Raw genomic sequence first — 55,351 nt, 5'->3', positions numbered from 1 at the left:
CGAAACCCCGGCAGGCTCGGTGACGCCGCCCGCAGCGAACACTCCCCCGCCTGCCCCGGTCACCTCGGCCCCCGGGGTCCAGGTCGCAGGCAGCCCCAGCCCTCGGGTACCTGATGCAGGATTGGCCCATACGGGTATGAACGGAACCTGGCTTGCCGCCGCCGGCGCAGCCATCCTGGCTGTGGGAGCGGCACTGGTGGTGATTGCCCGCCGCAGGAAGGCCTAAGCCCTCACCTGCAGGTGTACCCCGGACACCATCAGTGCCCGGGGTACACCACCGGCATCGGCTGCAGCGTCACGGATTCCAGCGGCAGCGACGGCAGGGCGCCCGCAAAACCCCGCGCCAGGGAGATGTGCGGTCGCAGGGTCGAGGCAAACATGAGGTTCGGGTCCGCCGCCATGAAGGCCTCGGTCCCGGAAACCCCGCACGCGGCCAGGAAATCCACCAACGCCGCGTGCAGCTCTCCATGCAGTGCAGTGAGTTCAGCCGAGGGCAGGTATTCCACCACGAGGGTCGATCCCCTGGCGCCGAACCCGGCGAATCCCACCGGCTCCAGCCGGAACGTGGCCGCGGGCAGCAGCGCTTCGGTCCGGGCGATGTATCCGGCGAGCAGCCGCTCGTAGGCCGGCAGGGAAATGCCGGTTTCCGTGCTGATCACCCGGTACACGTCCAGCACCTTGCCGAAATGGATCAGGGTTCCGTGCAGCTGCCGCCGCGGCACCAGCCGGGTGCCGGGGGGAAGCGCCTGCTGCAGGGACAGCAGGTGGGCCAGTGACGGAGCGTCGGGCTGCATCTGCGCATACAGGCGGAGGTTGGCATCGAAGCCGGGCCGGGATTCGGGCATGTTGAAAGTCTAGGCCGGAGCAACCGCAGCTAGGCTGTCGGGATGGCTTTCGAGATTCCGCTGCTCTCCGATGACACGCTCCTGCTCCGCCAGCACACCGCGGCCGACCTCGACGCCGTGTACACCCGCTGCGTTGACCCCGTATCGGTCCAATGGACCACCATTCCGCTGGATTACACGCCGGACATGGCGCAGGAGTACCTGGAAACCGTCTCGGCGCCGCAGGACAACGCGGTGTCCTGGGCGCTCGACGTCGCAGGCAGCTATGCCGGGACCATCGACCTGCGCTTCGAGGGCGCTGCCTCCGGGTCACTGGGGTTCGTCACGTCACCGGAATACCGGGGACGCGGCCTGATGTCCCGCGCGGTCCGGCTGGCAGTGGTCCATGCCTTCGAGGACCTGGACTGGGACGTGGTCACCTGGAAGGCAAATGCGGGAAACACCGGCAGCTATAAGACGGTCTGGCGCTGCGGTTTCCCGCAGCCGACCGCGGTTCCCTACCTGCTGAACCACCGGGGAACAATGGTGGAAGGCTGGATTTCCAGCCTCGGCCGGAACGAGGCCCGGGAACCGTCAGGCAGTTGGGCGGATGCCGTACAGGCACTCCCCTCAGTGCCCGCGAACGCGGGGTAACCGCTAGAGTTCGTCCGCCTTGGGCAGCGTCAGGTCGTCGTTGCGGGTCAGTTCCTCCACGTTGACGTCCTTGAACGTAATCACGCGTACGCTTTTCACGAACCGGGCGGACCGGTAGACGTCCCAGACCCACGCATCCTGCAGCGTGAGGTCAAAATAGATCTCGCCGTCGGCGGACCGCGCCTGCAGGTCAACATGGTTGGCCAGGTAAAAGCGCCGTTCGGTTTCCACCACGTAGCTGAAGAGGCCTACGACGTCGCGGTACTCCCGGTACAGCTGGAGCTCCATGTCCGTTTCATAGTTCTCAAGGTCTTCGGCGCTCATGTTCCTATCATCCCCCAACTGTGCTTAAGTCGTCTTCCGGTTCCAGCGCCGGGTTGCCCGGGCGGGGCTTTGATCCCAGCCGCCAGGACATACGGTGCAGCGGCGTGGGTCCGTGGACGTCGATGGCCGCGCGGTGCGACTCGGTGGCGTAACCCTTGTTGATCTCCCACGAGTAGTGCGGGTTCGAAGCGGCAAACTCTACCATCATGGCGTCGCGTTCCACCTTCGCCAGCACGCTGGCGGCAGCCACGCTGAGGCACTGCATGTCCGCCTTGATCCGGGTGTGCACCGGTGCGGTGCATCCTCCGGCCGGTTCGTCGGGATCGTCGAATAGGCTGCCCTGCCGCTCGGGCGAGAGCCAGTTGTAGTTGCCGTCCAGGAGCACGACGTCGGGGCGCAGCGTCAGGCAGACCTGGTCCCACGCGCGCGTCCCGGCAAGCCGAAGGGCGACGGTCAGCCCGTGCAGGTCGATCTCGGCGGCACTGGCATGGCCGACACCCCAGGCCGGGGCCCATTTCTTGATCTGCGGAACGAGCGCGTTCCGGTCCGCCACGGAGAGCAGCTTGCTGTCCCGCACCCCCTTGAGCGAACGTACGGTGGCCAGGTCCACGGCCACCATCCCCACGGATACCGGCCCGGCCAGGGCGCCGCGGCCGACTTCGTCGCACCCGGCCAGGATCCGGTGGCCCGCGGCCGAGAAGGTTCGTTCGTACCGCAGGGTGGGGGGCTTAGCCGTGGAACTCACTTGCTGTCGCTCGGTTCCGGGACGTTTTCGAAGACCTCGGGATAGCTGCTGACCCCGCCCACGCGGTTCAGCGGCCACGCGGTAACTACGGCCTTGCCCTCTATGTCCGCCACGTCCACGAAGCCGCCGCCGTCGCCGTACTGGTGTTCGCGGGAATCCGCCGACGCATTGCGGTGGTCGCCCATCACCCAGACCTTGCCCTCCGGGACAACCACATCAAAGGGGACGTCGGAGGGGGCAGCCCCGGGGTAAAGATAGGGCTCGTCCAGGGGTTCGCCGTTGACGGTGATCCTGCCGTCGGCATCGCAGCAGACCACGTGGTCACCTTCGGTGCCGATGACCCGCTTGACCAGGTGCTGCTGGGACTCGTCCGGGAGCAGGCCCACGAAGGTCAGGCCCTCCCGGATCGGATTCGTTTCCTTCTCCGCTGTCTGCGGCAGCCAGCCCTTGGTGTCCTTGAAGACCACGACGTCGCCGCGGTTCAGGTCCATCGGCTCGGGGACCAGGAGGTTGACGAAAATGCGGTCGTTGATTTCCAACGTTTCCTCCATGGACCCGGAGGGGATGTAAAACGCCCGGAAAAGGAAGGTTTTGATCAGGAAGGACAGCACCAGGGCTATCACTACGATCGTGAGGACTTCGCGCAGCCACGAGCCGAAACCCCGCTTTTTCTCCTTCGGGTCCTTCGAGTGCGCTGCGTGGTCCCGCTGTTCCCCGGAGCCGGGCGTCCCGTCGCGGGGCTGGTCCGGTTGGTGCGACATTGCGTTTCCTCTTATTTCTCCGTGTTCCACTCGGCTCCTAAGGATAGCCGGTCAATATTGGTACCGCGTTCGAGCGGCCAAAGAATCCGCTGGGCCTGTCCGATGACCCGTTCCGTGGAGATCAGGCCGCCGCCGGGAGCCCCCAGCAGGGAGCGGGAATCCGCTGAAACGGACCGGTGGTCCCCCATCAGCCACAGCCGGCCTTCGGGAACGATGACGTCGAAGGCGTGGTCGCTGGGAGCGTCTCCAGGGTAAACGTACGGCTCGTCCACGGGAGCTCCATTGACGGTAATCCGGGGATCCCCGTCGGTGCAGCAGCTGACCCGGTCCCCCGCCACGCCGATGACCCGCTTGACGTAGACCGTCTCGCTGCCGGCCAGGCCGAGCCAGCGTCCCACGGTGACGGCGGCGTCGGCCACTGCCGGACGCCCGCTGTGCAGGGGCGCCAGCGAACCCCGTCCGTCGAACACCACCACGTCCCCGCGCCCGATCTCCTCGGACGCGTACGCGGTCCGGGAGACGAGGATCCGGTCGCCGGGTTCCAGCAGCGGCTGCATGGAATCGGAGGGGATGTAGAAGACATCGAACAGGAAGGCCCGGACGAGCGCGGCCAGGATCACGGCGGCGGCAAGAGCACATAGCACAAAACGCCAGCCCACAAACCGGGGCCGGCGTTTCGTGTGCTTCGCGGAGGGACCCCCGGAGGCGGATGCTGCAGTCAAGTAAGTTACTTGGCGGGACGGAAGTCGCGCTTTTCCTTGATCTTGGCTGCCTTGCCGCGCAGATCGCGCATGTAGTACAGCTTCGCGCGGCGGACATCGCCCTTGGAGACAACCTCGAGCTTGTCGATAACCGGGGAGTGTACCGGGAAGGTACGCTCCACGCCGACACCGAAGCTGACCTTGCGGACCGTGAAGGTCGCGCGGAGGCCGTCGCCCTGGCGCTTGAGCACGAAGCCCTGGAAGACCTGAACACGGGTGTTCTTGCCTTCGATGATGTTTACGTGAACCTTGACCGTGTCACCGGCGCGGAACTCGGGGATGTCCGTACGCAGGGAAGCTGCGTCAACAGAATCTAGGATGTGCATTGTTTATCACTCCTGGTGAACGCCACAGGTCATTCACTTTGGTAACGGCAGCAAGAATGCGCCCAAACTGCGGGCTGCACGGATGCTGTCGAAGTTAGTAGACCGGCAGGTCCGAGGATGGATTGCCGGTGTGTCCTTATCTGTTGGCCGCGTTCCCCCTGTGGCAGGTACGGACCCAGATGACACAACTCCCCATTTTGCCATACGCATCGGAACGGCACCAATCCGCCGCTGCGCTCAGGCGGGCGGACAGACCCTGCCGTCACGGATTTCATAACCCAGTGCCGCCAGGGTGGCCCGATCGGCCTTGTCCAGCGTCGCGGCGTCGAGCTTTTCGATCAGGTCGGGCCGGCGGTCGGCCGTGCGCCGCAGCTGTTCGTCCCGCCGGAACCGGGCGATCTTCCCGTGGTTGCCGCTGAGCAGGACCTCCGGAACGGGACGCTCGCGCCAGGCGGACGGCTTGGTGTAGACCGGGTATTCCAGCAGCCCGTCCGAGTGGGATTCCTCGACAAGGGACTCGGGGTTGCCGACGACGCCGGGCACCAGCCGCCCCACGGCCTCGACCATGGCCAGCACGGCCACTTCGCCGCCGTTGAGCACGTAGTCGCCGAGGCTGACAGGGCGGACATCGAAGCGTTCCCCGGCCCATTCCAGGACCCGTTCGTCGATTCCCTCGTAGCGGCCGCAGGCGAAGACCAGGTGCTTCTCCTCCGCCAGCTCGTAGGCCATTGCCTGGGTGAAGACGGCGCCGGCGGGTGAAGGGACAATCAGGACCGGCCGCTCGTCGCCGTCACCGGCAACCGCATCAAGCGCGGCAGCCCAGGGCTCCGGCTTCATCACCATGCCCGCTCCCCCGCCGTACGGGGTGTCATCCACGGTGCGGTGCCGGTCCGTGGTGAAGTCCCGCAGGTCATGGACGGCCAGTTCCAGCAGGCCTTCCTGCCGGGCCTTGCCGATCAGGGACAGCTCCAGGGCGGCCAGGTACTCAGGGAAAATGCTAACGACGTCGATACGCACTTACTGTCCGGCTTCCTTTGTTTCAGCCGGCGCGGCGTCCTTTTTGTCCTCGGGCTTATTCAGCTCGAAGAGCCCGTCCGGCGGAGTCAGCAGCACATAGCCGTCTTCGATGTTCACCTCGGGGACGATCGCCTCCACGAAAGGCACGAGGATTTCCTCGCCGCGGCTGTCCTCGACCACCAGCAGGTCCTGGACGGTGAGGGTGCGCAGGCCGCTGACAGTGCCGACGACGTCGTCGCCCACCCGTGCCTTCAGGCCCACCAGTTCGTGCTCATACCAGCCTTCGTCGTCGTCGTCCTCATCAACCGTTTCGGTGTCGATGAACAGCTTTACGCCGCGCAGTTCCTCAGCTCCGTTGCGGTCGGTGATTTCCTCGAAGCCAAGCAGCAGGATGTCCTTGTTCCAACGGGCGCTGATCACCGTCAGCGGGCCCTTGCCGGCCGGCTCAACGGTGAGTTCGGTGCCGGGGACAAAGCGGTCTTCCGGTGCGTCGGTCAGCACCTGGACGGTCACTTCACCGCGGATGCCGTGCGGCTTGCCGATGCGTGCCACCTGTAACTGCATGGAATCTCCTCTGTGGGGTTTCGTCGTCCGGATTGGCCGGTGCCTGAAAAAAATCCGGCCCCTTCACCATTATCTGGTGTCGGGGCCGGATCCTGTGTACTGCTTTTACTGCTCTACTTCCGGTACTGCAGTGAAGAACTGTTTGCTTCCGCTGCGCCGTCGGTGATCATTTCCAGATCAGCGGCGCCGGTCCGTGTCCACTACGTCCACTCGGACCTGCTCACCGTTGGCGAGGGCGGCGATGACCGTGCGCAGTGCGCGTGCCGTCCGTCCCTGCCTGCCGATGACCCGGCCGAGGTCGTCCTGGTGAACCCGAACCTCGAGGGTTTCCCCACGGCGGTTGCTCTTGGCGGAAACCTTGACGTCCTCGGGACTGTCAACGATTCCGCGCACGAGGTGCTCCAGCGCTTCAGCGAGCAAGTTACTCTGCCTCAGCCTCGGTGGAGGCCTCGGGGGCCTCTTCCTTCTTGGCCTTGGGGGTGATGGCCTCGGGGACAATCACGGACTTCTTTTCGGGAACCACGAAGGGTTCCTTCGGGGCCTTGGTACGCAGGGTACCTTCCTGGCCTTCGATGTTCTTGAACTTCTGCCAGTCACCGGTGATCTTCAGCAGTGCTGCGACCTGCTCGGTGGGCTGGGCGCCGACGCCGAGCCAGTACTGCGCACGGTCCGACTTGATGTCGATGTACGACGGCTCTTCGGTCGGACGGTACAGTCCGATTTCTTCGATGGCACGGCCATCGCGCTTGGCACGGGAATCCATGACAACGACGCGGTAGTGTGCTGAGAACTTCTTGCCAAGGCGCTTAAGGCGAATCTTTACGGCCACTTTTGTGGTCACTCCTGATCTGAAATGGGGCGAACCCGTACTTCTGCTCCCGTGGGGCGGGCCATAACGTTGGGGTTCAAAAGGACAAGATGCATGCACGGAGAGAGGGTCCGCGCAGATCGAGTACCTGATCATTGTGCCAGATGAGTCCATCTTTTGCGACTTCCACAGCCCGCGTGCGGATCCGCGGATTTTCAGGCGACGGCGATGCGCGGCGGTCAGCGAAAGCCGGTAAGCGCCGGCGGTTCGCATGAGCCCGAGGCATCCTGCGCCAGAAGTCCGGCGACCACCGGCGTCTTGAATTGGGTGTAGTCGTCCCACCCCTGGGCTTCTCGTGCGGCTTCGAGCTTGGCCTCCAGATACCTGGCACGCGCAGATTCATCGCGCCGAAGCAGATCGCGAAAGCCGATGCGCCTGCGCCAGGGCACCCCGTCGAATTCGACTACGTGCAGGATGTACCGGCGCGAAGCACGTGCCGGGTAGCTCAGCCAGCAGTGCCCGGGAAGCTCCCCTTCAAGGTCGAATCCGTCCGCCGCCAGTTCCGCCGCAACCTCAGCTACCCGGTTTTCTTCAACCCCTATGAGAAGGTCCACGACGTCCTTCGCTGCCAGGCCCGGCACAGAGGTGGACCCGATGTGTTCAAGGCGTGCGCCCGGCACCTGCGTGCGGAGCCTGGCTGCCATGTCGGCCGCCATGGCAGTCCATTCGCCGCACCTGCTGGGAACCAGAACCACGGAAGGTGCACAGGGTCATGGAGGCGTAGCCCTGTTCGCGGGCCCAGTCGAGCGCCGCCTGCACCAATGCCCTACCCAGCCCGGCGCCTGCCACATCCGGATGGACGGAAAGCTGCTCCAGGTGGGCCTGTCCGTCGACTTCCTCCAAGCGGGCGAATCCGACGGGCGGATCGCCGGCGACCAGGATGTGGAGGGAAGCAGCGAGCTCCGCCGCGGTGGCCGGCGGTGGCAGCACGGGCAATCCCGCGACACTTGTCATCCCGTCCAGAAGCGTGTCGGATGCCTCCTCCACTGCGGGAAGGAAGGCCAGATCGGCGGGGGCCGCGTCCCGGATGGATGGTCTCACTTGCCCGCGTCCATCCGGCTCCGGCGGGCCAGGAAGTCCCGGATCGCCTGCCGCCCGGCATCCGTGTCCTGGGGACGGTGGTTCCCGCCGACCTGCCGGTGCTCGGCACCCGTCGAGACCAGGAAATCCGCCACTTCTTCGTACAGCGGCTCCCATCCCCCGGTAAGGACCAGCGTGGGTACCCCCGGAACAATATCCAGCGGAGCGTCGTGAAAAAGCGGCTGCTGCAGGGTGCGGTGTGCCGTTGTAGCCGGCAGGTCGCGGGTCAGGGAGAAGACGGCAGGCTCGCACAGGACCAGTGAATGGACCCTTGCCGGATCACGGAGTGCAGCCAGCATGGCCGGAACCGCGCCGGCCGAGTGCGCCACCAGGTGTCCGCCGTCACCCAGTTCCTGGCGGATCAGGGCGATGTCCGCCTCCAGGTCCGGAGGCAGCGGCTCGGCGACGGCGTCATAGCCGTGGCGGCGAAGGAACAGGCAGTCATAGTCCAGGGCAAGCCCGTGCTGCCGGGGCCAGGCGGCCGCGCCAAAGCTCCCGGTGCCGTGCACAAACACCACTCGTTCCCGAGGCAAACCCATTCCTAACGTCCAAGAATTCCGGAGAAGCCCTCCAGAGGCGGCATCATCCTGCGCAGCGAGGGCGCGGCGACCGGCCCCGGAGAGACAGGCCCACCGTCCACGAGCTCCACCATGGTCCCCAGTTCCAGTGCCTCCAGCGCAGCTTCCCGCAGCCCCTCGCCCCATGCCTCACCGCAGTCCGCCAGGGGAACGAACCGTGCCTCCCGTTCCCCGCCGGCACCGGTGAAGGCCGTCACCGAGGTGGACACCATACCGCCGTCAAACAGGAAGGCAACCGAGTCCCCCTGCCCTTGGATGCCCTGTACGTAGTCCAGCACCAGGACGCGCCCGACGTCGGACTCCGGATCCAGGATCGAGCGGACAACGCGGCGGGCGGCGGAGCGTGGATCTTCCCCGCCCTTCACCACTCCTCCCGGCAGCTCCCAGGCCTGGCCGCTGCGCAGCAGCAGCACGCGGTCGTCGCCGGTACGGATCAGGACCCGTACGGTGATGCTGCGCCGGAAGACCGACCCGTAAAAGCCGCTCAGCCCCTGCGCCATGCTGGTCCTCTCCTTTGGTGCCGAACTTTCCTGGTGCCGAACTTCGGCGTTGCCGCGAAAGGCACGCCTCCGCCATTAAACACACAACGCCGGACCAGGAGTCCGGCGTTGTGCTGGGTACGGTGCGGGCCTACTTGCCGAGGAACTTATCGAAGCCCTTGGGCAGGTTCAGCGACGACGGGTCGAAGTCGGCTTCCTGGCCGCCGAAGGCGCTTCCGGTGGGCAGTGCCTGCCGGGCACCGGCGCGCCGCGCCTCGGCTTCCGCACGCTCCTGGGCTGCCTTGGCGGGGTTGCCGGACTTGGCCTTCTTCTTGCCCTTGGCTGCCTGCTGCTTCTTGCGTGCACCGCCGAACCCGCCGGGTCCTGCCATGCCGGGCATGCCCGGGATGCCGCCGCCGGCAGCCATCTTCTTCATCATCTTCTGGGCCTGCACAAAGCGCTCCAGCAGGCCGTTGACCTCGGAGACGTGCACGCCGGAACCGCGGGCGATGCGGGCGCGGCGGGAGCCGTTGATGATCTTGGGGGCAACCCGCTCGTGCGGGGTCATGGAGCGGACAATCGCTTCCACCCGGTCGATTTCACGCTCGTCGAAGTTTTCCAGCTGCTCACGCATCCCGGCGGCGCCGGGCATCATCATGAGCATCTTCTTCATGGAGCCCATCTTGCGGATCTGCTGCATCTGGGCCAGGAAGTCGTCGAGGGTGAAGTCTTCCTGGTCGGCGAACTTCTTCGCCATCCGGGACGCTTCGTCCTTGTCCCAGCTCTGCTCGGCCTGCTCGATCAGGGTCAGGACGTCGCCGAGGTCCAGGATGCGGCTGGCCATGCGGTCCGGGTGGAAGACCTCGAAGTCGGTCAGGCCCTCGCCGGTGGAGGCGAACATGATCGGCTTGCCGGTCACCGAGGCCACGGACAGTGCGGCACCGCCGCGGGCGTCGCCGTCGAGCTTGGTCAGGACCACGCCGGTGAAGTTGACGCCCTCGTTGAAGGCCTGCGCCGTGTTCACGGCGTCCTGGCCGATCATGGCGTCAATGACGAACAGGACTTCGTCCGGGTTGATCGCGGCGCGGATGTCCGCGGCCTGCTGCATCAGTTCGGCGTCCACGCCCAGGCGGCCGGCGGTGTCGACAATGACGACGTCGTAGAGCTTGGTGCGTGCTTCCTCGATGCCCTGGCGGGCGACGGCAACCGGATCGCCGGTGGCTGCCTCGAACTCGGAGGAGACACCCGGGTGCGGAGCGTAGACGGGGACGCCGGCGCGTTCGCCGTTGACCTGCAGCTGGCGGACGGCGTTGGGGCGCTGCAGGTCCGCTGCAACCAGCAGCGGGCTGTGGCCCTGGGATTTCAGGTGCTTGGAGAGCTTGCCGGCGAGGGTGGTCTTACCGGCACCCTGCAGGCCCGCGAGCATGATGACCGTGGGCGGGTTCTTGGCCAGGCGCAGCCGCCGGGTCTCGCCGCCGAGAATGCCCTTGAGCTCCTCGTTGACGATCTTGACGACCTGCTGGCCCGGGTTCAGCGCCTGCGAGACCTCCAGGCCGAGGGCGCGTTCCTTGACGGAGGCAGTGAACGCACGCACCACGGGAACGGCGACGTCGGCGTCCAGCAGGGCGCGGCGGATCTCGCGTACGGTGGCGTCGACGTCGGCCTCGGTGAGCCGGCCCTTGCCGCGGAGATTCTTGAAGGTTGAAGTCAACCGGTCAGACAGTGAATTGAACACGTGCCGCGCACTTCTTTCGTCAGTTCTTCGCCATGTTTGGCAGGCCCAGCTGTTAAGGGTACCAAGCCGGTCCCGCTATTCGCCCCTCCTGCCCTGCCGGATCGCAGGACCGCCCGGCTGGAGCACCAGCCGGGCGGTCGGTTCCTTTCGCTTGAGTGCTGCTTCCGTGCTGCTAGAGGGCGGAGTCGCCGCGCTCCCCCGTCCGGACCCGGAGGGCTTCCTCCACGTTCACCACCCAGACCTTGCCGTCGCCGGCCCGGCCGGTGTTGGCCGTGGAGACCAGCACGTCCACGATGTCGTTGACCCAGTCATTGGCCACCAGGATCTCCACCCGGACCTTGGGCAGCAGGTCCACCGTGTATTCCGCGCCGCGGTAGACCTCGGTGTGTCCGCGCTGGCGGCCGTACCCGTTGGCGGAGCTCACGGTCAGCCCCTGGACTCCGTAGCTCTCCAGGCTGCCCCGGACAGCGTCCAGCTTCTCCGGCCGGACAATAGCGGTTACGAGTTTCATGAGTTGACCGTCTCCTTGGTTGTGGTGGCGCGTGCCGTGTCCTGGAAGGGGCTGAAGGAGCCGCCGGAGCCGAGTCCGCCGAATTCGTAGGCGGTTTCCGCATGTTCGCTCAGGTCCACGCCGTTGACCTCGTCCTCCTCGGAGATCCGGAAGCCCATGGTCTTGTGGATCGCCAGCCCGATAATCAGCGTCAGGACCCCGGAGAAGACGATGGCCACTGCCGCGGCTGCTGCCTGGGCGCCGAGCTGGCCGGGACCGCCGCCGTAGAACAGGCCGCCTCCCGCGCCGTCGGCGGGCAGGGCGATGAAGCCGAGGGCAAGGGTGCCCACGAGGCCGGCGACGAGGTGCACGCCGACGACGTCGAGCGAGTCGTCATAGCCGAACCGGAATTTGAGTCCGACGGCGAGGGCGGACAGGGCACCGGAGACCAGGCCGAGCCCCACCGCGGCGAGCGGACTGACGTTGGCGCAGGCCGGGGTGATGGCAACGAGTCCCGCCACGACGCCGGAGGCGGCTCCGAGCGATGTGGCCCGGCCGTCACGGAGCCGTTCGGTCAGGAGCCAGCCGAGCATCGCTGCGGCCGGTGCGGCGAGGGTGTTGATCCAGATCAGCCCCGCTTCTTCGGCAGTGCCCGCGGCACCGCCGTTGAAGCCGAACCACCCGAACCAGAGCAGCGTGGCGCCGAGCATTACGAAGGGGATGTTGTGCGGACGCTGGTTGGGGTCCTTCCCGAAGCCCTTCCGCTTGCCGAGGATCAGGGCCAGGACCAGTCCCGCCACGCCTGCGTTGATATGGACCACGGTGCCGCCGGCGAAGTCGATGGCTTCACCGACCACCGAACCCACGGCGCCCTCGGCACCGAGGAGGCCGCCGCCCCAGACCATGAAGGCCAGCGGGCAGTAGACCAGGGTCACCCAGATCGGCACGAAGACCGCCCAGGCGCCGAACTTGGTGCGGTCGGCGACCGCACCGCTGATCAGGGCAACGGTGATGATGGCGAACGTGGCCCCGTAGCCGGCGGTGATGAGGTCCTCGGAGCCGAGGATGTCTTTCAGCCCGAAGGAGGTGAAGGGGTTGCCGAACAGTCCGGCGATGCCGTCCCCGCCGGTCATGGAGAAGCCCCAGAGGATCCAGACGACGCCGATGAGTCCGATCGAGACGAAGCTCATCATCATCATGTTCAGCGCTGCCTTGGCGCGGGTCATGCCGCCGTAAAAGAATGCCACGCCCGGTGTCATAAGCAGCACCAGCGCCGCCGAAATCATTACCCAGACGTGACCTGCTGACAGATCCATCTTCACGTCCCTTCACAAATGGCGGGCATCTCCCGCGTAAGGAACTCTGCCCGGGCCAGATTTCCGTCCCGGCCCGGAGGTGTTGCCGGGAGGTTACAAACCGGCCGTTCCGGTAAAAGACTCGTGACGGACACATTTCGGCCAGGTTTCTTCGAAGGGCCGGGATAGCCGAAAAGGACCCCGTACCTTGCAGTACGGGGTCCTTTCTGAAGTGGTGCGGGCAGCTCTTGCTGGTTAGCTCAGCAGTGCGTCCACGAAGCTCTCGGCCTCGAACGGCGCCAGGTCGTCAGCCCCCTCGCCCAGTCCCACCAGCTTCACCGGTACTCCCAGGGTCCGCTGGATGGCGACGACGATGCCGCCCTTGGCGGTGCCGTCCAGCTTGGTCAGGACAATGCCCGAGATGTTGACGACCTCGGCGAAGACCTTCGCCTGGGTCAGGCCGTTCTGGCCGGTGGTGGCGTCCAGGACCAGCAGGACCTCGTCCACGGCGGCCTGCTTCTCGATAACGCGCTTGACCTTGCCGAGTTCGTCCATCAGGCCGACCTTGTTCTGCAGGCGTCCGGCGGTGTCGATCAGGACCACGTCCACTTCACCCTCAATGCCGGCCTTGACCGCTTCGAACGCCACGGAGGCGGGGTCGGCGCCGTCGATCTCGGAGCGCACGGTGGGCACGCCCACGCGCTGGCCCCAGGTGGCCAGCTGTTCCGCGGCTGCCGCGCGGAAGGTGTCCGCAGCGCCCAGCAGCACGTCCTTGTCTTCGGCCACGAGGACCCGGGCCAGCTTGCCCACCGTGGTGGTCTTGCCGACGCCGTTCACGCCCACCACCATCACGATGGCGGGGGTCTCGGCGTGACGGGTCACGGCGAGCGAGCGGTCCATGGTCGGATCCACCAGCTTGATCAGTTCTTCGCGCAGCATCGCGTGGACTTCCTGCGGGTCCTGGCTGCCGGAGACCTTGACCCGCTGACGCAGCGCGTCCACGAGTTCCATGGTGGGTTCGGTGCCCAGATCGGCAAGGAGGAGGGTTTCTTCGATCTCGTCCCAGACGTCTTCATCGATGGTGTCGCGGGAGAGCAGCGCCAGCAGCGCCTTGCCCAATGCGTTGTTGGATTTTGCCAGCCGGGCGCGCAGCCGGGCCAGCCGGCCCTGCACCGGTTCGGGCGTCTCGATGCTCGGCGCCTGCGGGGCGGGGGCTTCCTCCAGATCGCGCAGGTCATCCGGAACAACGACGTCGGTCTCCCCCGGCGGTGCCTCCAGGGTGTCGGTGCCGCCGCCGGTTCCGGTGACCGGATCGTTGGCGTCCCGGCGGGTGGGGTACATGCTCCTGGGAGTACGCCGGGTCCGTACCAGCAGCGTCGCGGAGAAGCCGACAACGGCGATCGCAACAAGGACATAGATCACTATCGAAAGGGTCTCATTCACGCTCCCAAGCTTCTCACACGCCGCTCATTCGATCTCCGGGAATCTGAGAGAATCGCCTTATCATGGTGCGCTCTCCCAGAATCCGAATCCCCCAGGAAATCCAGGTCCTCATCGCGGCCGCCTTCGTCATAGCCCTCGGCTTTGGCCTGGTGGCACCGGTACTGCCGCAGTTTGCACAGAGTTTCGACGTCGGCGTCACGGCTTCCGCCGTCATCGTCAGCGCGTTCGCGTTCACCCGGCTGGTGTTCGCGCCGGCCGGCGGCATGCTGCTGGAAAAGCTCGGCGAGCGCCCGGTCTACATTGCCGGGCTGCTGATTGTGGCCGTGTCCACCGCCGCGTGCGCGTTTGCGCAGAGTTACTGGCAGCTGCTGGTCTTCCGCGGCCTGGGCGGCATCGGGTCGACCATGTTCACCATCTCGGCCATGGCGTTGATCATCCGGCTCGCACCTGCGGAGATCCGCGGCCGGGTCTCCAGTGCCTACGCCTCCTCGTTCCTGCTCGGCAACATCGGCGGTCCGTTGCTCGGAGGCCTTCTCGCGGGCCTGGGACTGCGCGTTCCGTTCCTGGTCTACGCCGCCGCGCTGGTGCTGGCCGCCGGCGTCGTTTTCCTCCGGTTGAAGGATGCACGGCCCGCCCGCGGCGGAGATGACAAGCCCGCTGCCGCGCTGCCGGTACTCACTGTCCGGGAGGCGCTGCGCGACTCGACCTACCGTGCCGCACTGGCTTCCTCCTTCGCCAACGGCTGGTCCTCGTTCGGTGTGCGTAATGCCCTGGTGCCGCTCTTCGCTGCCGCGGCACTGTCCGCCGGTCCCGAGGTGGCGGGCATTTCCCTGACCGCCTTCGCTGCGGGCACCGCCGTCGTCCTGACGTTCTCCGGCCGGCTCGCCGACAGCTGGGGACGCAAGCCCCTGGTCCTCATCGGACTGGCCGTGAATGCCGCGGCCACCGGGCTGATGGGCTTCAGTTCCAGCGTTCCGGAGTTCCTGATCATCTCCGTCATTGCCGGTATGGGCACCGGCCTGCTGAATCCCGCCCAGCAGGCAGCGGTCGGTGACATCATCGGCAACGGCCGCAGCGGCGGCAAGGTCCTGGCCACGTTCCAGATGGCCAGCGACACCGGTGCGATTGCCGGCCCCATCCTGGCCGGCATGCTCGCGGATTCGCTGGGCTACTCGTGGGCCTTCGGCGTTACCGGAGCCATTGGCGTCATGGGCCTCCTCGCCTGGCTGGCGGCGCGGGAAACCCTGCCTGCCCGGAAAGCTGCCCCCGCCCCCACTACCATCGAGGAATGAAGCCTTTCCTGCTCCTGGCCACCCGAGCCGAAGACGATGCCGCCGACGAGGAGTACGCCTCATTCCGGCGCTTCGGCGGGCTCGCCGAGGAGCAGCTGCACCGGGTGCGCCTCGAAGCAGGCCCGCTGCCGCCGGTGGACCTGGATAACTACAGCGGCGTGATTGTGGGCGGCGGCCCGTTCAACTCCAGCGATCCGGAGGAATCCAAGTCCCCGGTCCAGCAGCGGGTGGAAGCGGAGATGGCCGAACTGCTCGACGACGTCGTGGCCCGCGACTTTCCGTTCTTCGGTGCCTGCTACGGGGTCGGCACGCTGGGCCGGCACCAGGGCGCAACGGTGGACCGCCGGTACGGCGAGCCCGTTGGTCCGGTCGAGGTGCGGCTGACTCCCGAAGGCCGCCGGGACCCGCTCCTGGAGGGTGTCCCGGACACCTTTGCCGCCTATGTGGGGCATAAGGAAGCCGTCGCCGAGCTGCCGCCGCAGGCGGTGAACCTTGCCGGTTCGGCCACCTGCCCGGTGCAGATGTTCCGGGTCAAGTCCAACCTTTACGCCACGCAGTTCCACCCCGAGCTGGACGTGGCCGGGCTGCTGACCCGGATCTCCGTGTACCGGCATGCCGGTTACTTCCTGCCCGAGGAGGCAGAGACGGTGATGGACGCCGCCCGCCGAACGGCAGTGCACGTGCCGCCGCGGGTGCTGCAGAACTTCGTTCGCCGTTACGCGTCCTAGCCCTCCTGTGCGCCGGCGTCCGTTCCGCGCTCGATCCGCTGGCTGATGACGGTGGACACGCCGTCGCCGCGCATGGTCACCCCGTAGAGCGCGTCCGCCACCTCCATGGTGCGTTTCTGGTGGGTGATGACGATCAGCTGGCTGGATTCGCGCAGTTCCTCGAAGATGGTGATCAGCCGGCCGAGGTTCGTGTCATCCAGGGCCGCCTCAACCTCATCCATCACGTAGAACGGCGAGGGCCTGGCCTTGAAGATGGCCACCAGCAGGGCCACCGCCGTCAATGACCGCTCGCCGCCGGAGAGCAGCGAAAGCCGTTTGATCTTCTTGCCGGCCGGCCGGGCATGGACCTCGATGCCGGTGGTCAGCATATTGTCCGGATCGGTCAGCACCAGGCGCCCTTCGCCGCCCGGGAACAGCGTGCCGAAGACGTGCTCGAACTGTTCGGCGGTGTCCCGGTAGGCGGCGGTGAAGACTTCCTCCACCCTGCGGTCGACGTCGGCAATGATGTCCAGCAGGTCCTTCCGGGTGGCCTTGAGGTCTTCCAGCTGTGTGGACAGGAACTGGTGGCGTTCCTCCAGGGCGGCAAATTCCTCCAGCGCCAGGGGATTGACCTTGCCGAGCGCGGCGAGGTCCCGTTCGGCTCGCTTCAGCCGCTTTTCCTGCTCCGCCCGGACGTACGGGATGCCGTCCAGGAGCGGATTGCCCTCCTCATCCACCGGCGCGCGGAGGGCGGCCCACTTATCGCCGCTGACCGGCTCCGCCGGCACCGGGACGGGCTGGTCCGGGCCGAAGTTCGCCACCAGATGCTCCGCCGTCATGCCCAGCTCCTCGAGGGCACGGGCTTCGAGCGCCTCGATGCGCAGCCGCTGCTGTGCACGGGCCAACTCGTCGCGGTGGACGGAGTCCGTGAGCCGGGCCAGTTCCGCTGCGGCGTCGTTGTTGGCGGTGCGGACGGCGGCGAGCTCGGCTTCCCGCGCGGTCCGGGTTTCCTCGGCGCGGTCCCGTTCCCCGGCGGCCAGCGCCAGGGAAACCTGCAGGTGCGCCAGGACAGCCTCTGCCGCGGCACCGACGGCAACGGCCCGGGCACGCTGCCCGGCCCGGCGGTGTGCCCGTTCCGCTGCGGCAGCCCGGGCCCTGCGTTCGGCCAGGGCGGCGCGTTCCAGGGACTCGGCACGGCCGGCAACGGCCTTGAGCTGTTCTTCGGCCGAACGCTGGCCCAGCCGGGCGTCCATTTCGGCCTGCCGTGCGGAAGCTGCCGCGAGCGCCAGGGCGTCCCGCCGGTCCGCAGACGGTTCCTCCTCGGGGCGGTGCTCCTGGCCGGCAGCGGCCAGGCGCGCGGAGACATCTGCCAGTTTCGCTTCTTCTGCTCCGACGTTGGCTTCCGCGGCCGTCACGAGGGACGAGAGCCGGTCCGCTTCCCCGGAGGCGGCGCGCAGGGCAGACCCCAGGGTCCCGAGCCGTTCGGCGACGGCGGCAAGCCGGGCATCGGACTCGTGCAGGGCCGCGAGGGCCGCGTCCACCCGCTGCCGGCAGGCTGTCGCCCGCGCGGCCGCCGCTCCCATGCCGGCGCCGGCTTCCTCTGCGCGGGTCCGTGCGGCCGCCAGGCGGGCATCCGTGTCCTCCACCGCCGCGGTGATTTCGAGCAGGCCCGGGGCCGTGACCGACCCGCCGCGGGCGCTGAAGGCGCTCAGGACATCCCCGTCGGCGGTCACCGCGACGGCTCCGGGAGAGACGGCAACCAGGTTCACTGCGGATTCCAGGTCGGGGACAGCTACGGCGTTGCCCAGCAGTGCGCTCAGCGCGTCCTGCACCTTGGCATCGGCACTCACCAGGGACAGCACCGGCACCGCGCCGGGCGGGAGATCGGCGGGCAGTTCCGTCGCCGGGGCGGCTGTCCCGCCCAGCAGCAGTTCCACCTGCCCCTCCCCTGCCTCCTTCAGGTGCTGCAGGGCGCGCGCGGCGGCGTCGAGGCCGTCGGCAGCCAGGGCATCGGCTGCGGTTCCCAATGCCGCAGCGACCGTCCGTTCATAGCCCGGCTTCACGCTGATGAGGTCGGCCAGCGGCTCCAGCACTCCGTCCAGCCCGGCATTCCGCACCGAAGCGCTGCCGTCGCGCCGGTCCAGGCCGACGGCGAGCGCCTCCCGGCGGGCGGCGAGGTTCTCGGCCTCGCGGACCGCTTCCCGCTCGGCCTGCTGCAGCCGCCGGTGCTCCTGCTCGGCCTCCTCCAGGGCTGCCTGCGCTTCTTCATACTCGGCATCGAGGTCGGCTTCGCCGGCTTCGGCGCCGGCCGCCGACCCTTCCAGCTGCTCAAACTCTTCCTGCGCGCGGGTGCGGCGTTCCTCGGCAGCGGTTATCGAGGCCCGCAGCCGTCCCACTTCGGACTGTGCCGAGGCCACCCTTGAGCGGGCGGCTTCCACCGAGCCGGTCAGCCGGGCCAGGCCCTCGCGCCGGTCCGCGGCGGCCCGGAGCAGCCCGGCGTAGCGCTTCTCCTCCGCTGCTGCTTCCTCTTCGGCTGCCTCGCGGATCTCCACGGCGTCGTCCAGCCGTGCCCGCCGGTCCCCGATGTGGATTTGCAGGGCGGCGGCTTCCGCGCGTACCCGGTCCGCGGAGGACTGCAGCTGTTCCGGGTCCCGGCCGCTGCCGGCGGCGGGTTCGGCTGCCCCCAGCAGGCGGGCGCGTTCGGCGGCAAGTGCGGCAAGGGAGCGGAACCGCTCCTGCAGCGAGGACAGTTCGTACCAGGTGTCCCGTGCCGCGTTCAGCTGCGGTGCTGCTTCGGCAGCCAGGGCTTCCAGTGCCGCCTGCCGCTGCCTGCCGTTGTTCACGGCGGCTTCAACCTCGTGCCGGCGGGCCTTCAGGGCGCTTTCGTCCTCCACTTCTTTTTCGAAGGATGCTTTCAGGGTGGCCAGGTCATCGGCCAGCAGGCGCGAACGGGCGTCCCGGACGTCCTGCTGCACCGTCTTGGCACGGCGGGCGACGGCGGCCTGTTTGCCCAGCGGTCCGAGCTGGCGGCGCAGTTCGGCCGTGAGATCGGTGACGCGGGCCAGGTTCGCCGCCATGGCGTCCAGCTTGCGCAGGGTTTTTTCCTTGCGCCGCCGGTGCTTGAGGATGCCGGCGGCTTCCTCGATGAAGCCGCGGCGCTCTTCCGGTGTAGCGTGCAGCACCTTGTCCAGCTGCCCCTGCCCGACTATGACATGCATCTCACGGCCCAGGCCGGAGTCCGAGAGCAGTTCCTGGATGTCGAGCAGGCGGCAGGAGCTGCCGTTGATGGCGTACTCGGATCCGCCGGTGCGGAAAAGCGTACGCGAGATAGTGACCTCGGAGTATTCGATCGGCAGGGCGCCGTCGGCGTTGTCGATGGTCAGCGATACCTGCGCCCGGCCAAGCGCCGCACGCCCGGAGGTGCCGGACGTACCCGCGAAGATTACGTCTTCCATCTTCCCGCCGCGCAGGGTTTTGGCGCCCTGTTCGCCCATTACCCAGGCCAGGGCATCCACCACGTTGGATTTCCCGGACCCGTTGGGGCCAACCACCGCCGTGACACCGGGTTCGAACTCAAAGGTGGTGGCCGATGCAAAGGACTTGAATCCTCGCATAGTCAGGGTCTTCAGATGCACGGGGGTTTTTCTCTCCTACCGGGGTTGATTCCTTAAATCTACGCGGTTAGCGTCAAAATTCCGCTCTACTCGGAGAGCGTAATCGGGCTTTTGCCTGCGGAATCGCGGGGCCGGTAAGTAGGCTTCTAGATGAGTCATATGATTTTAGGGCGTGGATGCAGGCTTCACGGCGGCCGCCAGCGCGATAGGTTCAGCAGCAGACAAGGCAGGCATTTTGACCGGGAACTTCAACTTCCAGCACTCCAACTCGGCCATCCTCAGCGTGAACAGCGTTGAAGCTCCGGTGGTTATGAGTTCCACTGAATTCGACGAGCGGCTTGAGCCTTCACTCAAGCGGCTGCGGCTCTCCAAGCGCATGCTGGAGCGCGTGGCCGGCGTGAGCGAACGGCGCTGGTGGGCTCCCGGCACCGCGTTCGACGACGGCGCCACCGAGGCGGGCGCCAAGGCCCTGGCCGAGGCGGGCGTCGAGGCTTCCGAAATCGGGCTGCTCATCAACACCTCGGTCACGCGCCGGAACCTTGAACCCTCCGTAGCGGTGAAGATCCACAACGGCCTGGGGCTTCCCTCCTCCGCCATGAACTTCGACCTGGCCAATGCCTGCCTTGGCTTCGTCAACGGCATGACTCTGGCGTCCAACATGATCGACTCCGGACAGATCAACTATGCCCTGATCGTGGCCGGCGAAGACTCGCAGGGTGTGCAGGAAGCCACGTTCGAGCGGCTCAACCGCCCCGATTCCACCCGCGACGACTACCTGCGCGAATTCGCGACCCTCACCCTCGGCTCCGGCGCCGCTGCCGCCGTCATCGGCCGGGCGGACCGGCACCCCGGCTCGCACCGCATCCTTGGCGGCGTTTCGCGTGCCGGAACCCAGCACCACGAGCTGTGCGTGGGCGGCATTGACGGGATGTACACCGACACCAAGGGCCTGCTGGACGGCGGATTGGAACTCGTGGTGGATGCCTGGCACGAAGCCCACGGCAACGGCTGGGACTGGTCCGGCATGGACCGCTACGTCACCCACCAGGTGTCCAACTCGTACACCAACGCCATCATCAAGGCCGTGGACCTGGACCGGAAAAAGGTGCCGATCACGTTCCCGAACTGGGGCAACGTGGGGCCGGCGTCGCTGCCGATGACTCTGGCCCAGGAATCCCGGTCCCTGAACCCGGGCGACCGGGTGCTGTGCATGGGCGTGGGCTCGGGACTGAACACGACCATGATGGAGATTGCGTGGTAGAGGAGCTTTGGCCCGGCGTTTCCCCCGCCTGGTCCTCGTTTGTCCGCGTTCCCTCCACTTCCGCCGTCGACGTTCCCGGCACGGTCCGCAAGTGGCATGTCCTCGATAACGGGCCCGATCTGGCTGCGGCCGGCGTCGAACCGGCCGGGACCCTGCTGTGTGTGCACGGCAACCCCACCTGGTCCTACCTCTGGCGTACCCTGCTGGCCGCCGGAGCTTCCGCCGACAAGCCCTGGCGCGTGGTGGCCGTTGACCAGCTGGACATGGGCTTCTCCGAACGCACCGGCGCCTTCCGGCGGCTGGCGGACCGGATCACCGACCTCGGCGACCTGACGGACACGCTGGGGATCACCGGCCCCGTGGTCACCGTCGGCCATGACTGGGGCGGCGTGATCTCCCTGGGGTGGGCGCTGCGGCACCGCCGCCAGCTCGCCGGCGTGGTCCTGACCAACACGGCGGTGCACCCCGCCGGATATTCGCTGCCGCCGGCCCTGAAACTGGCCCTGCATCCGGCCGTCCATCCGTGGGGCACGCGCAGCACCGATGCCTTTATCCGGGTCACGCATTCCCTGGCCTCCCCCGCCCTGCCTGCCCCCGTCCGGGAGGCGTTGGCGCTGCCGTACCGCACGGCGGCCCGCCGGGCCGGCGTCGCGAACTTCGTTGCCGACATTCCCGCCGTCGAGACCCACCCGAGCTGGCGCGCGCTGAACACCGTTGCCGAGGGCATCCGCCGGCTCAACGTTCCCTCACTGGTTCTCTGGGGACCTCGGGATCCGGTCTTCTCCGACCGCTACCTCCGCGACCTGCTGGAGCGGCTGCCGGCTTCCTCCGTGCACCGTTTCGAAGGTGCCGGGCACCTGCTTGCGGAAGACGTGGACATTGCCTCCCCCATCTTCACCTGGCTGCAGACAGCCGTCGAAGCCCCGGCGGATTCCGCACTCCGGCGCGCTGAGCCGCTCCGCCCCATGCTTGCCGAGCTGGATGAGCGCGCGGGCGACACCAGCCCCGCCGTCGTCGACATGGCACCGCTGGGCGGCAGCGAAGGCGCGGCTGCGCAGCCGCGCACCCTGTCCTGGGCCGGGCTCGCGGAACGGGTGAACGCCCTCGCCGCCGGCCTCGCCGCGGCGGGCGTGCGCCCGGGCACCCGGGTAAACCTGCTGGTTCCGCCGGGCATTGAACTGACCTCGCTGATCTATGCGTGCCTGCGCCTGAACGCCGTCATTGTGGTGGCCGACGCCGGCCTGGGCACCAAGGGACTCGGCCGCGCGATCAAGGGCGCCGGTCCGGCGTTCCTGATCGGCATCGACCGGGCGCTGATCGGTGCCCGGGCGCTGGGCTGGCCGGGAACCCGGATCAGTGTGTCCGAGCTGTCTCCGGCCCGTAAACGGCTGCTGGGTGTCCGGCATTCCGTTGAGGGTCTCATTGCCGACGGCGCCGGAAACGACGTGCCGTGGCACCCGGCGGATCCCGACGCCGACGCCGCCGTCCTGTTCACCTCCGGGTCCACCGGGCCTGCCAAGGGCGTGGTGTACACGCACCGGCAGCTGGCCGCCATGCGCGACGCCATCAAGGACACCTATAACCTGCGGGCGGGAACCTCCCTGGTGGCCGGTTTCGCACCGTTCGCCCTGCTGGGTCCGGCGCTGGGGGCGACATCGGTGACACCGGACATGGACGTCACCTCCCCGCGCACCCTGACCGCGGCAGCCCTGGCCGATGCCGCCGTCGCCGTGGATGCCACCACCATCTTTGCTTCCCCTGCGGCGCTGACCAACGTGCTGGCCACGTCCGGCCAGCTGGACGCTACGCAGCGGGCAGCACTGGCACAGGTGGAACTGCTGCTTTCCGCCGGAGCTCCGATAGCCGAGCCGCTTCTGGCCCAGGTGCAGGACCTGGTGCCGAAGGCGTCCCTGCACACCCCGTACGGCATGACCGAAGCACTGCCGGTCACCGATATCAGCCTCGAGGGCATCCGTGCCGCGGGTGCCGGCAACGGCGTCTGCGTCGGCACTCCGGTGTCCCGGGCCGAGGTGGCCATTGCCGAGGTCTTCCCGGATGGTTCGGTCGGAGATAAGCCGCTGACTGTTCCGAACCGCACCGGTGAAATCCTGGTCAGCGCTCCGCACGTCAAGGACCGCTACGACCGGCTCTGGATCACCGAGAGCCATAGTTCGTCCATTGACGGCTGGCACCGCACCGGCGACGTCGGCCACTTCGATGACGAGGGCCGGTTGTGGGTCGAGGGCCGCCTCGGGCACATCCTCACCACCGCGGACGGCGTCCGGACTCCGGTGGCCGCGGAGCAGGCGGCCGAGACGGTCGACGGCGTAGGCAGGGTGGCGCTGGTCGGCGTCGGACCCGCGGGTACGCAGGTTCCCGTGGCCGTGGTGGAGACCGTTCCTCCGGCCCGCCGGGCCGGGACCGCGTCCTCCGAACTGACCACGGCTGTGCGGTCCCGCGTGGCCGAGCTGGTCGGTCTCGATCTGGCGGCCGTCCTGGTGCTGCCGCAGATGCCTACCGATATCCGGCACAATTCCAAGATTGACCGTACGGCGCTGGCTGACTGGGCCTCCCGGCTGCTGGCCGGCGGTCCGGTGCCGCGCCTGGGCAAGGGCCGGCGATGAGCTCCGCCGTCCTGCCTCCCCGGAACGTCCTGGTCACCGGAGCGAGCGGCCTGCTGGGCGGTGCCGTTGCGGATCTGCTGGAAGCCAAAGGCCACAAGGTCCGTACCTTCCAGCGCCGTCCCGGCCGGCCCGGCAGGGATTCCGTGTCCGGTTCCGTTGCCGATCGCGCTGCTGCTGTCCGCGCCGTCGACGGGATGGACGCAGTCATCCATCTCGCTGCGAAGGTCTCCTTTACCGGCGAGTGGTATGAGTTCGAGGAAACGAACATCGTCGGCACGCAGGTCCTGCTGGATGCCGCGCAGGCCGCAGGTGTCCGCGACGTCGTTTTCGTTTCCTCTCCGTCCGTGGCGCATTTCGGCGAGCCGATTGCCGGCGCCGGTGCCGGCACCGCGGACCCGGGGCGTGCCAGGGGTTTTTATGCCGCATCCAAGGCACAGGCCGAACTGATTGCGCTGGCGCGGAACTCCTCCGAGTTCAGGGTCACAGCCATCCGCCCGCATATCGTCTGGGGTCCCGGCGATACGCAGCTGGTCGAACGCGTGATTGACCGGGCCCGGTCCGGCCGCCTGCCCCTGCTGGATGCGGGTGCTGCACTGATCGACACCACGTACATCGATAACGCAGCGTCGGCTATTGTCCGCGGACTGGAGCGGATGGACGCCGCCGCCGGCCGTGCCCTCGTGGTGACGAACGGCCAGCCGCGGCCGGTGGGCGAAATGATTGCCGGTATCTGTGCAGCCGCAGGAGTGGCTGCACCGGGCTGGAGCGTTCCCGGTAAGGTCGCCCGCGGCGCCGGAAGCCTGATCGAGAAGGCCTGGCTTGCGGCCGGTAAACACGGCCTGGTCCATGACGAACCGCCCATGACACGTTTCCTCGCCGAGCAGCTCTCCACCTCGCACTGGTTTGACCAGCGGGAAACCCGGGAGGTCCTGGACTGGACTCCGGAAGTTTCAATCGAAGACGGTATGGCCCGGCTGGCCCGGCACTACTCTTAGGATGATTCCAGTGAAAAGCCTGCAGAAGATCGAGTCATGGCCGGTAGACAATGCCGCTGCCGCCGTCGTGTCCGTCGACGGCGAGGTGCTGGGAACTGCGGACGACCAGGACCGGCGTTTTCCGCTGGCTTCCGTTACCAAGCTGCTGAGCGCCTACGCCGTACTGGTGTCCCTCGATGAGGGAGCCTTGGAACTCGATCAGCCTGCGGGCCCCGAGGGTTCCACCGTCCGGCACCTGCTGGCCCATTCCGGCGGCTACGACTTCGGCGAGCGCACGGTCCGCTATACCCCCGGCACGCGGCGGCTGTATTCCAACGCGGGTTTCGAGGTACTGGGCGAGACGTTGGAGCAGGCGACAGGCATGACCTTCGGCGAATATCTGCAGGAAGGCGTGTTGGTGCCGTTGGGCATGTCTGCCACGGCGTTGGAGGGCTCCCCCGCTGCCGGTGGTGTCTCCACCGCTGCGGACCTGTGCCGGTTTGCTGCCGAGCTGCAAGCTCCCACACTCACCGATCCGGGCCGGCTGGCCGAAGCGACGCAGGTAGTCTTTCCCGGTCTGGCCGGGGTCCTTCCCGGTTTCGGCCGGCAGAAGGAGAACGACTGGGGACTCGGGTTCGAAATCCGTGCCCGGAAGTCTCCGCATTGGACCGGTGCCAACAGCTCGCCTGCGACCTTCGGGCACTTTGGCCAGTCCGGCACCTTCCTTTGGGTGGATCCGGAAGCTCGTGCTGCTACTGTCTGCCTCACCGACCGCGATTTCGGTCCCTGGGCAGCGGAAGTCTGGCCTCCCTTCACGGATGCGGTCCTTGCGGAGCTGGCGGGCCGCTAGCGGCCCCTGTGCCTAGGCAGCCCAGATCAGGTCCACGATGCAGGATTCAAGAAACCTTTCGAGGGCGGAGATCCTGACCTTCCGATCCGGGCCGCAACTCCGGCTCCCGCTACAGCACTAACCCCGGGCAGCGGCGGCGCGGTGGACCGGTAGGTGTGTCCGGTGGGGGTGGTGGTCTCGACGGTGTGCGGTGGATTTGGCCCCGGCGGGTCGACCGTTCGCGCCTTCCAACCGGATGCCTCCTTCGCCTGGTTGCAGGCCTCGCAGAGTCCCTGTCCGTTCTCGGTACTCGTGGCCCCGCCGTCCTGGTGCGGACGAATGTGGTCGACATTCCGAATCGGCGCCCCGCACCACGGCATCCGGCAGGTCTGGTCCCGTGCGGCGATAAACCGTCCCAGCGAAGCCGGGAACAAGCGTGCCCGCGAATCCATAGCGACTAATTGACCGGTAGCCGGTTTGGCGTAGAGCCTCCGGATCCATCGCTCTGCCGGTTTGTCCCGGACCAGGTCCCTCGCCCACTGCGCCGGCACGGGACCGTACCCGGGGACGAAGGCAGGCTCGGAATCTCCGCCCACCAGGGTCCGGTCCGACATCACCAGCTGCACTTCCACCTTCACTTGGCCTGCACCTGCCTGTCCGGTCACGCGTTCCACAAGGGTGTCCGCCATGATCTGGCCCCGGCCCCGGGAATCTCCGGACGCACGCAGCCGGTCCGCTTCGCGGGACAATGCCGCAAAAACACCCACACCCTGAGCGACGGGGAGCAGCCCGGTCAGGTAGGTCATGGTGTCCGGTGCGGGTCGGCAGGACACAAAACGTTCGGATTCGGCCTTGGCTGCACGCTTGACCGCAGCCGAAGGATCCAGCCGGTAGCCGGCGCCTCTGGCACGGGAAATGATCTGCCGGTCCCCCAGGGTTTCAAGCATGTCCGGATCTCCGGCAACTTCTTCATCCACCCGCCGCCGGTCCTCCAGACTCAGGCACGCAGTCTCGCGGACCAGCAGCGTTGCCCGCCATTCGCTGATCTTCCCGCGGGTCAGTGCCTGCAGCGTGCACGGCATTTCCTCGGTCAGCACCTTGGCGAATCCGAGTAGCCGTCCCCCGCGGCTCGGAGACTCCCTGCGCGCCAAGGCAATCTGGGAAGCGATGCCGCGGCCCAGTTCCTCGCGCCGTACTCCGGCTTCAGCTTGTTTCCGGCGCTGCGAAGCATCAAACACCGCAGCGGCCCGGGCCTGTGCCGCCGAGGCTGCTGCCTTGAGTTCCTCGAGCGCCCGGATTCGGTCAATGAGTTCGCAGTCCTGCTCCCCGCCGGAAAGGCCTTCGGCTTCCTCTGCCAGGGTCCAGACCCACGCGTTCACGACTGCGGTACCGGCAGTCAGCCCGCCGGTCTGTTGATGGTTCTCAGGTCGAAAGCATTCGAACATGTGTTCGAGTCTAGCGAGGTTCGGACGTCGGATCTATCGTTCGACTACCTGTCCCGCCACCTGTTTTTTTAGGTCTCACCCCAGGTCTTCCAGACGATGTCCCTGCGGCCGGAAACTTCCCTAACCAGCTAGAAAGGAAACCACGACGACGGCCAGCAGCAGGGCCGCATTAACAACCAGCGCGAGATTTCCGGGATCTTTCTTCGGCTTCTTCGCCGCCTTCGTCTTCCTGCGGGGCTTGCCGGTAGCGGACCCATATGGTGCTTCCTGCGCCGGGAGGAAGGGCCGTCGGGATTGCTCCGGCACTTCCAACACTGTGACGTCGGGCTTCGGAACCTGCCCCACCGGCACAGCCTCCCCCTCCGCCTCCGCCGGCAAGGCCTCCTGCCGTGCCTCCCCCTCGGACGCCGCTTGCACCGCCCCAGATCCCCGCACCCGGTCCGGCAACTCGGGCCAGCGAACAATGGCACCGGCAACTGCCGCCGCCAATACGACCACGGCCACCACCCAGAGGACCACCGATCCGGGACTCCACGACACCACAAGCCGCATAAGGCCGGCGAACCAGGCCGCTTCCAACAGCCCGGCAACCACGGACCTCCGGCTGGGACCGGACGGCAGACCCGCCCGTTTCCACACGGAAACCGCCACGGTCAGACAGGTCACCACCACCCAGACGGCGAGCACCCAGGACACCAGAGCAGGAACCATCAGAGACCTTCCTTCAACAGGGCCAACGCTGCTTCTTCCTGCCCGGCAGCCACATTCGAGAGGATCAGCACGGCCGTGCCCGCGTCGCGGTCCATCGCCGCCATGGCGGAGAAACCTCCGGTCTGGCCGTTGTGCCAGGTCGCAGCCCGCCCGCTCGATGGGGACACCTGCGTGAACCACGCCAGTCCCACCTGCTCGCCGTCGCCGCCGGTGTCCCAGCGCGGCTCCAAGGAACCTGCACCAGGCGCAGTGCCCGCCAGCAGCGCCTGGAGGTAAAGCGACATATCCGCTGCGGTAGAGCGGATCCCGCCCATCGGCGCCCCGCCGTTGGCGGTCCATGCAGCGTGCGGCAATCCGCTCGCAGCCCGCCCGGTCGGAGCATCGGGTCGCAGGTTGTCGGCGGTGACCGGAACGTACGTGTCCTTCATTCCCAGGGGGTCCAGAATCCGCTCCTGCAGCAGATCGGCGTAGTCCATCCCGGCTGCCCTGGCGAGCAGCTGCCCCAGGAGGGCATAACCGAGGTTGGAATAGGCCACGGTGCCCCGCCCTCCCAATGACGCGGACTGTGCCTGGTCGTTCACCTCGGCGGGCGGGGCAGTGTAGGGGTCGCGGCGGAGAGCGGAATTTAGAAACGACGAAACCAGCGCATCAGGATCGGTGGCAAGCCGGGGAAGCCCCGACCGGTGGCTGGCGAGCTCGGCCAAGGTGACGGTACCGATTTCGGCGTCCGGGTCCTGCAGGTCCGGTCCGAGGATTTCGGCAACGGTGGTCTCGAACGTCACCTCGCCGCGCTCGACGGCGTCCGCCAGCAGTGCTGCCGTGAATGTCTTGGACACCGACCCGATCTCGAACTCGGTCCGTTCATCGGCACCGAATCCGGCGATCCGCACGGTGCCGTCTTCCAGGTAGGCCACGCTGAGCTTATCGGCAGGTTTCTGCAGCAGGGGCCGGACGGCTTCCGCCAGTACCGCATCGCCGGAAACCTGTGTCGACAGGCGCGGCGCCCACGGCGCGGCCAGCAGTCCGCAGGCCAGCACGGCGGAAGCGGAAAGGGCGGCGACGGTAATACGTCTGCGTTTGTTCATGTCAGTTACCTCCGGAGGCAGCGGTCAGAATGGCGAGCAGCGGAATGACGCGGGCGGGTGGAATCCGATAGCGGGACCGGGCATGCGGCGCGAGCCAGCCGGCTGCCGTCAGCTGGTGAACGTGGTGGTAGATCTGCCCGGACGTTCCGGACCCCAGTTCCTCCACCAGGCCGGCCACGGTTTCGGTTCCGCCGAGCACGGCACGCAGCACAGCCAGGCGAAGAGGATGTCCGAGGGACGCAAGGGTTTCGGCGAACCGGGTCCAGTCGACGTCAAGCAGATGCTCCGTCTCCAGCCCGTACTGGTACTCGTAATGGGCACCGGCCGCAGCCGTCACGGTGCCCGCGAACAGTACGGCTCCCGGTTCGGGGTGGCGTTCGCGCAGCCCGTTGAGGGCCCAGAAAGCGTCCGCATCATCGGCGGACGACGCCGGACCGGCAGCTTCCGCGCGCTGTTCCAGGGCTGCGACGCGCGCCTCCAGGGCCTGCAGCCGGGTGTCGTCGTTAATGGGCATGGCTAGAGAATTACGTAATACCGGAACAATTTCAAGACTTTCGTAATTATTTCTACCGGGTGCTCCGGATCACTCCACAACTTTCCGCAACGGAAACTCTTCCCTTTCCGTTGCGGAAAGTCTAGGCTCCCAGCATGACCAACCCTCAAGGCGCCCGCCCCTCCGCAGAAGAAGCACGCCAGGCACTGGAATCCGTCACCCTGTCGAAGCAGGCACTGGCCCCGTACGTCAGGTCACCTTCCTGGCTCTACCCCGCCCAGGGAGTGGGAATGGGATTGTTCGTGATCGGCCTCGTCTTCTCCAAGGACACGGGCTGGGCGATGGCCCTCATCGCGGTGTCCGGAGTGCTCTTCAGTGTCCTGCCGATGCTCCAGACCCGCGGCCGCCTGGTGGTTGACGTCTACACCCATCCGGGAAGCCGCGGGCTGTCCTGGCTGTACGTTGCCGCGTTTCTTCTTATCTGCGTTGTGGCCGTTGTGCTCTACTCGACCTACTCCCGGGCATGGATTGCCTACGTCGCGGCAGTCCTCGTAGTGGTCCTGACTCTGGTGACGGGACCGGCCATGGATGCCCGCCTGGCACGCGCGCTGCGGAACGCCGGCTGATGAGCGACGGGTTCAACGACATCATCCACGTCCCTACCCGGCTGCGCATCTGTTCGATCCTTGCGGAAGTGGGTGAGGCCGAATTCGGCGTACTCCGGGACGCCCTGGACCTCAGCGATTCCGTACTAAGCAAACACGTCAAGGTGCTTGAACAGGCCGGGTTCGTTACCGTGCGCAAAGGTTCCGTGAACGGCCGCACCCGCACCTGGGTGGCCTTGAATAAGGCCGGGCAGAAGGCATTCAAGGCCCACATCGAGGAACTCCGCAAACTGGCTGCCACCGGGGACCTGCTCAAGCCATGAAACTCTTCAATCCGCAGATCATCCTGTTCGTCGCCGACGTCGCGCGGGCGGCACGTTTCTACGCGGCCCTCGGCTTCATTGAAGAATCCCGTGCAACAGGGGCAGGGACAGCGCCCGTCAAGATCGAAATGTCATTGGAAGGCTTTGAGCTCGGGCTCGCACTGCCGGGACCGGCGGCCGAAGCGCACGGACTCACCCCGGTCACGGCCGGACACCGCGCGTGCCTCACGCTCTGGACGGACGACGTCGCAGCCGCCTACGCCGCTGCGCTCCACGCGGGAGCAAAAGACCTTCAAGGACCGCACCCGTTCCTGGACGGAAAGCTGCGGGTTGCATTCGTCGAAGACTTCGACGGACATCCGATCCAGTTCGTGGAACGGAAACCTACCAGCGCCCGTTCCGGGGACGCGGCTGGCACACCGGACAGCTGTAGGACGACCGGTTCATAAAGGAATCCCGCCGGATCAGGGTATGCAGCCCCAGCTGCTCACACCGTGGACAGGGCAGCCCTTCGCGGCCATAGGCGTTGAGGGACCGTGAGAAGTACCCCGAGGCACCGTTCACGTTGACATACAGCGAATCGAAGCTGGTGCCGCCTGCCGCCAGCGCCCGGGTCATCACGTCACGGGCGGCCTCGACCAGCCGCAGCGCATCGGCCCGGCGCATGGTGTCCGTGGCCCGGGCAAAGTGCATCCGCGCCGCCCAAAGGGACTCGTCGGCGTAAATGTTTCCGACCCCGGAAATCAGTCCCTGGTCCAGCAGGGCACGCTTGATCCCGGTCTTCCGCAGCCGCAGCCGGCGGTAGAACTCGTCAAAGGAAAACGCCGGATCCAGCGGGTCACGGGCAATATGGGCCGCCTCGGCAGCCACGAGCGGCAGGGCGGTTTCGGACAGGCCGCCGGGGGCGCCGTCGGGCGTCGGCACCAGGTCGGTGAGGAACACCCCGCCGAAAATCCGCTGGTCCACAAAACGCAGCTCGTCCGGCATCGCAGCACCGGAGGCATCCAGAGCGGGACTCAGCGTAAACCGGACCTTCAGGTGCTTCTCATCCGGAAGCGCCGAGTCCTCCATCAGCAGCTGCCCGCTCATGCCCAGGTGGGCCATCAGCGCAAAGGGGGGCACGACGTCGTCGGCCGCGCCGGAAGCCGTGCCGGCCGGCGAAGGAGCAGATTCGAGCAGCGGCAGCCAGAGGAACTTGCCGCGGCGGACGACGTCGGCCACCACCGCGCCTTCGAGGTTGGCGACAAGATCGGCCGGGCCGGGCGCATGGCGCCGCACGGAACGGGGATCCAGGACTTCGACGCCGGTAATGGTGCGGCCGCGGACCCATGACGCCAGTCCGCGGCGGACCACCTCGACTTCGGGAAGCTCAGGCATCGCCGTGCGCTCCTAGGAGCCGGCAGCCGCGGAGTCGGCTTCCTTGGCGTTGATCATCTTCCAGGACGCGGCGGCGGCTTCCTGCTCGGCTTCCTTCTTGGAATGGCCCACCCCTGTGCCGAAGGCCTTGTCGCCGATGTGCAGGACCGCTACGAAACTGCGGGAGTGGTCGGGACCGGACCCGGAGACCCGGTATTCGATATCGCCCATTTTCCGGCCGGCGGCAATTTCCTGGATGCTGGTCTTCCAGTCGGTACCGGCACCCAGCGCCTCGGCGTTGGACAGCAGCGGCCCCACGAGGCGCATCACCATCTGCCGGGCGGTTTCAATTCCGTGGTCCAGGTACACGGCACCGATGATTGCCTCGGTGGTGTCCGCAAGGATAGAGGACTTGTCGCGTCCGTTGGTCAGCTTTTCGCCCTGGCCCAGCAGGATGTACTCCCCCAGCCCCAGGCCGCGGGCAATGCCGGCGAGGGCACGGGTACTTACGACGGCGGAGCGGCGCTTGGCCAGCTCGCCTTCGGAAAGATCAGGATTATCCCGGTAGAGCGCATCGGTTACCGAGAACCCCAGAATGGAGTCGCCAAGGAATTCGAGGCGCTCGTTCGTGGGGATGCCGCCCTGCTCGTAAGCGTAGGAACGGTGCGTGAGTGCAAGACGAAGCGTCCCGGCGTCGAGTTCGACACCGAGACGCTTCATAAGCTCTTCAGTATTCTTCACTTTTTGGATACAACCCGAAAAGCAGTATTCATGTGCCCGTCCGCAACAACATTAATGATGCGCAAAACCGGGCCGAACACTGGTCTTAGACGTCCGCGACCTTGCGGCCCTTGTATTCAAGGAACAGCGCGGTGCCGGCGGAGTCGGTTACGACCTTGGCCTGGTGCGGCAGGCTATAGGTGACGCGGCCGTTCTCCACGGTCTTCACCAGGTTGGGCGCGGTCGCCTTCCACTGGGACCGGCGTGCACGTGTATTCGCGCGGGACATTTTCCGCTTCGGAACAGCCACGGCTAACTCTCTTCTCTCTCGTCTGACTCTGTACTTGGTGCCGCAGTATCTTCTGCGGCCGTGCCGGTCAGCCCGGCGAGGGCTGCCCAGCGAGGATCCACTACTTCATGGTGGTGACCCGGATCCTCCTCAAGGCGCGCTCCGCATTCGGAGCAAAGGCCTTCGCAGTCTTCCCGGCACACCGGCTGGAACGGCATGGTAAGAACCACTGCGTCCCGCAATACCGGCTCAAGATCGATGACATCTCGCTCGATCCGGTGTTGCTCTTCTTCATCTTCTTCTTCGAAGGACTCAGCGTCCTCGTAGTAGAAGAGTTCCTGCACATCGACTTCTTGGTCGTACGCGAGTGGCTTCAGGCAGCGGCCGCATTCACCCTTTACGGGGGCGATTACTACGCCGGATACCAGAATCCCTTCGTGCACGGCCTCCAACCTCAGATCGAGCTCGAGGCCGGATCCTTCCGGAACGCCGATAAGCGCAACACCGAAGTCTTTCGGTGCCGGTACATGTTCATGCAAAGTCCGCATCGTTCCCGGGCTGCGCCCGAGGTCCCTGACGTTGATAGCCAGGGGAGTTTCCGGATTGGACCGCGAAAATTCGCTAATGAGAACTCCTGTAGAACATAGACCGACATATCATCTTAGCCTGACTTGCCGGAATCTCTCAAACTGCGGCTGCACCGCAGCCAGGGAACACGTGCGGGCACGTGCTCCACAGTCCAGTTTACCCGTCCCGGGGCATCCGGCTAATCGGCGCCCGGGGAGGTGCCGTGCGGACGGCGGCAAAGCCGGCCTAACCTTCGGCCAGGCGCTTCAGTACCGTCGGCGGAACGTACCCGGCGACGTCGCCGCCCAGGGAGGCCACTTCCTTGATCAGGGAAGAGGAAAGGTGGGCGTAGCTGCTTTCCGCGGCCAGGAAGACGGTTTCGACGCCGGTGAGCTGCCGGTTCATTACGGCCATCGGCAGTTCGTACTGGTAGTCCTGGACGGACCGCAGCCCCTTCACAATCGCGGTGGCTCCGTGTTCCCGGCAGAAATCGGCCAGGAGCCCGTCCCCCATGGGGACCACGGAAACCCCGCGCAGGGCCTTAAACGTTCCGGCCGCCAGTTCCAGGCGTTCCTCGGCGCTGAAGCGGTACTTCTTCGCATAGTTGGTGGAGACCGCCACTATTACTTCGTCGAAGAGGCTTGCCGCGCGGGCAATCACCTCGACGTGGCCGTTGTGGATGGGATCAAAGGAGCCGGGGCATACAGCGCGTCGCATAGGTCGAATCTACCGGGTGCCGGCGGGTAATACTTGTTGCATGAGTATCAGTACAACCGCGTCCCTGCTCCGCGCACAGCACGGCCCCGGCACAGCAGCCGCCCAGCCGTGGCAGCGGACCGCCGCCGGAGCCAACCTGCTCGCGGCGGACGGAAACCTGGGCGTGACCATTTTCGAGGAGATCACTGCCCTCGCCGGCCGGCACGGAGCCATCAACCTGGGCCAGGGCTTTCCCGACGAGGACGGCCCGGCCGAAATGCTCGACGCCGCGCGGGCCGCCATTGCCTCCGGCGCCAACCAGTACGCCCCCGGGCAGGGCCTGCCGGTCCTGCGCAACGCCGTCGCGGCGCATCAGGAGCGGTTCTACGGGCTGCAGGTGGACCCGGACACCGAGGTTATCGTCAGCACCGGCGCCACGGAAGCCATTGCCTCGGCCCTGCTGGCCCTCACCGGTCCCGGCGACGAGGTGCTGACCTTCGAGCCGTTCTACGATTCCTACGGCGCCGTCATCGGGCTCAGCGGTGCCACGCACACCACCGTCGCGCTCCAGGCACCGCACTTCCTGCCCGCCGCCGGCGCCCTCGCAGCGGCATTCACCGACCGCACCCGGGTGGTCCTGGTCAACAATCCCCACAACCCCACCGGCGCTGTCCTCCCCCGCGAAGTCCTGCAGGAAATCGTGGACCTGGCGGCGAAGCACAACACCGTGATCGTCACCGACGAGGTCTACGAACACCTGACGTTCGGACCCGTGCACATCCCCGTGGCAACACTGCCCGGTGCTGCCGAACGGACCCTGACTATCTCCTCGGCCGGCAAGACGTTTTCCGTGACCGGCTGGAAAATCGGCTGGCTCACGGGGCCGGCGCCGCTGGTGGCCGCAGTCCGCACGGTCAAGACCTTCCTGAGCTACACCTCGGGCACCCCTTTCCAGTCCGCCGTCGCCGTGGGACTGGGACTGGAGGATGCCTATTTTCTCGGCGCCGCCTCCGCACTGCAGGCGAAGCGGGATCTGCTTGGCGCGGGACTCCGGGCCGCCGGGATGGACGTCCTGCCCTCGTCCGGCACGTACTTCCTCACCGCCGATACCTCTGCCCTGGGCATTACCGACGCTACGGAACTTGCCCGCCGGCTGCCGGAACTCATCGGTGTGGCTGCAATCCCGGTCGCCGTGTTCTGCCATGCCGAAGGGGCACGGCGCACCCGGTCCCTGCTCCGGTTCGCGTTCTGCAAGAAAACCGAGGTCCTGGAACAGGCCTCCGAACGCCTCGCCCGGCTGGGCGGTGCCCTGTGACCGCGTCCCGGCTGCTGCGGGGCATCGGCGCGCACGCCACGATCACCGAAGACGGTTACACCCCCGGCGCCTACGTGCTGAGCATCGGCGGGGCCGAGCAGTCCCACGTGGACCTGGCGAGGCCGCAGGAAATCTTCTACGAGTACCTGCGCCGGATAGGCAATGTCCTGGATCTGGCCGCTCCGGCCGGGGAGCCGCTGAGCGCCCTGCACCTGGGTGCCGGGGCGCTGACCCTCACCCGGTACCTCCAGGCCACCCGCCCCGGGTCCAGGCAGGCAGCGGTGGAACTGGAACGCGAACTGCTGGACTTTGTCCTGGCGCATCTTCCGCTGCCGGACGGCACGGAGCTGGAGACGGTGATCGGCGATGCGCGCGAATCACTGGACCGCTTTGCCGGGCGGTCCTTCGACGCCATTGTGCTGGACATCTTCGCCGGTGCCGATGCACCCGCGCACCTGGCGACGTCGGACTACTACGCCGAGCTGATGGCGCTGCTCTCCCCCGGCGGGGTGCTGCTGGTCAACGTGGGCGATGACCCGCCGCTGACCTTTATGCGCCGGCAGGTCCGCGAACTGCAGGCCGTCCCTGGCGCGGACGCCGACCTGGCGGCACTGGGGCAGCAGGACATGTTTACGGGGCGCTACCCCGGCAATATCGTGCTCGCGGCCACGCCGTTCCCCTGGCCGGCGGAGTGGACGCAGCAGCTCCTGGCCGCCGGACCGCACCCTGCGGCGGTGCTGACCGGCGAGGACCTGGAGGTTTTCGCCGGTTAGGCCTGCGCAGCCTCGGTTTCGCCGTCACCGGACTCGGCATCACCGGACTCGGCATCGCCGTCGGCCGGCTCGGCGAACCACAGGGTGGTCTCGCCGTACTTACGCTCGCTGAAGCGCTCCAGGCCCTCGGGCCAGACCGGTTCCGGGGAACGCGTGGAGCGCTCGAGCACTACTACGGCGCCGTCGGCAAGGTGCCCGGCCAGCGGGGTGAGGACAGTCGCCAGTTCGGCTTCGGTAAACGCGTAGGGCGGGTCGATGAAGACCACGTCCCAGCGCACATCCGCGGGGACCCGCAGCAGGAAGGTTTCGGCCTTGGCCCGGTGCACGCTCACGCAGGTCCGGCCCAGGATCTTGTTGACCAGTTCCGCGTTCTGCCGGCACGTCGCCGCCGGCTTGTCGGCAAGCTCCACCAGGTCGACGGCGGCGGCCCCGCGGCTGGCGCTCTCCACCCCCAGGGCTCCGGACCCGGCAAACAGGTCCAGCACGCGGGCTTCCTGCAGGATGCCGTAGGACTCCAGGCGGGAAAAGAGGGCTTCCTTCACCCGGTCCGTGGTGGGGCGGGTTCCGTCACCCGGAACGCTGAACAAGGAGGATCCGCCGGCAGCCCCGGCAATAATGCGGCTCATGCCTTCACTTTATCCGCTCCGGCGGCCGGACAGGCCCGGCGGCAGGGGCTAGCCCCGTTCCAGGAACGCTTCGGCCTCGGGGTTCAGGGACGCCTCGATGGCTTCGTCCAGGGCCGGGTAGTCCCGCAGGTCCGGATCCTCGGCCACGAGGGCCACGGCGTCGGCGCGGGCCTTCTCGATGAGCTTTTCGTCCTGGACCGCGCGCAGCAGCTTGAGGGTGGACCGTCCGCCGGACTGGCTGGCACCGAGGATGTCGCCTTCGCGGCGCAGTTCGAGGTCCTTGCGGGAGAGTTCAAAACCGTCGGTGGTGGCGGCCACGGCCTCCAGCCGCTCCCGGCTCGGATGTCCCGGTTCCAGCTGGGTGACAAGCAGGCAGGTACCGGGCAGCCCGCCGCGGCCCACCCGGCCGCGCAGCTGGTGCAGCTGGGAGATGCCGAACCGGTCCGCATCCATGATCACCATGAGCGAGGCATTGGGCACGTCCACTCCCACCTCGATGACGGTGGTGGACACCAGCACGTCGATGTCGCCGCGGTTGAAGGCGGCCATGGTCTCGTGCTTGTCGTTCGGGTCCAGCCGTCCGTGCAGGGGTGCAATGGTTTTGCCGGCGAGCGCCGGCACGGTGGTGAGGTATTCGGACAGCTCGGCAACGGAGGTCAGCTCCTGCCGCTCGGCACGCGCCCGTCCCTCAGCTGCTTCCTTCGAGTCGAACAGTGCCAGGTCCGAACCGGGTTCCTCTTCCTTGGCGCCGATCTTGGGGCAGACCACATACACCTGACGGCCGGCGTCGATCTCTTCCCGGGCGCGGGCCCAGATCCGCTGCTCCCACTGCGGCTTCTCAGCCAGCGGCGAGACGTAGGTGGAGATGGGTGCGCGTCCGGCCGGCAGCTCGGTCAGGGTGGAGACCTCCAGGTCCCCGAAGACGGTCATCGCGACGGTACGGGGAATGGGGGTGGCCGTCATCACCAAAAGGTGCGGGGTGCTGTGCCCCTTGGTACGCAGCACGTCGCGCTGCTCGACGCCGAACCGGTGCTGTTCGTCCACCACCACCAGGCCGAGGTCGGCAAAGGAGACGTGCTCCGACAGCAGGGCGTGGGTGCCGATAATGATGCCGGCCGCACCGCTGGCGGCGTCCAGCATCGCGGTGCGGCGCCCGGCGGTGTTCATCGAACCGGTCAGCAACACCACCTTGGTGCCGTCCGGGTCCCCGTCCAGCTGCCCGCCGCGGCCCAGCGGGCCGAGCATCGCACTGATGGACTCGTAGTGCTGGGACGCCAGGACCTCGGTGGGTGCCAGCAGCGCCGCCTGTCCCCCGGCGTCGATGACCTGCAGCATGGCGCGCAGCGCCACCAGGGTCTTGCCCGAGCCCACCTCGCCCTGCAGCAGGCGGTTCATGGGATGGTCGCCGGCCAGTTCGGCGGAGAGGTCCCGCCCGATTTCGGCCTGCCCGTTCGTCAGGGTGAAGGGAAGGGATGCGTCAAAGCGGTCCAGGAGACCGCCGGGCACTGCCGGACGCGCGGTGGCTTCCTCTTCGGCGGTCAGGGCACGACGCCGGGCCAGTGCGGTCTGCAGGACCAGGGCCTCCTGGTACCGGAACCGGTGCCGGGCGGCGTAGGCCTCCTCCATGGTGGCCGGCCGGTGGATCCTGTTATAGGCATCCGTGATGTCGGGAAGACGGTCGCGCTGGCGGATTGCTGCCGGGATCGGATCGCGCAGCCGGGCGGCTTCCATATTGTCCAGCAGCATCGACACGGACTTCGCGATGGTCGGGCTGGCCACCCGGGCCGAGGCCCGGTAAACGGGGATGGGCCGCTTGGCCTCCTCCTCGTCCACCGAGTCTTCGTCCAGGAGCACATAACTGGGATTGGTCAGCTGCAGCTGGCCCCGGTAGGCCCCCACCTTGCCGGAAAACATGGCACGGGTACCGACGATGAGTTCCTTGGCAGCATTGAATCCGTTGAAGAACGTCAGGTGCAGCTGCCCGAGGCTGCCGTCGGTGTCGTCGGTGACGACCACCTCGACGATCGTCCCCTTGCGGGCCCGCATCTGCCGGCGGTTGTTGCTCTGTACCCGGGCTATCAGGGTGACGTCTTCGTCGAACGGTATTTCGGCGATGGGTGTGAGCTCGCCCCGCTCCAGGTACCGGCGCGGAAAATGGTGAAGCAGATCGCCAACGGTCTTCAGGCCAAGCTGCTTCTCCATGGCATTGGCCGTAACCTTGCCGATCCGGCGGTCCAGCGGAAAGTCGAGTTCGCCGGGGAGCCTAGAGTCCATGTGCCTCGGGGACTTCTTTGGTTTCGTGTCCGTCCGCGGACAACTCGGTGATGGTCAGGTTCTCGGGATCACCCAGGGTGCGCAGCAGATCGATGGCGGTGCCGGCGTCGGGGGTGTGGACGTGGACGCGCCAGCGGTAGCCCTCCCCCACCGGACTGACAGCGCTCATGATGACTGAGTCGCCCAGTTCGTCCAGCTGCAGCCGCAGCGTGGCGGCATCCAGCGGACTCAGGGTGATGGTGCACATGACCTCCACGCCTTCCATGCGGGGCATGTGTGCGTGGATGTGCGGGTCCTGCACGTCGTAGCCGTGCAGTCCGTCCAGGAGTTCCTCCTGGAGTTCCTCCCCCAGGGCGGCGGCACGCAGCGCGTCCAGCACCAGCAGGAAGCCGACGCCGCCTGCGTCCACCACCCGCGCGCGGGTGAGCGCGTCCAACTGGCTCTCGGTATTGATGACTGCCGTCAGCGCGGCCTCCATCATGGCCCGCAGCGTGACTGCCAGCCCCGCGTTGCTGTCATCTCCGGTAACCGCTGCTTCGCTGTCGGACGCTGCGTGGGCTGCTGCCTCCAGGACGGAGAGCATGGTGCCGGGCACCGGATCGCTGAGTACGGACCAGGAGCGCAGCTGCGCACGCTGCAGGGCGGCTGCGAGCAGGGGGGCGGAGAGGCGGGCGGCGCCGGCCAGGGGTTCGGCCATGGACGAGAGGAAGACGGAAAACAGGGTTCCGGAGTTGCCGCGGGCTTCTTCCATCGCGGCCCGTCCGGCCGTTCCCAGCAGCTCGCCGATGTCTGCGGTGTCCATATCTGCGGCAGCCCGTGAGGCGGCGCAAAGCGTCAGGTAGAGGTTGGTGCCGGTGTCGCCGTCGGCCACGGGAAAGATATTGATGGCATTGAGGCGGTCGCTGTGGTTACCCAGGGAGACCTCTGCGTTGCTCAACCATCGCTTCAGCGCTTGCGCGTTGGCGGTGATTTTAGTCTGCAAAGTAATCCCGTTTCCTGCCTGTAGCACTGTCTTTGGTCCTGCTGGTGCCGCTCATTGAGGCCGTCCCATCCGGTCTTCGCCGTCATTGCCGCTAACCGTCTATGTCATTAGGAAGCCTACCGCAGGGCACTGACAGCGGCCGATAACGATTTACCGCCGGTTGGGCCGTCAGCCCTCCGGAAGGGTCGAGCGGACGTATCCGGCGACGTCGTCGGCGTCCAGTGCCGCGGCGATTTCAGCAATGGCAGCGTAGTCCGGCACTACAATCGACTGGCCGTCGGAGGACGTACCCACTCCTGCATTCGGCAGGGTAAACATGTGCACATCCCCGGCACGGACGTTGCGGAGCCCGAGTGCCAATGCCCCGGCCGCTGATGCGTCAAGCTCTTCATCCACGCTCAGGTACGGCGATATTGCGCCCACCACGTTGCTGACCTTCACGGGATTGGTGAGGGTCGCCTTGTTGAGGACACCGGAGATGACCCCGCTCAGGAAAGCCTGCTGGTTCTTGACACGCTGGTAGTCCCCGTCCGTGAAGGCGTACCGCTCCCGGACATATTTGAGCGCGGACTCGCCCTCCACCGTGATGGGCCCGGCCGCAAAGTATTCGCCCTGGGCTCCCTCGGACTGGAAGGCAACTTCGTTGTTGAGGGTAACTCCGTCCAGTGCATCCGTCAGGCCCTGGAAACCTTCGAAGTCGATGATTGCCACGTGGTCAATCGGGATGTCGAACAGCGTCTGCACGGTGTCCACCGTCAGGGACACACCGCCGATGGCCATGGCTGCGTTGATTTTCTGTTCGCCGTGCCCGGGCATTTCCACCCAGGTGTCACGCATGATCGACATAACGTAGACACCGCTTCGATCCCCCGGGACATGGACGAGCATCATTGCGTCGGAGCGTGCATCACCGGAAGCGGGATCGCGGGTATCGCTGCCCATCAGGAGGATGTTCTGTGATCCCTCCGCGGCCGCCGCCTTCTCCGGCCTGTTCTCTGGCAGGGCATCTGCAATGGTGTTGGTGCCGTTGTCAAAGGTTCGAGCCAGATGCCACAGGTAGCCCCCGGCAGCTACTGCGGCCACCAGCACGAGGGTCAGCAGCACCAGCATGGTGTTGCGGACAGGATGCCGCTTTCCCCGCCGGGGCTCCGGGGACGTCGTGTACTCGCTCAAGTGTGTTTCCTCAGGTCGGGGACGGTATGAGTTTATGCATTTGGCCCGAATGACCGATTCAGGACAGGGCAGCGCGGCGGATAGGCTTGAATCATGAAGTTCTACGCGTTACCCGTACTGCTCGCACTCGTTGCCGCCACCGGCTGCACTCCGGTCGCCAATGTGGATTCGGCCCCGGACGCAGCCAACTCCGACTGCGCCGCCGTGATGGTGGCGCTGCCGGACGAGATGGCCGGCTATGCGCTGCGGGATACGGACAGCCAGTCGACGGCGGCCTGGGGCAACCCGTCCCGGGCGATCCTCAAGTGCGGGGTCCCGGTGCCCGGCCCGACCACCGATCCGTGCGCCTCAGTGAACGGCGTCGACTGGATCCTGCGGGAAGGGGAGGACACCTGGACCGCAACCACCTTCGGCCGGGAGCCGGCCGTGGAGGTGATGTTCGATCCGAACGAGGTGGCCTCGTCCACGATCCTGGTCCAGCTGCAGAACGCGGTAGCCAAGATCGAACCCACCCGCGAGTGCCTCAGCCCCGAGGACACCCTGGACCTGGAAGCCGGGCAGGGCTAGCGCAGGCCCGTCTTCCGGCCCAGGGCCAGGGAAATCAGTTCATCGATCAGTTCGGTGTACGGCAGCCCGGACTTGGCCCACATCTGCGGATACATGCTGATCGGGGTGAACCCGGGCATGGTGTTGATCTCGTTGATGATCAGCTTCCCCTCCGGGGTGTAGAAGAAGTCCACCCGGGACAGGCCCTCCCCGCCAACTGCATCGAACGCTTCGGCGGCGAGCCGGCGGACCTGCGCGGTAATATCCGCAGGCAGGTCGGCCGGGCAGCTCAGTTCCGCGGCTGCACCGTCCACATACTTGGCTTCAAAGTCGTACCAGTCGTGGCCGCCGTCGCGCACGGCAACCTCGCCGGGCTGGCTGGTGCGCGGATCCTCGGTGCCGCGCCCCTGCAGGACGGCCACTTCGATCTCCCGGCCGGTAATCCCGGCTTCCACCACGACCTTTGGATCATGAAGGCGTGCCGCCTCAATGGCGGCCGGCAGTTCCGCGGCCTCAGTGACCCGGGTGATGCCCATGGAGGAGCCGGCGCGCGCCGGCTTGACGAACAACGGGAACTCCAGTGCGCCGGCACGGTCCAGGCAGTCCTGCGGGTCCCGCAGCCACTGCCGGTCGGTGATGACCTCGTAGGGGCCAACCAGCAGGCCTGCGGCTTCGAAGACCACCTTCATGTAGTGCTTGTCCATGCCGACGGCGGACGCCAGGACTCCGGCTCCCACGTACCGCACGTCAGCCATTTCCAGGAGCCCCTGCAGGGTCCCGTCTTCACCGAAGGGGCCGTGCAGCAGCGGCAGCACAACGTCGATGGAACCGAGGCTGCGCGGCAGGCTGCCGGCAGCGTGGGCCACGAGCTCCCGGCTGCCGTCCTGTGAGGAGAGCACCACGGATTCCTCCGACACCGGAACTTCGGGCAGGGTCGCGGCGCGCAGGGACCACTCGGCCGGATCAGCCGAGACCAGGCTCCACTGGCCGTTTTTCGCGATGCCGATGGGAACGACGTCGTACTTTGCCGTGTCGATGGCCTGCAGGACACCGGCGGCGGTCACACAGCTGACGGCGTGCTCGCTGGAGCGCCCGCCGAACAGGACGGCCACCCGCGGGCGGACGTTTCCGGAATGGTCCTCTACGGTACCGGCGGGCAGGGGTTCAACAGTCACGGGGCGGACACACCTTCGGATTTCAGTTCGCGGGCCAGCAACCGCGGGCCCAGTTCATCAACAGTGATTACGCCCTGCAGTACGGCGACGACGTTTTCGGTAATCGGCATGTACACCCCCAGCTGGGTGGCACGGTCCAGCACGGCCTGCGCGGACTTGATGCCCTCGGCAGTCTGCGTCATGGACGCGTTGACCTCGGCCAGGCTCAGGCCCTGGGCCAGCAGCGTACCGGCGGTGTGGTTGCGTGACAGGGGCGAGGAGCAGGTGGCAATCAGGTCACCCATCCCGGCCAGGCCGGCCATGGTTTCGGCGTTGCCGCCCAGTGCCAGGGCCAGGCGGGTGGTTTCGGCCAGTCCGCGGGTCATCACGGAGGCCCTGGTGTTGTCCCCCATGTTCTTGCCGTCGCAGATCCCCACCGCGAGGGCAATGACGTTCTTGACGATGCCGCCGATCTCGGTGCCCACCACATCCTCGTTGGTGTAGGGACGGAAATACGGCGCGGTGCAGGCTCCGGCGATCCAGGCAGCCGTGTCCAGGTCGGTGCAGGCCACCACGGAAGCGGTGGGTTCCTGGCGGGCAATCTCCATGGCCAGGTTCGGGCCCGAGACCACTGCGATGCGTTCGGCGGGCAGCCCCAGCTCCTCGGCAATCACCTGGCTCATCCGGGCATCGGAGCCCCGTTCCAGGCCCTTCATTAGCGATACCACGACAGCGTCCGCCGGAATGAGGCCCGCAACCTCCTTGAGCTGCACGCGCAGGGACTGTGCCGGGACGGCGAGGACCACCAGCTCGGCACCGGCCAGCACCTCGGCGAGGTCCGTGGAGGCGCGCAGATTGGCGGGCAGGACGGTGTCCTTGAGGTACTGGGTGTTGCGGTGCCTGTCGTTGATGTCCGAGGCTACCTCGGCGCGGCGGGCCCAGAGACGGACATCCGTGCCGCGCTCGGCGCCGGAGTCGGCAGCAATCTTGGCGAAGGCGGTGCCCCAGCTTCCGGCACCCAGGACGGCGACGACGGCGGGGTATTCACTGCGGGCGGTCACTGTCCGGCCTCCGGTTCGTTTGGTTTGGTTTGGTTGCTGTGCCGGTTGCGGTTCCGGTTTCGAAGGAACGGCCCACCTGCCGTTGGCCCTTGGCCACGGGATTCCACCGCTCGGTGGGCGGCTGGGCGCCTCGGAGCTTGGAAACCATGTCCGTAACGTCGGACATGATCCGCTCCGTGGCGGCGTCCAGCACTGCTTTGCTTATCGGCAGGCCGGCGAAATCGGACAGGTCAACAGGTTTGCCGACCACCAGCCGCACCCGCTTGCGCGGAAACAGCTTGGGGAACTTCGCATAGCGCGGAAAAGCGTCCTGCGCTCCCCAGTGGGCGACCGGGACTACCGGAACCCCGGTCTGCAGCGCCAGCCGCGCCGCGCCGGTCCGGCCCTTCATCGGCCAGAGATCGGGATCCCGGGTAAGGGTGCCTTCGGGGTAGATCACCAGGGTGTGCCCGGCTTCCAGGGCGGCGCGTGCCGATTCCAGGGAACCGGCGGCCCCGGTGGTGATTCGTTCCACCGGGACCTGGTTCGTGGCGGACAGCGCCGCTCCCAACACCGGCACCTTGAAGAGTGATGCCTTGGCCAGGAAGTGGGGCGGGCGGCCCTGGTTGTACAGGAAGTGGCCCACCACCACCGGATCGATTTCAGTCACATGGTTGGGGCAGACAATGAATCCCGGATCCGAGGGCAGGTTTTCCGCCCCCTGCCACTGCTTTTTCAGGAAGATATTGAATACCGGCCGGAGGCTTCCGGCGAGTAAGGCAAAGGCAACCCGTGACTTAGTCGATTCCGTCATGCCGTCAGGCTACCGGAGTCCGGCGGATACGCCGGATGTGACGTCAAAGTCCGCCCCGAGGCCCTCAAGCTTGCCCTGGAAGTGCTCGTATCCACGGTTGATCAGCTCAATGCCGGTAACCCGCGAGGTACCCTCGGCAGCCAGCGCCGCGATGAGGTGGCTGAAGCCGCCGCGCAGGTCCGGGATGTCGATTTCGGCGCCGCGCAGCTGCACTGATCCGGCGATGACAGCCGAGTGAAGGAAGTTGCGCTGGCCGAAACGGCACGGGACGCTGCCCAGGCACTCACGGTGGACCTGGATGTTGGCGCCCATCCGGATAAGCGCATCCGTGAAGCCGAAGCGGTTCTCGTACACGGTTTCGTGCACGATGGACACACCCTCGGCCTGGGTTAGGGCGACCACCAGCGGCTGCTGCCAGTCAGTCATAAAGCCGGGGTGGACATCGGTTTCCAGTACCAGCGGGTTCAGCGGGCCGCCCGGGTGGTAGAACCGGATGCCGCCGTCGTCGATGTCGAACGCTCCGCCGATCTTGCGGTACGTGTTCAGGAACGCAGTGAGGTCCTTCTGGTCCGCGCCCTCTACATAGATGTCGCCCTTGGTGACGAGGGCCGCTGAAGCCCAGGAAGCGGCCTCGTTGCGGTCCGGAAGCGCCCGGTGGTTGTAGCCGGTCAGTTCGGAAACGCCTTCGATCCGGATTACACGGTCCGTCTGCACGGAGATGATGGCGCCCATCTTCTGCAGGATGGCGATCAGGTCCATGATCTCGGGTTCAACGGCTGCACCGCGCAGCTCAGTGATGCCCACGGCCTTCACGGCGGTCAGGAGCACCTGTTCGGTGGCTCCGACGCTCGGGTAGGGCAGTTCAAGCTTGGCGCCGCTGAGGCCCTTGGGTGCGGAAATCGAAATGCCGCCGGGGCGCTTTTCCACGACGGCACCGAAGTTGCGCAGCATCTGCAGGTGGAAGTCGATGGGCCGGTCGCCGATTTTGCAGCCGCCGAGATCCGGAATGAAGGCTTCACCGAGGCTGTGCATCAGCGGCCCGCAGAGCAGGATCGGGATGCGCGAATCGCCGGCGTGGGCGTCAATGTCCTTGGACGCCGCCGTCTTTGCGTTCTTGGGATCCATGGTGAGGTCGCCGGTGACGGGGTCCTTGGTGACCTCGACGCCGTGCAGCTGAAGCAGGGACGTAACTACCTCGACGTCCTTGATTTCCGGAACGTTGCGCAGTGTGGACGGGCCGTTGCCAAGCAGGGCCGCAACCATCGCTTTGGGGACCAGATTTTTCGCCCCGCGGACCGGTACCTTCCCTGAGAGAGGAACACCGCCTCGGATGGTGAGGACGCTACCCATGAACACCTGATTTCTTAATATAGTTTGGCCCCGGAAGCAATAAGAGACTGCACTCAAGCATATGAGCAAGCGTCTGCTTACTGAAATAACTCCGGCCCTTAGGAGGGCAGCACCGGTGTGATTCCGGTCATGCCCCGCAGCGGAACGCGGATAGGCCCCGCCGAAGCGGGGCCTATCCATAATATCGGGGCCGTTCCGGGGGCAGAAAACCTCCCGGAGTGCAAACCGGCAGCCTGCTGATCATTCCGGGGCCGGCCTGCCCCTGCCGGGACCGCCCTAGTGCAGGGCCGGGAGGGTTGCGGGCTTGTAGGAGGGGCGTTCCGCTTCGAAGGTTGTGATCTCGGACTCATGGCGCAGGGTCAGGGCAATGTCGTCCAGCCCTTCCAGCAGGCGCCAGCGGGTGTAGTCGTCAATTTCGAATGCCGCCGAGACGCTGCCGCAGACGGCGGTTCGGGCCTGCAGGTCAACAGTGACGGTTGTCCCCGGGGAGTTTTCCAGGACCTTCCAGATGAGCTCGATATCGTCCTGCGCCACCTGGGCGGCGACGAGGCCCTGCTTACCGGCGTTGCCGCGGAAAATGTCGGCAAAGCGGGAGGAGAGCACGGCACGGAAGCCGTAGTCCTTCAGGGCCCAGACAGCATGCTCACGCGAGGATCCGGTGCCGAAGTCCGGTCCGGCCACCAGGACGGATCCCTGGTGATACGGTTCCCGGTTCAGGATGAAGTCCTCGTTTTTCCGCCAGCCGGCGAAGAGCGCGTCCTCGAACCCCGTACGCGTAATGCGCTTGAGGTAGACGGCCGGAATGATCTGGTCGGTGTCGACGTCGCTTTGCCGCAGCGGGACACCGATTCCGGTGTGGGTGGTGATCTTTTCCATGGCGGTTCTCCTAGGCTGCTGTGCCGACGACGGCGCCCGGCAGCGGGTCAAGGTCCGAGGGTGAGCTGAGGGTTCCCCGGACGGCGGTGGCGGCTGCCACCACCGGCGAGACCAGGTGCGTCCGCCCGCCCTTGCCCTGCCGGCCCTCGAAGTTGCGGTTGGACGTGGAGGCGCAGCGCTCCCCCGGTTCCAGCTGGTCCGGGTTCATCCCCAGGCACATGGAGCAGCCGGCAAAACGCCACTCCGCGCCGAAGTCCTTGAAGACCCGGTCCAGCCCTTCCGCCTCCGCCTCCAGGCGCACGCGTGCGGATCCGGGCACCACCATCATCCGGACCCGGGGGTCCTTCTGCCGTCCGCGGATAATGTCTGCGGCTATCCGCAGGTCCTCGATGCGGCTGTTGGTGCAGGAGCCCAGGAAGACGGTGTCCACCCGGATGTCCTTCATCGGCGTTCCGGCAGCCAGGTCCATGTAGGCCAGCGCCCGTTCGGCGGCGGCGCGTGCGTTTTCGTTGCTGAAGTCCTCCGGCGCGGGAACGGCTTCCGAGAGCGGGACTCCCTGCCCGGGATTGGTTCCCCAGGTGACGAACGGCTCCAGGGTGTCGGCGTCCAGGAAGACCTCGGCGTCGAACTCGGCGTCGTCGTCCGTGGCAAGGGATTTCCAGTGTTCGACGGCGGCGTCCCAGTCCCGGCCCTGCGGGGCGTGCGGCCGGTGCCGAAGGTAGGCGAAAGTGGTTTCGTCCGGGGCCACCATTCCGGCCCGTGCACCTGCCTCGATGGACATGTTGCAGATGGTCATCCGCGCTTCCATCGACAGCGCACGGATAGCCGAGCCGCGGTATTCCAGCACGTAACCCTGTCCGCCGCCCGTACCGATCCGGGCAATCACCGCCAGGATGATGTCCTTGGACGTAACGCCTGGACGGAGCGTGCCCTCGACATTGATCGCCATGGTCCGAAACGGCTTCAGGGACAGGGTCTGGGTGGCCATCACGTGTTCAACCTCGGACGTGCCGATACCCATTGCCAGTGCCCCGAACGCCCCGTGCGTGGAGGTGTGGGAATCGCCGCAGACCACCGTGAGTCCGGGCTGGGTCAGGCCCAGCTGCGGACCCACCACGTGGACAATGCCCTGCTCGGCGTCCCCGAGCGGATGCAGCCGTACTCCGAACTCGGCACAGTTGGCCCGAAGGGTTTCAATCTGGGTCCGGCTCACCGGGTCGGCAATGGGCTTGTCGATGGCCAGCGTGGGCGTGTTGTGATCCTCGGTGGCAATGGTCAGGTCCGGGCGGCGCAGCCCGCGTCCGGACAGCCGCAGGCCTTCGAAGGCCTGGGGTGAGGTGACCTCGTGGACAAGGTGGAGATCGATGTAGAGCAAATCGGGCGCACCGTCCTCGCCCTTGCGGACCACATGCTCGTCCCACACTTTCTGTGCAAGCGTCCTGCCTGCCACATGCTCACCCATATCAGGTACCCCTCGTTGTCTTTCCCTGTGGGGTTAAGAGAACCAGCCGGCGCGCCGGCAGCGCCACCTTTTCGATTTGCATCTCAGATAGTGAGACGGCAGTATCAATTTATGGACACAGCGAGCGGGGTAGGCGTCATCGACAAAGCGGCAATGGTGCTGGACGCACTGGAGGCCGGGCCGACCACGCTGGCGCAGCTGGTTTCCGCCACGGGACTCGCGCGCCCCACCGTGCACCGGCTGGCGCTGGCTTTGGTGCACCACCGCCTGGTGGGACGGGACATCCAGGGCCGCTTTGTCCTGGGCGGACGCCTGGTGGAGCTTGCCTCCGCGGCAGGCGAAGACCGCCTCATTGCCTCTGCCGGGCCGGTACTGCTGGCGCTGCGGGATGCCACGGGCGAGAGCTCCCAGGTCTTCCGGCGGCAGGGTGAGTGGCGGGTCTGCGTTGCCTCCGCCGAGCGGCCCATCGGCCTGCGGGACACTATTCCCGTGGGCACCCAGCTCTCCATGAAGGCCGGTTCCGCGGCCCAGTGCCTGCTGGCCTGGGAGGACCATGACCGCCTCCTTGAGGGCCTGCACAATGCCCGCTTCACCCCGACCGTCCTGGCCGGCGTCCGGCGGCGCGGCTGGGCCCAGAGCCTGGGTGAACGCGAGCCCGGGGTCGCCTCCGTTTCCGCTCCCGTGCGCGGACCGTCCGGCCGGGTTATCGCTGCCGTCTCCATTTCCGGGCCGATAGAACGCCTCACCCGCCAGCCGGGCCGCATCCATGCCGAGGTGGTGGCCAAGGCAGGAGCCCAGCTCACCGAGGCGCTGCGTAAGAGCGGCGAATAACCCTATATTGGGAACCTGAACCATTGGGAATCTAAGACCCAAGGGAGTTCCCATGAAGCGGATGCGGGTGCTGTGGCACGTTATCCGGATCTCCGGCGCCGACTACATTTTCGCCGGCTTCCTGATTGTCCTTGGGGTCGCCGGCTTCCTGCTGCCGCGGCTCGAACCGCAATTCACCGATTTCGGTGACGGCCTCTGGTACCTCTTCGTTTCCTTCACCACTGTCGGCTTCGGAGACTATGTGGCCACCGGGCCGGCCGGCCGGATCATCACCGTGGTGGTGACCCTGTACGGAATCCTCGTGGTGGCCCTCATGACCGGCATCATCGTGGGTTTCTACACCGAACTCCTCAAAGCCCGGGCCACCAATGCACTGGATGACTTCGTCAAGGAGCTTGAGCACCTGCCGGACCTGTCACGCGAGCAGCTGCTGGACCTTGCCGAACGGATCCGCAGCCGGCGGATCCTGCCGGATTCCTGAACGGTTGCCGTTCTGTACAACCGGCTACTGCTAGCCGGCGAAGTGGTCCCAGCCGGTGGCCGGCGGCACCTGTCCGCCGAATGTCACTCCCCCGCCGTCCGTTACCTTTCCAATGCGGACAAACCCTGCCGGCAGGACCGCGTCCGGCGGGAAGGTTGCCAGCAGTCCGTGATCCTCTCCCCCGCCGAGCACCCAGGCCAGCGGGTCCGCTCCCAGCCGGGCTGCGGCCGGAGCCAGCACCTCGGCCCGGGAGGTGAGATAGCCGGCGTCGAGGTCAATGGCCACGCCCGAGGCGCGCGCGATCCGGCCGGCGTCGCGCACCAGGCCGTCGGACACATCCAGCATGGCGGTGGCGCCGGCAATTGCCGCCCGCGGACCCAGATGGACCGGCGGATGGGGACGGTTCTGTGACGCAGCGAGCCCAGCGAGAACCTGGTTCTCCTCTTCCCGGACAGCTGAGTAGTCCAGGCTGCTCTCCAGCACGGCCAGGCCGCCTGCGGCAGCACCCAATGCGCCGGTGTGTGCCAGCACGTCTCCGGGGCGCGCTCCGGAGCGCAGGACCGGAGCGCGGCCCTCGAGATCGCCGGTGACGGCGGCCGTGACGACAATTTGACTGCCCCGGCCCAGGTCTCCGCCCACCACCGAGCAGTGGCCGGCGTTCAACGTCAGTGACTGCACCCCTGCCGCAAGTCCGGTCGCCAGGCCCTCCACCCAGGCAACCTCCGTGCTGCCCGGAAGCGTGAGGCTGACCACCAGCGACGTGGGAACGGCCCCCATGGCGCTGATATCCGAAAGGTTCTGTGCAGCGCATTTCCAGCCAACGACGAATCCGGTGGTGCGGTACCCCGAGGGCCAGAGCAGGCGGAAGTCTGCATCTTGAACGAGGGTGTCAATGGAGATCACCGTCCGGCCGTCCGGCGCAGCGATGACGGCCGCGTCATCGCCCGGCCCCACAAGTGCCGTGGTGGGTCCGAGCCGGGGAAAGATCCGGGCCAGGAGCCCCTTCTCATCGAGCTGGTCCACGGTAAGGGCTTCTGGCGGCACGGGCTGTTCCTCTGGCTATTGTTCTGCGGCTATCGATCGAAATTAGCACGGCAGGAATCGTAGGAGGTGCGTCGGAAATCCCCCGGGCAAAACAAAACCGGCCCCGGACATAATGTCCGGAGCCGGTGAATTGTGACCCCAGCGGGATTCGAACCCGCGTTACCGCCGTGAGAGGGCAGCGTACTAGGCCGCTATACGATGGGGCCGTGTACAGTGCTCCGAGCTTTAGAACTCAGGCACTTCCTTGCCGGTTTCGAAGAACCGGCCTGTAGAGTATTTCATACTCTTTCAGAGGAGACCAATCGGGGCTGAACCACCAATTGATTACCGCTGGGATACCAGGACTCGAACCTAGAATGTCGGTACCAGAAACCGATGTGTTGCCAATTACACCATATCCCAATGCACTTTTCCGGCTGCTTCTCGAGGAGTTACCCCCGGCCGCAGCCCCTCAGCACGAGATATAACTATACACGGCTTCCGGACCAAGTACAAAACGGGCCCGAAGGCCGCGTCAGACCAGCTCCAGCAGCTCCCCGAGCGAGCCGATGGTGTGCACCCCCGAAGGCGCTACTGCTCCGTCACCGCGCACCGGAGAAGGATTGTCCGTGCGGTCGAGCCAGACGCCCAGCAGGCCGGCGTCGGCCGCTCCCACTGAATCCACGGTCAGGTTGTCCCCGACGTAGGCAGTGCGTTCCGGCGAGCTGCCGAGCAGGCGGACTCCTTCATGGAATATGGCCGGTTCCGGTTTGGCAGCGCCCACGGTGTCAATGCCCACCAGAACCTTGATCCGCTGCAGCCCGGCGGCGTCCAGCTTGGCCCGCTGGTAGTCGTGGACATTGTTGCTCACGGCACCGTACCCAATGCCGCGGGCTTCCAGCGCGTCCAGGAGGGGCACGACGTCGTCGAACGCCCGGAAGTAGCGGGGCAGGGTCGCCTCGTAGGCCTGGTTCCAGGCCCGTGCCGCATCGCTGTCCAGCGGTGCCAGGCCTGCCTGTTCCCGGGCATGCTGCAGGCGCAGTACCCGCTGGTCGGCAAAGGTCAGCCGTCCGGCGAGGTACGCGTAGTAGTGCCCCTGCGGGTCGGCGGCGAACAGGGAGGTATACGACTCCCAGTCCGCCGCCGTGAAATGGGTCAGGTCACCGGCGCTGACCGCCTGCAGCGTGCTGCCCATGGCAGCCTGCAGGTCCACGAGGGTCTCGTCGATATCGAACAGCACCGCATCGATGGACCTGCCTATTTATGGTTCCCTACGCGGCGGCGCGGAACGCGCGGATCCGGGCGAGCGAGGATTCCCGGCCGAGGATAACCATGGACTCGAACAGGGGCGGCGAAATCCGGCGTCCCGACACAGCTGTACGCACCGGACCGAAAGCCAGGCGCGGCTTGATGCCCATGTCTTCCACCAGTGCCTGACGCAGCGCGGCCTGGATGTTCTCGGCATTCCAGTCGGCCACGGATTCGAGAGCGGCCAGTGCGGCGTCGAGCACCTCGCCCAGGTTTGCCGGCAGGCCCTTGCGGGCATCGTCGGCAACGTCGACGGCGTCGTCGGCCTTGAAGAGGAAACCGAGCATGTCCGGGGCCTCGCCCAGCAGGGTGATGCGTTCCTGTACCAGCGGCGCGGCTTCGGTCAGGATTTCCTCTTCCCGCGGTGTGAGGGTCTCCCCCACCAGGCCGGCGTGCTGCAGGTACGGGACCAGGCGGTTGCGGAAGTCTTCGGCCTCGAGCATGCGTACGTGGGTGCCGTTGATGGCCTCGGCCTTCTTCAGGTCGAAGCGGGCGGGGTTGGCCAGCACGTTGTGGATGTCGAAGTTCTCCACCAGCTGTTCGACGGTGAAGATGTCCTCGTCCGCGGACAGGGACCAGCCCAGCAGGGACAGGTAGTTCAGCAGGCCTTCGGGAATGAAGCCGCGCTCCCGGTGCAGGAAGAGGCTGGACTCCGGATCGCGCTTGGAGAGCTTCTTGTTCCCCGCACCCATCACGTACGGCAGGTGCCCGAACAGCGGCATGTACTTGGCCACTCCGACGTCGATCAGGGCGCGGTAGAGCGCAACCTGGCGCGGGGTGGAGGACAGCAGGTCCTCGCCGCGCAGGACGTGGGTGATGCCCATGAGGGCGTCGTCCACCGGGTTGACCAGCGTGTAGAGCGGTGCGCCGTTGGCTCGGACCACCACGAAGTCCGGAACTGTCCCGGCCTTGAAGGTGATCTCGCCGCGGACCAGGTCGGTGAAGGTGATGTCTTCGTCCGGCATCCGGACACGGAGCACCGGTGAGCGGCCTTCGGCCCGGAAGGCTTCGATCTGCTCGGCGGTCAGGTCGCGGTCATAGTTGTCGTAGCCCAGCTTGATGTCGCGGCCGGCGGCACGGTGGCGTGCTTCGATTTCCTCCGGGGTGGAGTAGGACTCGTAAACGTAGCCCGCAGCGCGCAGCTTGGCGATGACGTCCTGGTAAATCTCGCCGCGCTGGGACTGCCGGTACGGTTCGTGCGGTCCGCCCACCTCCACGCCTTCATCCCAGGTGATGCCGAGCCACTTCAGCGCGTCGAGGAGCTGCAGGTAGCTCTCCTCGCTGTCACGAGCGGTATCGGTATCTTCGATGCGGAACACCATGGTGCCCTTGGTGTGCTTGGCATAGGCCCAGTTGAAAAGGGCGGTCCGGATGAGGCCGACGTGCGGGGTACCCGTGGGAGACGGGCAGAAGCGCACGCGTACGGGCGTGTCATCGGTAACGGCGGGAAGGTCGGCTAAGGGAGTGGGAGCGTTAGTCATGATGTTCCCCAGTTTAGACTCTTCCGTCCGCCGGGTGCCTTAAGGCGAGTAGGACAGCAGCCAGAGGAATACTCCCCCACCCGCTGCCGCTCCGGCCGCGGAGGCGGCAAGGTGTGTTGCGGGGAGTCCCTGCCGCATCCTGGCGGCGAGGGTACCTGCCAGGATGGCAGCGATGAGGACCGCCGCCGCAGTTCCCGGCAGCCCCGGGAAAAGCAGTGCCGCCGTCGAACCGAGGATGACTATCCCCGCACCGAGGGTGAGGTCCAGCCAGGACCAGGATGTGAAGGCGTTGGCGATGAGCAGCACGAGGGCTGCAGCCAGCAGGCCGAAAACGGCTGCCGAGAGCGGTAACGGACCGTCCAGCCAGAGGATGATCCGCTGGAACATAAACGCCAGCGCTGCCGCAGCAAGTAGTGCAGGTGGAAGCGACGACGGCGGCAGCCGCCGAAGGTCGTTGCGCTGCTGCAGGTAGGAAACCAGGAGTGCGGGGAAGACACCCATCAACAGGGCGGCACCGGCGCCCCAGGGCAGGGCTGCGCCGGGCGCAAAACCGAGGAACGGAGCAGCCAGGAGGATGAGGGACCAGACGAGCGCAGCCCAGGCTGCGTTCCGGTTCCGGCCGGCCCCCCGGTCCGCTCCGCGGGGCATCAGCTGCGGACGGTGTTGACCAGCCGGCCGATGCCTTCGATGTCCACCTCGAAGCGTTCCCCGTCGCTGATAATGCCGACGCCCGCAGGGGTGCCGGTGAGGATGACGTCGCCGGGAAGCAGCGTGAAGGCCTGCGAGACGTAGGAAACCAGTTCCTTGACTCCCCAGATCATCGAGTTGGTGTTGCCGTCCTGGACGAGTTCACCGTTGAGGTAGCCGCGGACCGCGGTGTTCTCGGGATCCAGTTCGGTTTCGATCCACGGGCCCAGCGGGCAGGAGGTGTCAAAGCCCTTGGCCCGGGCCCACTGGTCGTCGGTGCGCTGGGCGTCGCGGGCTGTGAGGTCGTTGGCGCAGGTGTAGCCGAAGATGACTTCGTCCACGCGTTCGATCGGGACATCCTTGCAGATGCGGCCGATGACGACGGCGAGTTCGGCTTCGTAGGAGACCTCGTCCGAGAACGAGGGCAGGACTACCGGATCGTTCGGGCCGATCACCGAGGTATTGGGCTTGAGGAACATCAGCGGTGCCGGCGGCACGTCGTTGCCCATTTCGCTGGCGTGGTCCGCGTAGTTGCGGCCAATGCCGACGACTTTGCTTCTCGGGATGATCGGGGCCAGCAGCCGTAGATCTTCCAGCTTGTGCCGCTCCCCCGTCAGCTGGACGCCCGAAAAGAACGGGTCACCCTTAATGACGGCGATTTCTTCGCTGCCTTCTTCTCCGCCGACCACGCCGAAGGCGGGGTCGCTGTCCTGTACAAATCGAGCAATACGCATGGGTCTAAGCCTAGTGGACGAAAGCTTTTACTGCTGCGGAGTGCGATACTCGACGCATGTTCCCCTGGGTGCCGGCGCTGGGTGTATTGAGCTGGCTGGGATTACTGGTCCACAATCTTGCCGACCTCCCCGGCCAGACGCTCCTGAGTCCGGAATCGTCCCTCCCGCTGCTGTTGATGCTGGGGCTGCTGGTCCTGTGGTTTACACCCCGGCGGCTATGGGCAGTCTGGGGACTGCTGGTTTGGGGAGTGCTGAATCTCACAGCCGCGGTGTTTACCGTGCTTCCGCTATCGATTCTGCCCTTCGATCCCGCCCAGACGGCGTGGCATTACGGCTTCCATGTTCTGTACGGCGCCGTCCAGCTGCCCCTGGTGACCGCAGCGGCGATTTGGCTTCGGCGGCGGAGCAGCAGGCCACCCCTGGGCACTGCTTAAACAGGTCAGGCCCCGCACCAATGGTGCGGGGCCTGACCTTCTCTGCTAAATATTGTCCGGCGGTGACCTACTCTCCCACATCCTCCCGGATGCAGTACCATCGGCGCTGTGGGTCTTAGCTTCCGGGTTCGGAATGGGACCGGGCGTTTCCCCCACGCTATGACCGCCGTAACCCTTCCACCCGCACCACACACCCAAAACCAACAAGGCGTGCGTGGGGAAAACAATGGTTACAACACGTCCCGGAACCCCCTGCCGTTCGAAAACGACGGCGGGTGCCGGCAGTGCGGTAAAAGTTGTGAACCCGCCCCCCGGACAAGGGAGACATGGTTCGTGTTCCAGGTAGCAACAACGGTGTTGTTGTCCGGGAACCACATAGTGGACGCAAGCAGCATGATCTACAACACCCTTTATACTTTGACGGACCGTTTGAAGTCGTGTCCGTCCAGGTG

Annotated in this window: 60 protein-coding genes, 2 tRNA genes and 1 rRNA gene (1 of these 63 cut by a window edge); 17 read left to right on the top strand and 46 right to left on the bottom strand. The window is 66.6% G+C overall.

The window, feature by feature from the left end:
• Window positions 1-226, top strand: partial view of an LPXTG cell wall anchor domain-containing protein gene (locus LOC60_RS16285; RefSeq protein WP_230023042.1) — the 3' portion only. The gene continues 515 nt to the left of window position 1, outside the view; the window shows 226 of its 741 coding nt (coding positions 516-741); the start codon falls outside the window, past its left edge; its stop codon occupies window positions 224-226.
• 31 nt (window positions 227-257) lie between these two features.
• On the opposite strand, the gene LOC60_RS05150 is transcribed toward LOC60_RS16285, so the two are convergent.
• The gene (locus LOC60_RS05150; protein WP_230023040.1) at window positions 258-845 is read right to left on the bottom strand and encodes a 2'-5' RNA ligase family protein; all 588 of its coding nucleotides are present in this window, start codon (window positions 843-845) and stop codon (window positions 258-260) included.
• A 42-nt stretch (window positions 846-887) separates the two neighbouring features.
• On the opposite strand from LOC60_RS05150, the gene LOC60_RS05145 reads away from it, so the two are divergent.
• Window positions 888-1,478: a GNAT family N-acetyltransferase gene (locus tag LOC60_RS05145; RefSeq protein WP_230023038.1), complete on the top strand. Its 591-nt coding sequence runs from the start codon at window positions 888-890 to the stop codon at window positions 1,476-1,478.
• A 3-nt stretch (window positions 1,479-1,481) separates the two neighbouring features.
• Here LOC60_RS05145 and LOC60_RS05140 read toward each other — a convergent pair whose 3' ends face one another.
• The 17 genes from LOC60_RS05140 to ftsY all read right to left on the bottom strand — a co-directional run bounded on the left by LOC60_RS05140 (window position 1,482) and on the right by ftsY (window position 13,944).
• Window positions 1,482-1,802: a DUF2469 domain-containing protein gene (locus LOC60_RS05140; RefSeq protein ID WP_227901490.1), complete on the bottom strand. Its 321-nt coding sequence runs from the start codon at window positions 1,800-1,802 to the stop codon at window positions 1,482-1,484.
• Between the two features lie 7 nt (window positions 1,803-1,809).
• The gene (locus tag LOC60_RS05135; RefSeq protein WP_230023035.1) at window positions 1,810-2,547 is read right to left on the bottom strand and encodes a ribonuclease HII; all 738 of its coding nucleotides are present in this window, start codon (window positions 2,545-2,547) and stop codon (window positions 1,810-1,812) included.
• Window positions 2,544-3,308, bottom strand: coding sequence for a signal peptidase I (gene lepB, locus LOC60_RS05130; protein ID WP_230023032.1), 765 nt, complete (start codon window positions 3,306-3,308; stop codon window positions 2,544-2,546). The genes LOC60_RS05135 and lepB (LOC60_RS05130) overlap by 4 nt, the downstream gene beginning before the upstream one ends.
• A gap of 11 nt (window positions 3,309-3,319) precedes the next feature.
• Entirely contained in the window at window positions 3,320-4,030 is a 711-nt protein-coding gene (gene lepB / locus LOC60_RS05125; protein WP_230023030.1) for a signal peptidase I, read from the bottom strand.
• A gap of 5 nt (window positions 4,031-4,035) precedes the next feature.
• Window positions 4,036-4,395 (bottom strand): 50S ribosomal protein L19, encoded by a 360-nt coding sequence (gene rplS, locus LOC60_RS05120; protein ID WP_146364401.1) that lies wholly within the window; start codon window positions 4,393-4,395, stop codon window positions 4,036-4,038.
• Window positions 4,396-4,632: 237 nt separating this feature from the next.
• A complete protein-coding gene (trmD, locus tag LOC60_RS05115) occupies window positions 4,633-5,412 on the bottom strand; it encodes a tRNA (guanosine(37)-N1)-methyltransferase TrmD (protein WP_230023027.1) in 780 nt (259 codons plus the stop codon).
• Window positions 5,413-5,976, bottom strand: a complete 564-nt coding sequence (gene rimM / locus LOC60_RS05110) for a ribosome maturation factor RimM (protein WP_230023024.1) — start codon at window positions 5,974-5,976, stop codon at window positions 5,413-5,415. It lies immediately after the preceding gene.
• A gap of 177 nt (window positions 5,977-6,153) precedes the next feature.
• Entirely contained in the window at window positions 6,154-6,396 is a 243-nt protein-coding gene (locus LOC60_RS05105) for an RNA-binding protein (protein WP_146364407.1), read from the bottom strand.
• A gap of 1 nt (window position 6,397) precedes the next feature.
• On the bottom strand, window positions 6,398-6,805 hold the full coding sequence (gene rpsP, locus LOC60_RS05100) for a 30S ribosomal protein S16 (protein ID WP_229948989.1): 408 nt from the start codon (window positions 6,803-6,805) through the stop codon (window positions 6,398-6,400).
• Window positions 6,806-7,023: 218 nt separating this feature from the next.
• A complete protein-coding gene (locus LOC60_RS05095; protein WP_230023022.1) occupies window positions 7,024-7,488 on the bottom strand; it encodes a GrpB family protein in 465 nt (154 codons plus the stop codon).
• Window positions 7,445-7,885 carry a GNAT family N-acetyltransferase gene (locus LOC60_RS05090; protein ID WP_230023019.1) on the bottom strand — a complete coding sequence of 147 codons (441 nt, stop codon included), beginning with the start codon at window positions 7,883-7,885 and terminating at the stop codon, window positions 7,445-7,447. Before LOC60_RS05090 ends, LOC60_RS05095 begins: the two co-directional genes overlap by 44 nt.
• Window positions 7,882-8,457 carry an alpha/beta fold hydrolase gene (locus LOC60_RS05085; protein ID WP_230023016.1) on the bottom strand — a complete coding sequence of 192 codons (576 nt, stop codon included), beginning with the start codon at window positions 8,455-8,457 and terminating at the stop codon, window positions 7,882-7,884. The genes LOC60_RS05090 and LOC60_RS05085 overlap by 4 nt, the downstream gene beginning before the upstream one ends.
• Before the next feature lie 8 nt (window positions 8,458-8,465).
• A complete protein-coding gene (locus tag LOC60_RS05080; RefSeq protein ID WP_230023013.1) occupies window positions 8,466-9,002 on the bottom strand; it encodes an NUDIX domain-containing protein in 537 nt (178 codons plus the stop codon).
• Between the two features lie 130 nt (window positions 9,003-9,132).
• The gene (gene ffh / locus LOC60_RS05075; RefSeq protein WP_230023010.1) at window positions 9,133-10,716 is read right to left on the bottom strand and encodes a signal recognition particle protein; all 1,584 of its coding nucleotides are present in this window, start codon (window positions 10,714-10,716) and stop codon (window positions 9,133-9,135) included.
• Window positions 10,717-10,888: 172 nt separating this feature from the next.
• Entirely contained in the window at window positions 10,889-11,227 is a 339-nt protein-coding gene (locus tag LOC60_RS05070) for a P-II family nitrogen regulator (RefSeq protein ID WP_146364419.1), read from the bottom strand.
• Window positions 11,224-12,522, bottom strand: a complete 1,299-nt coding sequence (locus tag LOC60_RS05065; RefSeq protein WP_230023007.1) for an ammonium transporter — start codon at window positions 12,520-12,522, stop codon at window positions 11,224-11,226. The genes LOC60_RS05070 and LOC60_RS05065 overlap by 4 nt, the downstream gene beginning before the upstream one ends.
• 234 nt (window positions 12,523-12,756) lie before the next feature.
• Entirely contained in the window at window positions 12,757-13,944 is a 1,188-nt protein-coding gene (ftsY, locus tag LOC60_RS05060) for a signal recognition particle-docking protein FtsY (RefSeq protein WP_230023004.1), read from the bottom strand.
• A 62-nt stretch (window positions 13,945-14,006) separates the two neighbouring features.
• Between ftsY and LOC60_RS05055 the strand changes: the two genes are divergently transcribed.
• Window positions 14,007-15,236: an MFS transporter gene (locus tag LOC60_RS05055; RefSeq protein ID WP_230023002.1), complete on the top strand. Its 1,230-nt coding sequence runs from the start codon at window positions 14,007-14,009 to the stop codon at window positions 15,234-15,236.
• Window positions 15,233-15,964: a glutamine amidotransferase gene (locus LOC60_RS05050; protein WP_230023000.1), complete on the top strand. Its 732-nt coding sequence runs from the start codon at window positions 15,233-15,235 to the stop codon at window positions 15,962-15,964. The genes LOC60_RS05055 and LOC60_RS05050 overlap by 4 nt, the downstream gene beginning before the upstream one ends.
• Here LOC60_RS05050 and smc read toward each other — a convergent pair.
• Window positions 15,961-19,578, bottom strand: a complete 3,618-nt coding sequence (gene smc / locus LOC60_RS05045) for a chromosome segregation protein SMC (protein WP_230022998.1) — start codon at window positions 19,576-19,578, stop codon at window positions 15,961-15,963. The genes LOC60_RS05050 and smc overlap by 4 nt on opposite strands.
• 214 nt (window positions 19,579-19,792) lie before the next feature.
• On the opposite strand from smc, the gene LOC60_RS05040 reads away from it, so the two are divergent.
• From LOC60_RS05040 to LOC60_RS05025, 4 genes are read left to right on the top strand one after another with little or no spacing between them, the layout of a single operon-like run.
• Entirely contained in the window at window positions 19,793-20,818 is a 1,026-nt protein-coding gene (locus LOC60_RS05040; protein ID WP_230023068.1) for a 3-oxoacyl-ACP synthase III, read from the top strand.
• The gene (locus tag LOC60_RS05035; RefSeq protein ID WP_230022996.1) at window positions 20,812-23,442 is read left to right on the top strand and encodes an alpha/beta fold hydrolase; all 2,631 of its coding nucleotides are present in this window, start codon (window positions 20,812-20,814) and stop codon (window positions 23,440-23,442) included. The genes LOC60_RS05040 and LOC60_RS05035 overlap by 7 nt, the downstream gene beginning before the upstream one ends.
• On the top strand, window positions 23,439-24,437 hold the full coding sequence (locus LOC60_RS05030; RefSeq protein WP_230022994.1) for an NAD-dependent epimerase/dehydratase family protein: 999 nt from the start codon (window positions 23,439-23,441) through the stop codon (window positions 24,435-24,437). The genes LOC60_RS05035 and LOC60_RS05030 overlap by 4 nt, the downstream gene beginning before the upstream one ends.
• Before the next feature lie 10 nt (window positions 24,438-24,447).
• Complete coding sequence (locus LOC60_RS05025; protein ID WP_230022992.1) at window positions 24,448-25,266, top strand: serine hydrolase domain-containing protein; 819 nt, start codon at window positions 24,448-24,450, stop codon at window positions 25,264-25,266.
• A 26-nt stretch (window positions 25,267-25,292) separates the two neighbouring features.
• On the opposite strand, the gene LOC60_RS05020 is transcribed toward LOC60_RS05025, so the two are convergent.
• From LOC60_RS05020 to LOC60_RS05005, 4 genes are all read right to left on the bottom strand, one after another.
• A complete protein-coding gene (locus LOC60_RS05020; RefSeq protein WP_230022990.1) occupies window positions 25,293-26,690 on the bottom strand; it encodes an HNH endonuclease in 1,398 nt (465 codons plus the stop codon).
• A 120-nt stretch (window positions 26,691-26,810) separates the two neighbouring features.
• Window positions 26,811-27,401 (bottom strand): hypothetical protein, encoded by a 591-nt coding sequence (locus LOC60_RS05015; protein ID WP_230022989.1) that lies wholly within the window; start codon window positions 27,399-27,401, stop codon window positions 26,811-26,813.
• The gene (locus tag LOC60_RS05010) at window positions 27,401-28,486 is read right to left on the bottom strand and encodes a serine hydrolase domain-containing protein (protein WP_230022987.1); all 1,086 of its coding nucleotides are present in this window, start codon (window positions 28,484-28,486) and stop codon (window positions 27,401-27,403) included. Before LOC60_RS05010 ends, LOC60_RS05015 begins: the two co-directional genes overlap by 1 nt.
• 1 nt (window position 28,487) lies before the next feature.
• Window positions 28,488-29,000 (bottom strand): ArsR/SmtB family transcription factor, encoded by a 513-nt coding sequence (locus LOC60_RS05005; RefSeq protein WP_230022985.1) that lies wholly within the window; start codon window positions 28,998-29,000, stop codon window positions 28,488-28,490.
• Window positions 29,001-29,134: 134 nt separating this feature from the next.
• Between LOC60_RS05005 and LOC60_RS05000 the strand changes: the two genes are divergently transcribed.
• The 3 genes from LOC60_RS05000 to LOC60_RS04990 are packed head-to-tail and all read left to right on the top strand — an operon-like array spanning window position 29,135 to window position 30,356.
• A complete protein-coding gene (locus LOC60_RS05000; RefSeq protein WP_230022983.1) occupies window positions 29,135-29,605 on the top strand; it encodes a hypothetical protein in 471 nt (156 codons plus the stop codon).
• Window positions 29,605-29,907 carry a transcriptional regulator gene (locus tag LOC60_RS04995; RefSeq protein WP_230022981.1) on the top strand — a complete coding sequence of 101 codons (303 nt, stop codon included), beginning with the start codon at window positions 29,605-29,607 and terminating at the stop codon, window positions 29,905-29,907. The genes LOC60_RS05000 and LOC60_RS04995 overlap by 1 nt, the downstream gene beginning before the upstream one ends.
• The gene (locus LOC60_RS04990) at window positions 29,904-30,356 is read left to right on the top strand and encodes a VOC family protein (RefSeq protein ID WP_230022979.1); all 453 of its coding nucleotides are present in this window, start codon (window positions 29,904-29,906) and stop codon (window positions 30,354-30,356) included. The genes LOC60_RS04995 and LOC60_RS04990 overlap by 4 nt, the downstream gene beginning before the upstream one ends.
• On the opposite strand, the gene mutM is transcribed toward LOC60_RS04990, so the two are convergent.
• From mutM to coaD, 5 genes are all read right to left on the bottom strand, one after another.
• A complete protein-coding gene (gene mutM, locus LOC60_RS04985) occupies window positions 30,292-31,284 on the bottom strand; it encodes a bifunctional DNA-formamidopyrimidine glycosylase/DNA-(apurinic or apyrimidinic site) lyase (RefSeq protein WP_230022977.1) in 993 nt (330 codons plus the stop codon). The two genes, LOC60_RS04990 and mutM, sit on opposite strands and share 65 nt — an antisense overlap.
• A 12-nt stretch (window positions 31,285-31,296) precedes the next feature.
• Window positions 31,297-32,004, bottom strand: a complete 708-nt coding sequence (gene rnc / locus LOC60_RS04980; RefSeq protein WP_230022975.1) for a ribonuclease III — start codon at window positions 32,002-32,004, stop codon at window positions 31,297-31,299.
• An 85-nt stretch (window positions 32,005-32,089) separates the two neighbouring features.
• The gene (gene rpmF, locus LOC60_RS04975; protein ID WP_146364453.1) at window positions 32,090-32,293 is read right to left on the bottom strand and encodes a 50S ribosomal protein L32; all 204 of its coding nucleotides are present in this window, start codon (window positions 32,291-32,293) and stop codon (window positions 32,090-32,092) included.
• A 2-nt stretch (window positions 32,294-32,295) separates the two neighbouring features.
• Window positions 32,296-32,862 (bottom strand): YceD family protein, encoded by a 567-nt coding sequence (locus tag LOC60_RS04970; protein ID WP_230023058.1) that lies wholly within the window; start codon window positions 32,860-32,862, stop codon window positions 32,296-32,298.
• A 223-nt stretch (window positions 32,863-33,085) separates the two neighbouring features.
• Window positions 33,086-33,556, bottom strand: a complete 471-nt coding sequence (coaD, locus tag LOC60_RS04965) for a pantetheine-phosphate adenylyltransferase (RefSeq protein ID WP_230022972.1) — start codon at window positions 33,554-33,556, stop codon at window positions 33,086-33,088.
• 40 nt (window positions 33,557-33,596) lie between these two features.
• Here coaD and LOC60_RS04960 point away from each other — a divergent pair, with 40 nt between their 5' ends.
• Both LOC60_RS04960 and LOC60_RS04955 read left to right on the top strand, forming a co-directional pair.
• Entirely contained in the window at window positions 33,597-34,850 is a 1,254-nt protein-coding gene (locus tag LOC60_RS04960) for an aminotransferase class I/II-fold pyridoxal phosphate-dependent enzyme (protein WP_230022969.1), read from the top strand.
• Window positions 34,847-35,623, top strand: a complete 777-nt coding sequence (locus tag LOC60_RS04955) for a spermidine synthase (protein ID WP_230022966.1) — start codon at window positions 34,847-34,849, stop codon at window positions 35,621-35,623. The genes LOC60_RS04960 and LOC60_RS04955 overlap by 4 nt, the downstream gene beginning before the upstream one ends.
• On the opposite strand, the gene rsmD is transcribed toward LOC60_RS04955, so the two are convergent.
• The 4 genes from rsmD to LOC60_RS04935 form a co-directional block, all read right to left on the bottom strand.
• Entirely contained in the window at window positions 35,620-36,249 is a 630-nt protein-coding gene (gene rsmD, locus LOC60_RS04950) for a 16S rRNA (guanine(966)-N(2))-methyltransferase RsmD (RefSeq protein WP_230022963.1), read from the bottom strand. The genes LOC60_RS04955 and rsmD overlap by 4 nt on opposite strands.
• Before the next feature lie 48 nt (window positions 36,250-36,297).
• Window positions 36,298-38,523 carry an ATP-dependent DNA helicase RecG gene (locus LOC60_RS04945; RefSeq protein WP_230022960.1) on the bottom strand — a complete coding sequence of 742 codons (2,226 nt, stop codon included), beginning with the start codon at window positions 38,521-38,523 and terminating at the stop codon, window positions 36,298-36,300.
• A complete protein-coding gene (locus LOC60_RS04940; RefSeq protein WP_230023055.1) occupies window positions 38,513-39,472 on the bottom strand; it encodes a DAK2 domain-containing protein in 960 nt (319 codons plus the stop codon). The genes LOC60_RS04945 and LOC60_RS04940 overlap by 11 nt, the downstream gene beginning before the upstream one ends.
• A gap of 201 nt (window positions 39,473-39,673) precedes the next feature.
• Window positions 39,674-40,678, bottom strand: coding sequence for an LCP family protein (locus LOC60_RS04935; protein WP_230022957.1), 1,005 nt, complete (start codon window positions 40,676-40,678; stop codon window positions 39,674-39,676).
• Window positions 40,679-40,771: 93 nt separating this feature from the next.
• Here LOC60_RS04935 and LOC60_RS04930 point away from each other — a divergent pair, with 93 nt between their 5' ends.
• The gene (locus LOC60_RS04930; protein WP_230022954.1) at window positions 40,772-41,245 is read left to right on the top strand and encodes a DUF3515 domain-containing protein; all 474 of its coding nucleotides are present in this window, start codon (window positions 40,772-40,774) and stop codon (window positions 41,243-41,245) included.
• Here the strand turns inward: LOC60_RS04930 and LOC60_RS04925 are convergent.
• The 6 genes from LOC60_RS04925 to leuC all read right to left on the bottom strand — a co-directional run bounded on the left by LOC60_RS04925 (window position 41,242) and on the right by leuC (window position 47,920).
• Window positions 41,242-42,384, bottom strand: a complete 1,143-nt coding sequence (locus LOC60_RS04925; RefSeq protein WP_231713187.1) for a D-alanine--D-alanine ligase family protein — start codon at window positions 42,382-42,384, stop codon at window positions 41,242-41,244. The two genes, LOC60_RS04930 and LOC60_RS04925, sit on opposite strands and share 4 nt — an antisense overlap.
• A gap of 11 nt (window positions 42,385-42,395) precedes the next feature.
• Window positions 42,396-43,439 (bottom strand): NAD(P)H-dependent glycerol-3-phosphate dehydrogenase, encoded by a 1,044-nt coding sequence (locus tag LOC60_RS04920; protein WP_230022948.1) that lies wholly within the window; start codon window positions 43,437-43,439, stop codon window positions 42,396-42,398.
• Window positions 43,423-44,232 carry a lysophospholipid acyltransferase family protein gene (locus tag LOC60_RS04915; protein WP_230022946.1) on the bottom strand — a complete coding sequence of 270 codons (810 nt, stop codon included), beginning with the start codon at window positions 44,230-44,232 and terminating at the stop codon, window positions 43,423-43,425. The genes LOC60_RS04920 and LOC60_RS04915 overlap by 17 nt, the downstream gene beginning before the upstream one ends.
• Before the next feature lie 9 nt (window positions 44,233-44,241).
• Entirely contained in the window at window positions 44,242-45,582 is a 1,341-nt protein-coding gene (gene murA / locus LOC60_RS04910; RefSeq protein ID WP_230022944.1) for a UDP-N-acetylglucosamine 1-carboxyvinyltransferase, read from the bottom strand.
• Between the two features lie 276 nt (window positions 45,583-45,858).
• A complete protein-coding gene (gene leuD / locus LOC60_RS04905) occupies window positions 45,859-46,458 on the bottom strand; it encodes a 3-isopropylmalate dehydratase small subunit (protein ID WP_230022934.1) in 600 nt (199 codons plus the stop codon).
• Between the two features lie 10 nt (window positions 46,459-46,468).
• Window positions 46,469-47,920: a 3-isopropylmalate dehydratase large subunit gene (gene leuC, locus LOC60_RS04900; protein ID WP_230022931.1), complete on the bottom strand. Its 1,452-nt coding sequence runs from the start codon at window positions 47,918-47,920 to the stop codon at window positions 46,469-46,471.
• Between the two features lie 111 nt (window positions 47,921-48,031).
• Here leuC and LOC60_RS04895 point away from each other — a divergent pair, with 111 nt between their 5' ends.
• Both LOC60_RS04895 and LOC60_RS04890 read left to right on the top strand, forming a co-directional pair.
• On the top strand, window positions 48,032-48,751 hold the full coding sequence (locus LOC60_RS04895) for an IclR family transcriptional regulator (protein ID WP_230022928.1): 720 nt from the start codon (window positions 48,032-48,034) through the stop codon (window positions 48,749-48,751).
• Window positions 48,752-48,803: 52 nt separating this feature from the next.
• Window positions 48,804-49,232, top strand: coding sequence for a potassium channel family protein (locus LOC60_RS04890; protein ID WP_230022925.1), 429 nt, complete (start codon window positions 48,804-48,806; stop codon window positions 49,230-49,232).
• 30 nt (window positions 49,233-49,262) lie between these two features.
• Here LOC60_RS04890 and thiL read toward each other — a convergent pair whose 3' ends face one another.
• The 7 genes from thiL to LOC60_RS04855 form a co-directional block, all read right to left on the bottom strand.
• Window positions 49,263-50,276, bottom strand: coding sequence for a thiamine-phosphate kinase (gene thiL / locus LOC60_RS04885; RefSeq protein ID WP_230022922.1), 1,014 nt, complete (start codon window positions 50,274-50,276; stop codon window positions 49,263-49,265).
• Window positions 50,277-50,409: 133 nt separating this feature from the next.
• Window positions 50,410-50,482, bottom strand: a tRNA-Glu gene (locus LOC60_RS04880).
• A gap of 124 nt (window positions 50,483-50,606) precedes the next feature.
• A tRNA-Gln gene (locus LOC60_RS04875) sits at window positions 50,607-50,678 on the bottom strand.
• Between the two features lie 112 nt (window positions 50,679-50,790).
• A complete protein-coding gene (locus LOC60_RS04870; protein ID WP_230022919.1) occupies window positions 50,791-51,495 on the bottom strand; it encodes an HAD family hydrolase in 705 nt (234 codons plus the stop codon).
• Between the two features lie 31 nt (window positions 51,496-51,526).
• Entirely contained in the window at window positions 51,527-53,044 is a 1,518-nt protein-coding gene (gltX, locus tag LOC60_RS04865) for a glutamate--tRNA ligase (protein ID WP_230022916.1), read from the bottom strand.
• 39 nt (window positions 53,045-53,083) lie between these two features.
• Complete coding sequence (locus LOC60_RS04860) at window positions 53,084-53,692, bottom strand: hypothetical protein (protein WP_230022913.1); 609 nt, start codon at window positions 53,690-53,692, stop codon at window positions 53,084-53,086.
• Complete coding sequence (locus tag LOC60_RS04855; protein WP_230022910.1) at window positions 53,692-54,465, bottom strand: fumarylacetoacetate hydrolase family protein; 774 nt, start codon at window positions 54,463-54,465, stop codon at window positions 53,692-53,694. The genes LOC60_RS04860 and LOC60_RS04855 overlap by 1 nt, the downstream gene beginning before the upstream one ends.
• Before the next feature lie 56 nt (window positions 54,466-54,521).
• On the opposite strand from LOC60_RS04855, the gene LOC60_RS04850 reads away from it, so the two are divergent.
• Window positions 54,522-54,899, top strand: a complete 378-nt coding sequence (locus LOC60_RS04850) for a hypothetical protein (protein WP_230022908.1) — start codon at window positions 54,522-54,524, stop codon at window positions 54,897-54,899.
• A gap of 54 nt (window positions 54,900-54,953) precedes the next feature.
• Here LOC60_RS04850 and rrf read toward each other — a convergent pair.
• Window positions 54,954-55,070, bottom strand: a 5S ribosomal RNA gene (gene rrf / locus LOC60_RS04845).
• Window positions 55,071-55,351: the final 281 nt, after the last annotated feature.

The organism is Arthrobacter sp. zg-Y769, assembly GCF_020907405.1.
Taxonomy (GTDB): domain Bacteria; phylum Actinomycetota; class Actinomycetes; order Actinomycetales; family Micrococcaceae; genus Arthrobacter_B.
This window is presented reverse-complemented; position numbering and strand designations above follow the sequence as displayed.

Coding starts and splice junctions, on each gene's coding strand:
- LOC60_RS04855 (WP_230022910.1), bottom strand. CDS start 54,465: ATGCGTATTGCTCGATTTGTACAGGACAGCGACCCCGCCTTCGGCGTG.
- LOC60_RS04895 (WP_230022928.1), top strand. CDS start 48,032: ATGGACACAGCGAGCGGGGTAGGCGTCATCGACAAAGCGGCAATGGTG.
- rimM (WP_230023024.1), bottom strand. CDS start 5,976: ATGCAGTTACAGGTGGCACGCATCGGCAAGCCGCACGGCATCCGCGGT.
- leuC (WP_230022931.1), bottom strand. CDS start 47,920: ATGGGTGAGCATGTGGCAGGCAGGACGCTTGCACAGAAAGTGTGGGAC.
- LOC60_RS05140 (WP_227901490.1), bottom strand. CDS start 1,802: ATGAGCGCCGAAGACCTTGAGAACTATGAAACGGACATGGAGCTCCAG.
- LOC60_RS05030 (WP_230022994.1), top strand. CDS start 23,439: ATGAGCTCCGCCGTCCTGCCTCCCCGGAACGTCCTGGTCACCGGAGCG.
- LOC60_RS05095 (WP_230023022.1), bottom strand. CDS start 7,488: ATGGCAGCCAGGCTCCGCACGCAGGTGCCGGGCGCACGCCTTGAACAC.
- LOC60_RS04995 (WP_230022981.1), top strand. CDS start 29,605: ATGAGCGACGGGTTCAACGACATCATCCACGTCCCTACCCGGCTGCGC.
- LOC60_RS04930 (WP_230022954.1), top strand. CDS start 40,772: ATGAAGTTCTACGCGTTACCCGTACTGCTCGCACTCGTTGCCGCCACC.
- lepB (WP_230023032.1), bottom strand. CDS start 3,308: ATGTCGCACCAACCGGACCAGCCCCGCGACGGGACGCCCGGCTCCGGG.
- LOC60_RS04915 (WP_230022946.1), bottom strand. CDS start 44,232: ATGACGGAATCGACTAAGTCACGGGTTGCCTTTGCCTTACTCGCCGGA.
- murA (WP_230022944.1), bottom strand. CDS start 45,582: ATGGGTAGCGTCCTCACCATCCGAGGCGGTGTTCCTCTCTCAGGGAAG.
- LOC60_RS05150 (WP_230023040.1), bottom strand. CDS start 845: ATGCCCGAATCCCGGCCCGGCTTCGATGCCAACCTCCGCCTGTATGCG.
- LOC60_RS04850 (WP_230022908.1), top strand. CDS start 54,522: ATGTTCCCCTGGGTGCCGGCGCTGGGTGTATTGAGCTGGCTGGGATTA.
- LOC60_RS05145 (WP_230023038.1), top strand. CDS start 888: ATGGCTTTCGAGATTCCGCTGCTCTCCGATGACACGCTCCTGCTCCGC.
- LOC60_RS05000 (WP_230022983.1), top strand. CDS start 29,135: ATGACCAACCCTCAAGGCGCCCGCCCCTCCGCAGAAGAAGCACGCCAG.
- LOC60_RS04960 (WP_230022969.1), top strand. CDS start 33,597: ATGAGTATCAGTACAACCGCGTCCCTGCTCCGCGCACAGCACGGCCCC.
- coaD (WP_230022972.1), bottom strand. CDS start 33,556: ATGCGACGCGCTGTATGCCCCGGCTCCTTTGATCCCATCCACAACGGC.
- leuD (WP_230022934.1), bottom strand. CDS start 46,458: ATGGAAAAGATCACCACCCACACCGGAATCGGTGTCCCGCTGCGGCAA.
- LOC60_RS05010 (WP_230022987.1), bottom strand. CDS start 28,486: ATGAACAAACGCAGACGTATTACCGTCGCCGCCCTTTCCGCTTCCGCC.
- LOC60_RS05050 (WP_230023000.1), top strand. CDS start 15,233: ATGAAGCCTTTCCTGCTCCTGGCCACCCGAGCCGAAGACGATGCCGCC.
- LOC60_RS04945 (WP_230022960.1), bottom strand. CDS start 38,523: ATGGACTCTAGGCTCCCCGGCGAACTCGACTTTCCGCTGGACCGCCGG.
- rsmD (WP_230022963.1), bottom strand. CDS start 36,249: ATGAGCCGCATTATTGCCGGGGCTGCCGGCGGATCCTCCTTGTTCAGC.
- LOC60_RS05015 (WP_230022989.1), bottom strand. CDS start 27,401: ATGGTTCCTGCTCTGGTGTCCTGGGTGCTCGCCGTCTGGGTGGTGGTG.
- mutM (WP_230022977.1), bottom strand. CDS start 31,284: ATGCCTGAGCTTCCCGAAGTCGAGGTGGTCCGCCGCGGACTGGCGTCA.
- LOC60_RS05065 (WP_230023007.1), bottom strand. CDS start 12,522: ATGGATCTGTCAGCAGGTCACGTCTGGGTAATGATTTCGGCGGCGCTG.
- LOC60_RS04890 (WP_230022925.1), top strand. CDS start 48,804: ATGAAGCGGATGCGGGTGCTGTGGCACGTTATCCGGATCTCCGGCGCC.
- LOC60_RS04860 (WP_230022913.1), bottom strand. CDS start 53,692: ATGCCCCGCGGAGCGGACCGGGGGGCCGGCCGGAACCGGAACGCAGCC.
- rplS (WP_146364401.1), bottom strand. CDS start 4,395: ATGCACATCCTAGATTCTGTTGACGCAGCTTCCCTGCGTACGGACATC.
- LOC60_RS05055 (WP_230023002.1), top strand. CDS start 14,007: ATGGTGCGCTCTCCCAGAATCCGAATCCCCCAGGAAATCCAGGTCCTC.
- LOC60_RS05070 (WP_146364419.1), bottom strand. CDS start 11,227: ATGAAACTCGTAACCGCTATTGTCCGGCCGGAGAAGCTGGACGCTGTC.
- LOC60_RS05005 (WP_230022985.1), bottom strand. CDS start 29,000: ATGCCCATTAACGACGACACCCGGCTGCAGGCCCTGGAGGCGCGCGTC.
- gltX (WP_230022916.1), bottom strand. CDS start 53,044: ATGACTAACGCTCCCACTCCCTTAGCCGACCTTCCCGCCGTTACCGAT.
- LOC60_RS05020 (WP_230022990.1), bottom strand. CDS start 26,690: ATGTTCGAATGCTTTCGACCTGAGAACCATCAACAGACCGGCGGGCTG.
- LOC60_RS05080 (WP_230023013.1), bottom strand. CDS start 9,002: ATGGCGCAGGGGCTGAGCGGCTTTTACGGGTCGGTCTTCCGGCGCAGC.
- LOC60_RS04990 (WP_230022979.1), top strand. CDS start 29,904: ATGAAACTCTTCAATCCGCAGATCATCCTGTTCGTCGCCGACGTCGCG.